General features: G+C 72.0%; 50 protein-coding genes, 3 pseudogenes and 1 riboswitch (1 of these 54 cut by a window edge). Of the genes and pseudogenes, 35 read left to right on the top strand and 18 right to left on the bottom strand.

The features are described from left to right. Positions 1–37: 37 nt before the first annotated feature. The gene (locus AC3EUJ_RS18295) at positions 38–2,488 is read right to left on the bottom strand and encodes a DNA gyrase/topoisomerase IV subunit A (protein WP_431962560.1); all 2,451 of its coding nucleotides are present in this window, start codon (positions 2,486–2,488) and stop codon (positions 38–40) included. Between the two features lie 205 nt (positions 2,489–2,693). On the opposite strand from AC3EUJ_RS18295, the gene AC3EUJ_RS18300 reads away from it, so the two are divergent. From AC3EUJ_RS18300 to AC3EUJ_RS18315, 4 genes are all read left to right on the top strand, one after another. Then, positions 2,694–4,046 (top strand): M16 family metallopeptidase, encoded by a 1,353-nt coding sequence (locus tag AC3EUJ_RS18300; RefSeq protein WP_431962562.1) that lies wholly within the window; start codon positions 2,694–2,696, stop codon positions 4,044–4,046. A gap of 17 nt (positions 4,047–4,063) precedes the next feature. After that, complete coding sequence (locus AC3EUJ_RS18305; protein WP_431962725.1) at positions 4,064–5,434, top strand: M16 family metallopeptidase; 1,371 nt, start codon at positions 4,064–4,066, stop codon at positions 5,432–5,434. A gap of 685 nt (positions 5,435–6,119) precedes the next feature. Further along, positions 6,120–6,275, top strand: a riboswitch (cyclic di-AMP (ydaO/yuaA leader). 15 nt (positions 6,276–6,290) lie between these two features. After that, positions 6,291–7,052: a M23 family metallopeptidase gene (locus AC3EUJ_RS18310; protein ID WP_431962564.1), complete on the top strand. Its 762-nt coding sequence runs from the start codon at positions 6,291–6,293 to the stop codon at positions 7,050–7,052. Positions 7,053–7,271: 219 nt separating this feature from the next. Beyond that, positions 7,272–7,964, top strand: coding sequence for a GntR family transcriptional regulator (locus AC3EUJ_RS18315; RefSeq protein ID WP_431962566.1), 693 nt, complete (start codon positions 7,272–7,274; stop codon positions 7,962–7,964). Between the two features lie 213 nt (positions 7,965–8,177). Here the strand turns inward: AC3EUJ_RS18315 and AC3EUJ_RS18320 are convergent, their stop codons facing one another. Beyond that, positions 8,178–8,459, bottom strand: a complete 282-nt coding sequence (locus AC3EUJ_RS18320) for an HPr family phosphocarrier protein (protein WP_431962568.1) — start codon at positions 8,457–8,459, stop codon at positions 8,178–8,180. Between the two features lie 120 nt (positions 8,460–8,579). Between AC3EUJ_RS18320 and AC3EUJ_RS18325 the strand changes: the two genes are divergently transcribed. From AC3EUJ_RS18325 to AC3EUJ_RS18340, 4 genes are all read left to right on the top strand, one after another. Then, positions 8,580–11,303: a bifunctional acetate--CoA ligase family protein/GNAT family N-acetyltransferase gene (locus AC3EUJ_RS18325; protein WP_431962570.1), complete on the top strand. Its 2,724-nt coding sequence runs from the start codon at positions 8,580–8,582 to the stop codon at positions 11,301–11,303. 28 nt (positions 11,304–11,331) lie between these two features. After that, positions 11,332–11,928 carry a DUF5998 family protein gene (locus AC3EUJ_RS18330; RefSeq protein WP_431962572.1) on the top strand — a complete coding sequence of 199 codons (597 nt, stop codon included), beginning with the start codon at positions 11,332–11,334 and terminating at the stop codon, positions 11,926–11,928. After that, on the top strand, positions 11,928–13,112 hold the full coding sequence (locus AC3EUJ_RS18335) for an alkaline phosphatase family protein (protein WP_431962574.1): 1,185 nt from the start codon (positions 11,928–11,930) through the stop codon (positions 13,110–13,112). Before AC3EUJ_RS18330 ends, AC3EUJ_RS18335 begins: the two co-directional genes overlap by 1 nt. A 63-nt stretch (positions 13,113–13,175) precedes the next feature. Next, positions 13,176–13,820: a thymidine kinase gene (locus AC3EUJ_RS18340; protein WP_018561859.1), complete on the top strand. Its 645-nt coding sequence runs from the start codon at positions 13,176–13,178 to the stop codon at positions 13,818–13,820. Here the strand turns inward: AC3EUJ_RS18340 and AC3EUJ_RS18345 are convergent. Then, positions 13,817–14,611, bottom strand: a complete 795-nt coding sequence (locus AC3EUJ_RS18345; protein WP_431962577.1) for a VOC family protein — start codon at positions 14,609–14,611, stop codon at positions 13,817–13,819. The genes AC3EUJ_RS18340 and AC3EUJ_RS18345 overlap by 4 nt on opposite strands. A 128-nt stretch (positions 14,612–14,739) precedes the next feature. On the opposite strand from AC3EUJ_RS18345, the gene AC3EUJ_RS18350 reads away from it, so the two are divergent. Further along, positions 14,740–15,579 carry a sulfurtransferase gene (locus AC3EUJ_RS18350; RefSeq protein ID WP_431962579.1) on the top strand — a complete coding sequence of 280 codons (840 nt, stop codon included), beginning with the start codon at positions 14,740–14,742 and terminating at the stop codon, positions 15,577–15,579. Between the two features lie 22 nt (positions 15,580–15,601). Here the strand turns inward: AC3EUJ_RS18350 and AC3EUJ_RS18355 are convergent, their stop codons facing one another. The 6 genes from AC3EUJ_RS18355 to AC3EUJ_RS18380 all read right to left on the bottom strand — a co-directional run bounded on the left by AC3EUJ_RS18355 (position 15,602) and on the right by AC3EUJ_RS18380 (position 22,980). Beyond that, positions 15,602–15,850, bottom strand: a complete 249-nt coding sequence (locus AC3EUJ_RS18355; protein ID WP_431962581.1) for a hypothetical protein — start codon at positions 15,848–15,850, stop codon at positions 15,602–15,604. Then, on the bottom strand, positions 15,847–17,502 hold the full coding sequence (locus AC3EUJ_RS18360; RefSeq protein ID WP_431962583.1) for an FAD-dependent oxidoreductase: 1,656 nt from the start codon (positions 17,500–17,502) through the stop codon (positions 15,847–15,849). Before AC3EUJ_RS18360 ends, AC3EUJ_RS18355 begins: the two co-directional genes overlap by 4 nt. Positions 17,503–17,642: 140 nt before the next feature. Then, on the bottom strand, positions 17,643–18,392 hold the full coding sequence (locus tag AC3EUJ_RS18365) for a ferric reductase-like transmembrane domain-containing protein (RefSeq protein WP_431962585.1): 750 nt from the start codon (positions 18,390–18,392) through the stop codon (positions 17,643–17,645). A gap of 629 nt (positions 18,393–19,021) precedes the next feature. Further along, positions 19,022–20,122 carry a septation protein SepH gene (gene sepH / locus AC3EUJ_RS18370; protein ID WP_431962587.1) on the bottom strand — a complete coding sequence of 367 codons (1,101 nt, stop codon included), beginning with the start codon at positions 20,120–20,122 and terminating at the stop codon, positions 19,022–19,024. A gap of 331 nt (positions 20,123–20,453) precedes the next feature. Continuing rightward, entirely contained in the window at positions 20,454–21,776 is a 1,323-nt protein-coding gene (locus AC3EUJ_RS18375; RefSeq protein ID WP_431962589.1) for a D-arabinono-1,4-lactone oxidase, read from the bottom strand. Further along, positions 21,733–22,980, bottom strand: coding sequence for an MFS transporter (locus AC3EUJ_RS18380; RefSeq protein WP_431962591.1), 1,248 nt, complete (start codon positions 22,978–22,980; stop codon positions 21,733–21,735). Before AC3EUJ_RS18380 ends, AC3EUJ_RS18375 begins: the two co-directional genes overlap by 44 nt. A 137-nt stretch (positions 22,981–23,117) precedes the next feature. On the opposite strand from AC3EUJ_RS18380, the gene AC3EUJ_RS18385 reads away from it, so the two are divergent. Both AC3EUJ_RS18385 and AC3EUJ_RS18390 read left to right on the top strand, forming a co-directional pair. Further along, a complete protein-coding gene (locus AC3EUJ_RS18385) occupies positions 23,118–24,251 on the top strand; it encodes a ferrochelatase (protein WP_431962593.1) in 1,134 nt (377 codons plus the stop codon). Between the two features lie 29 nt (positions 24,252–24,280). Beyond that, a complete protein-coding gene (locus AC3EUJ_RS18390; protein WP_431962595.1) occupies positions 24,281–25,081 on the top strand; it encodes an inositol monophosphatase family protein in 801 nt (266 codons plus the stop codon). Between the two features lie 141 nt (positions 25,082–25,222). Here the strand turns inward: AC3EUJ_RS18390 and AC3EUJ_RS18395 are convergent, their stop codons facing one another. Then, positions 25,223–25,396, bottom strand: coding sequence for a hypothetical protein (locus tag AC3EUJ_RS18395; RefSeq protein ID WP_319132283.1), 174 nt, complete (start codon positions 25,394–25,396; stop codon positions 25,223–25,225). A 330-nt stretch (positions 25,397–25,726) separates the two neighbouring features. Here AC3EUJ_RS18395 and AC3EUJ_RS18400 point away from each other — a divergent pair, with 330 nt between their 5' ends. The 4 genes from AC3EUJ_RS18400 to AC3EUJ_RS18415 all read left to right on the top strand — a co-directional run bounded on the left by AC3EUJ_RS18400 (position 25,727) and on the right by AC3EUJ_RS18415 (position 29,108). Beyond that, positions 25,727–26,380, top strand: a complete 654-nt coding sequence (locus tag AC3EUJ_RS18400) for a response regulator transcription factor (protein WP_431962597.1) — start codon at positions 25,727–25,729, stop codon at positions 26,378–26,380. A 99-nt stretch (positions 26,381–26,479) separates the two neighbouring features. Then, on the top strand, positions 26,480–27,649 hold the full coding sequence (locus AC3EUJ_RS18405) for a sensor histidine kinase (RefSeq protein WP_431962599.1): 1,170 nt from the start codon (positions 26,480–26,482) through the stop codon (positions 27,647–27,649). Positions 27,650–28,047: 398 nt separating this feature from the next. Then, positions 28,048–28,347, top strand: coding sequence for a DUF4193 domain-containing protein (locus AC3EUJ_RS18410; RefSeq protein ID WP_018561848.1), 300 nt, complete (start codon positions 28,048–28,050; stop codon positions 28,345–28,347). Beyond that, positions 28,269–29,108 (top strand): hypothetical protein, encoded by an 840-nt coding sequence (locus AC3EUJ_RS18415; RefSeq protein WP_431962727.1) that lies wholly within the window; start codon positions 28,269–28,271, stop codon positions 29,106–29,108. The genes AC3EUJ_RS18410 and AC3EUJ_RS18415 overlap by 79 nt, the downstream gene beginning before the upstream one ends. Positions 29,109–29,149: 41 nt before the next feature. Here the strand turns inward: AC3EUJ_RS18415 and AC3EUJ_RS18420 are convergent, their stop codons facing one another. Together AC3EUJ_RS18420 and AC3EUJ_RS18425 are read right to left on the bottom strand one after the other, a co-directional pair. Further along, the gene (locus AC3EUJ_RS18420; protein WP_431962601.1) at positions 29,150–29,599 is read right to left on the bottom strand and encodes a DUF3093 domain-containing protein; all 450 of its coding nucleotides are present in this window, start codon (positions 29,597–29,599) and stop codon (positions 29,150–29,152) included. 26 nt (positions 29,600–29,625) lie between these two features. Continuing rightward, entirely contained in the window at positions 29,626–30,510 is an 885-nt protein-coding gene (locus AC3EUJ_RS18425; protein ID WP_431962603.1) for an SDR family oxidoreductase, read from the bottom strand. Positions 30,511–30,615: 105 nt separating this feature from the next. Here AC3EUJ_RS18425 and AC3EUJ_RS18430 point away from each other — a divergent pair, with 105 nt between their 5' ends. The 10 genes and pseudogenes from AC3EUJ_RS18430 to AC3EUJ_RS18475 all read left to right on the top strand — a co-directional run bounded on the left by AC3EUJ_RS18430 (position 30,616) and on the right by AC3EUJ_RS18475 (position 38,468). Continuing rightward, positions 30,616–31,221, top strand: coding sequence for a PaaI family thioesterase (locus AC3EUJ_RS18430; RefSeq protein WP_431962605.1), 606 nt, complete (start codon positions 30,616–30,618; stop codon positions 31,219–31,221). Then, the gene (dut, locus tag AC3EUJ_RS18435; RefSeq protein ID WP_431962607.1) at positions 31,218–31,751 is read left to right on the top strand and encodes a dUTP diphosphatase; all 534 of its coding nucleotides are present in this window, start codon (positions 31,218–31,220) and stop codon (positions 31,749–31,751) included. The genes AC3EUJ_RS18430 and dut overlap by 4 nt, the downstream gene beginning before the upstream one ends. A gap of 1 nt (position 31,752) precedes the next feature. After that, on the top strand, positions 31,753–32,517 hold the full coding sequence (locus tag AC3EUJ_RS18440; protein WP_431962609.1) for a DUF3710 domain-containing protein: 765 nt from the start codon (positions 31,753–31,755) through the stop codon (positions 32,515–32,517). A gap of 298 nt (positions 32,518–32,815) precedes the next feature. Next, positions 32,816–32,905, top strand: a complete 90-nt coding sequence (gene kdpF, locus AC3EUJ_RS18445) for a K(+)-transporting ATPase subunit F (protein ID WP_431962611.1) — start codon at positions 32,816–32,818, stop codon at positions 32,903–32,905. A gap of 9 nt (positions 32,906–32,914) precedes the next feature. Beyond that, positions 32,915–33,223: a hypothetical protein gene (locus AC3EUJ_RS18450; RefSeq protein WP_431962613.1), complete on the top strand. Its 309-nt coding sequence runs from the start codon at positions 32,915–32,917 to the stop codon at positions 33,221–33,223. Continuing rightward, positions 33,217–33,696 (top strand): annotated as a pseudogene (locus AC3EUJ_RS18455) (potassium-transporting ATPase subunit KdpA); the annotation flags it as partial. The gene AC3EUJ_RS18450 and the pseudogene AC3EUJ_RS18455, both read left to right, overlap by 7 nt. 288 nt (positions 33,697–33,984) lie before the next feature. Further along, positions 33,985–36,526: pseudogene (locus tag AC3EUJ_RS18460) on the top strand (DUF4118 domain-containing protein). Positions 36,527–36,584: 58 nt separating this feature from the next. Then, entirely contained in the window at positions 36,585–37,268 is a 684-nt protein-coding gene (locus tag AC3EUJ_RS18465; RefSeq protein WP_431962615.1) for a response regulator, read from the top strand. A gap of 39 nt (positions 37,269–37,307) precedes the next feature. Further along, positions 37,308–37,706 carry an OB-fold nucleic acid binding domain-containing protein gene (locus AC3EUJ_RS18470; RefSeq protein ID WP_431962617.1) on the top strand — a complete coding sequence of 133 codons (399 nt, stop codon included), beginning with the start codon at positions 37,308–37,310 and terminating at the stop codon, positions 37,704–37,706. Positions 37,707–37,709: 3 nt separating this feature from the next. Then, positions 37,710–38,468, top strand: coding sequence for a DUF3159 domain-containing protein (locus tag AC3EUJ_RS18475; protein ID WP_431962619.1), 759 nt, complete (start codon positions 37,710–37,712; stop codon positions 38,466–38,468). A gap of 90 nt (positions 38,469–38,558) precedes the next feature. Here AC3EUJ_RS18475 and AC3EUJ_RS18480 read toward each other — a convergent pair whose 3' ends face one another. Next, a complete protein-coding gene (locus tag AC3EUJ_RS18480) occupies positions 38,559–39,236 on the bottom strand; it encodes a potassium channel family protein (RefSeq protein ID WP_431962621.1) in 678 nt (225 codons plus the stop codon). Then, positions 39,233–39,901 (bottom strand): potassium channel family protein, encoded by a 669-nt coding sequence (locus AC3EUJ_RS18485; RefSeq protein ID WP_431962623.1) that lies wholly within the window; start codon positions 39,899–39,901, stop codon positions 39,233–39,235. The genes AC3EUJ_RS18480 and AC3EUJ_RS18485 overlap by 4 nt, the downstream gene beginning before the upstream one ends. Positions 39,902–40,039: 138 nt before the next feature. Here AC3EUJ_RS18485 and AC3EUJ_RS18490 point away from each other — a divergent pair, with 138 nt between their 5' ends. From AC3EUJ_RS18490 to AC3EUJ_RS18500, 3 genes are all read left to right on the top strand, one after another. Beyond that, on the top strand, positions 40,040–42,091 hold the full coding sequence (locus tag AC3EUJ_RS18490; protein WP_431962625.1) for an APC family permease: 2,052 nt from the start codon (positions 40,040–40,042) through the stop codon (positions 42,089–42,091). Between the two features lie 77 nt (positions 42,092–42,168). Further along, the gene (locus AC3EUJ_RS18495; RefSeq protein ID WP_431962627.1) at positions 42,169–43,521 is read left to right on the top strand and encodes a class I SAM-dependent RNA methyltransferase; all 1,353 of its coding nucleotides are present in this window, start codon (positions 42,169–42,171) and stop codon (positions 43,519–43,521) included. Between the two features lie 777 nt (positions 43,522–44,298). Next, positions 44,299–45,882 carry a hypothetical protein gene (locus AC3EUJ_RS18500; RefSeq protein ID WP_431962629.1) on the top strand — a complete coding sequence of 528 codons (1,584 nt, stop codon included), beginning with the start codon at positions 44,299–44,301 and terminating at the stop codon, positions 45,880–45,882. A 118-nt stretch (positions 45,883–46,000) separates the two neighbouring features. On the opposite strand, the pseudogene AC3EUJ_RS18505 reads toward AC3EUJ_RS18500, so the two are convergent. Both AC3EUJ_RS18505 and AC3EUJ_RS18510 read right to left on the bottom strand, forming a co-directional pair. Then, positions 46,001–46,668 (bottom strand): annotated as a pseudogene (locus AC3EUJ_RS18505) (nucleotidyl transferase AbiEii/AbiGii toxin family protein). A gap of 5 nt (positions 46,669–46,673) precedes the next feature. After that, positions 46,674–47,066, bottom strand: coding sequence for a hypothetical protein (locus tag AC3EUJ_RS18510; RefSeq protein ID WP_431947561.1), 393 nt, complete (start codon positions 47,064–47,066; stop codon positions 46,674–46,676). An 825-nt stretch (positions 47,067–47,891) separates the two neighbouring features. Here AC3EUJ_RS18510 and AC3EUJ_RS18515 point away from each other — a divergent pair. The 4 genes from AC3EUJ_RS18515 to AC3EUJ_RS18530 all read left to right on the top strand — a co-directional run bounded on the left by AC3EUJ_RS18515 (position 47,892) and on the right by AC3EUJ_RS18530 (position 53,480). After that, a complete protein-coding gene (locus tag AC3EUJ_RS18515; RefSeq protein ID WP_431962631.1) occupies positions 47,892–48,515 on the top strand; it encodes a TetR/AcrR family transcriptional regulator in 624 nt (207 codons plus the stop codon). 568 nt (positions 48,516–49,083) lie between these two features. After that, a complete protein-coding gene (locus AC3EUJ_RS18520) occupies positions 49,084–50,289 on the top strand; it encodes an acyl-CoA dehydrogenase family protein (protein WP_431962729.1) in 1,206 nt (401 codons plus the stop codon). Positions 50,290–51,160: 871 nt separating this feature from the next. Further along, on the top strand, positions 51,161–51,778 hold the full coding sequence (locus AC3EUJ_RS18525) for a TetR/AcrR family transcriptional regulator (protein WP_431962633.1): 618 nt from the start codon (positions 51,161–51,163) through the stop codon (positions 51,776–51,778). Between the two features lie 28 nt (positions 51,779–51,806). Continuing rightward, the gene (locus AC3EUJ_RS18530) at positions 51,807–53,480 is read left to right on the top strand and encodes an acyl-CoA dehydrogenase family protein (RefSeq protein WP_431962635.1); all 1,674 of its coding nucleotides are present in this window, start codon (positions 51,807–51,809) and stop codon (positions 53,478–53,480) included. 48 nt (positions 53,481–53,528) lie between these two features. Here AC3EUJ_RS18530 and AC3EUJ_RS18535 read toward each other — a convergent pair whose 3' ends face one another. Next, a complete protein-coding gene (locus AC3EUJ_RS18535) occupies positions 53,529–53,768 on the bottom strand; it encodes a hypothetical protein (protein ID WP_431962637.1) in 240 nt (79 codons plus the stop codon). Between the two features lie 290 nt (positions 53,769–54,058). Between AC3EUJ_RS18535 and AC3EUJ_RS18540 the strand changes: the two genes are divergently transcribed. Together AC3EUJ_RS18540 and AC3EUJ_RS18545 are read left to right on the top strand one after the other, a co-directional pair. Next, positions 54,059–55,072 (top strand): alcohol dehydrogenase, encoded by a 1,014-nt coding sequence (locus AC3EUJ_RS18540; protein ID WP_431962639.1) that lies wholly within the window; start codon positions 54,059–54,061, stop codon positions 55,070–55,072. Between the two features lie 205 nt (positions 55,073–55,277). Continuing rightward, on the top strand, positions 55,278–56,273 hold the full coding sequence (locus tag AC3EUJ_RS18545) for an extracellular catalytic domain type 1 short-chain-length polyhydroxyalkanoate depolymerase (protein WP_431962641.1): 996 nt from the start codon (positions 55,278–55,280) through the stop codon (positions 56,271–56,273). A gap of 37 nt (positions 56,274–56,310) precedes the next feature. On the opposite strand, the gene AC3EUJ_RS18550 is transcribed toward AC3EUJ_RS18545, so the two are convergent. Then, complete coding sequence (locus AC3EUJ_RS18550) at positions 56,311–56,853, bottom strand: DUF1697 domain-containing protein (RefSeq protein ID WP_431962643.1); 543 nt, start codon at positions 56,851–56,853, stop codon at positions 56,311–56,313. 102 nt (positions 56,854–56,955) lie between these two features. On the opposite strand from AC3EUJ_RS18550, the gene AC3EUJ_RS18555 reads away from it, so the two are divergent. Then, positions 56,956–57,010, top strand: partial view of an AAA family ATPase gene (locus AC3EUJ_RS18555; RefSeq protein WP_431962645.1) — the beginning only. It continues 1,217 nt past the right edge of the window; 55 of the gene's 1,272 nt are visible here — the first part of the coding sequence; the start codon lies at positions 56,956–56,958; its stop codon lies off the right edge, out of view.

Below are 57,010 nucleotides of genomic sequence, written 5' to 3' on the forward strand. Positions count from 1 at the left end.
CCGGGTGCCGCGCCCCTCATCGCCGTGTGCGTGCCGGTCACACCGGCCCGGCGACCACCGCGACCCGCTTGGTGAGGGCCACACCCGAGCCGTCCCGGCGCGGGTCCTTCGGCGGGAGGTCGGCCGGCGCGCCCGTGGCGGTGGCGGCACGTGCGGGGGCGCCACCGGCCCAGGCCAGGAGCAGCATGTCCTCGCCCTTCAGGAAGCGCTGGCAGCGCACGCCGCCGGTCGCCCGTCCCTTGCGCGGGAACTGGTCGAACGGCGTGAGCTTGGCCGTGCCCTCCTCGGCCCCGGCGAGCGTCTCCCGGGCCCCGGCGAGGGTGAAGACCACGGCGTCCGCCGACGGGTCGACCGCGGTGAAGGAGATCACCTTCGCCCCGTCCGTCAGCTTGATGCCCGCCATGCCACCCGCCGGACGGCCCTGCGGACGCACCTGGCCCGCCGGGTAGCGCAGCAACTGGGCGTCGTCGGTGATGAAGACCAGGTCCTCCTCACCGGTGCGCAGCTCGACCGCGCCGACGATGCGGTCGCCCTCCTTGAGCGCGATGACCTCCAGGTCGTCCTTGTTCGCCGGGTAGTCCGGCACGACGCGCTTGACCACGCCCTGCTCGGTGCCGAGCGCCAGGCCCGGGGAGGACTCGTCGAGCGTGGTCAGGCAGAGCACCTGCTCGTCGGGCTCCAGCGACAGGAACTCCGCGAGCGGCGCACCGCCCGCCAGGTTCGGCGCGCCGGACGGCTCGGGCAGGATCGGCAGGTCGATCACGGCGAGCCGCAGCAGGCGCCCGGTGGAGGTGACCACACCGATGTCGGCCCGCGCCGTCGTCGGGATCGCCGAGACGATCACGTCGTGCTTGACCCGCTTGCCGTCGCCGGGGGCCAGTGCCCCGCCGTTCGCCGTACGGGCCAGCAGCCCGGTGGAGGAGAGCAGCACGCGGCACGGGTCGTCGGCGACCTCCAGCGGCACGGCCGTCACTGGCGCCGCGCCCGGTTCCATCAGCAGGGTGCGGCGCTCGGTGGCGTACTTCTTGGCGACCGCCGCCAGCTCGGCGCTGACCAGCTTGCGCAGCTCGGCGTCGGACTCCAGGATCCGGGTCAGCTCCTCGATCTCCGCGGTCAGCCGGTCCCGCTCGGACTCCAGTTCAATCCGGTCGAAGCGGGTCAGCCGGCGCAGCGGGGTGTCGAGGATGTACTGGGTCTGGATCTCCGACAGCGCGAAGCGCTCGATGAGGCGCTCCTTGGCCTGCGCGGCATTGTCGCTGGAGCGGATGATCGAGATGACCTCGTCGATGTCGACCAGGGCGACGAGCAGGCCCTCCACCAGGTGGAGGCGGTCCCGGCGCTTGCCGCGGCGGAACTCGCTGCGCCGCCGGACGACCTCGAAGCGGTGGTCGAGGTAGACCTCCAGCAGCTCCTTCAGGCCCAGCGTGAGCGGCTGGCCGTCGACCAGCGCCACGTTGTTGATGCCGAAGGACTCCTCCATGGGGGTCAGCTTGTACAGCTGCTCCAGGACGGCCTCGGGGTGGAAGCCGTTCTTCACCTCGATGACCAGCCGCAGTCCGTGCTCGCGGTCGGTCAGGTCCTTGACGTCCGCGATGCCCTGCAGCTTCTTCGAGCCGACCAGGTCCTTGATCTTGGAGATGACCTTCTCCGGGCCGACCGTGAAGGGCAGCTCGGTCACCACCAGGCCCTTGCGGCGGGCCGTCACGTCCTCCACGGACACCGTGGCGCGGATCTTGAACGTGCCGCGGCCGGTCTCATACGCGTCCCGGATGCCGTCCAGGCCCACGATCCGGCCCCCGGTCGGCAGGTCCGGGCCGGGAACGTGGCGCATCAGCGTCTCGAGGTCCGCGTTCGGGTGGCGGATCAGGTGGCGGGCAGCCGCGATGACCTCGCCCAGGTTGTGCGGCGGCATGTTCGTCGCCATGCCGACCGCGATGCCCGAGGCGCCGTTGACCAGCAGATTCGGGTAGGCGGCCGGCAGGGCCACCGGCTCCTGCTCCTGGCCGTCGTAGTTCGGCGTGAAGTCGACGGTGTCCTCGTCGATCGACTCGACCATGAGCATCGCGGCGGGAGCCGTACGGCACTCCGTGTAACGCATCGCGGCCGGCGGGTCGTCGTTGCCGAGCGAACCGAAGTTGCCGTGACCGTCGACCAGTGGCACGCGCATCGAGAACGGCTGGGCCATGCGCACCAGCGCGTCGTAGATCGAGGCGTCGCCGTGCGGGTGGAGCTTACCCATCACCTCGCCGACGACGCGGGCGCACTTCACGAAGCCGCGCTCGGGGCGCAGCCCCATCTCGTTCATCTGGTACACGATCCGCCGGTGCACCGGCTTGAGCCCGTCGCGGGCGTCCGGGAGCGCACGTGAGTAGATGACCGAGTAGGCGTACTCGAGGAAGGACCCCTGCATCTCGTCGACGACGTCGATGTCGAGGATGCGCTCCTCGAAATCGTCCGGCGGCGGGGTCTTCGTGGTGCGGCGGGCCATCAGGGCGCTGCTCCTTCGGCTGGACCTCATCGGATAAGGACACGGGACTGACGCGGACCATTGTGGACCGCCCCACCGACAGCCCGGACCACCCCCCGGCTCATACGTGGCGGTGACGGGAACTTCGCGGGCCGTTTGTCCGCTGCCTAGAGTGGCAGGTCTCAGCACAAAACAACGAGTACGCGACCGGAAGGACAGCTTGCCCATGGGTCACACGGCCACGCCGGAGGCAGATTCCGGCGGCCTCACCGCGACCGAGCACCGCCTGGCCAACGGCCTGCGCGTCGTGCTCTCCGAGGATCACCTCACCCCGGTCGCCGCGGTCTGCCTCTGGTACGACGTCGGTTCCCGTCACGAGGTGAAGGGCCGTACCGGACTCGCCCACCTCTTCGAGCACTTGATGTTCCAGGGTTCTGCGAACGTCAAGGGCAACGGCCACTTCGAACTGGTCCAGTCCGCCGGCGGCTCCCTCAACGGCACCACCAGCTTCGAGCGCACCAACTACTTCGAGACCATGCCGGCCCACCAGTTGGAGCTCGCGCTCTGGCTCGAGGCCGACCGCATGGGCAGCCTGCTGTCCGCTCTGGACCTGCAGAGCCTGGACAACCAGCGCGACGTGGTCAAGAACGAGCGCCGCCAGCGGTACGACAACGTGCCCTACGGCACCGCCTTCGAGCGGCTGACCGCGATGGCGTACCCGGACGGCCACCCGTACCACCACACCCCCATCGGCTCGATGGCGGACCTGGACGCCGCCTCCCTGGAGGACGCGCGGGCCTTCTTCCGGACGTACTACGCGCCGAACAACGCCGTCCTCGCGGTCGTCGGCGACATCGACCCGGAGCAGACGCTGGCCTGGATCGAGAAGTACTTCGGCACCATCCCGTCCCACGACGGCAAGCCGGCGCCGCGTGACGGTTCACTCCCCGGAGTGATCGGCGGGCAACTCCGCGAGGTCGTCGAGGAGGACGTCCCCTCGCGCGCGCTGATGGCCGCCTACCGGCTGCCGCACGACGGCACCCGCGAGGCCGACGCCGCGGACCTGGCGCTGACCGCCCTCGGTGGCGGTGAGTCCTCCCGGCTGCACAACCGCCTGGTGCGCCGGGACCGCAGCGCTGTCGCGGCCGGGTTCGGCCTGCTGCGGCTGGCCGGGGCGCCGTCGCTCGGCTGGCTCGACGTGAAGACGTCCAGCGGTGTCGAGGTGCCCGCCATCGAGGCGGCCGTCGACGAGGAGCTGGCCCGGTTCGCCGAGGAGGGCCCGACCCCGGAGGAGATGGAGCGGGCCCAGGCCCAGCTCGAGCGTGAGTGGCTGGACCGGCTCGCCACGGTCGGTGGCCGCGCCGACGAACTGTGCCGGTATGCCGTGCTGTTCGGCGACCCGCAGCTCGCGCTGACCGCCGTCAAGCGCATTCTGGACATCACCGCCGACGAGGTGCGCGCGGTCGCCGCGGCCACCCTCCGGCCCGACAACCGCGCGGTGCTGGTCTACGAGCCCACGGGCTCCGCGGCCGCGTCCGGCGAGGACTCCGACGAGGACGAGGAGGGCGCGGACCAGTGACCGACGTCCACACCACCATGACGTTCCACCCACAGCCCCGGCCGGGGCAGCCCAAGCCCTGGGACTTCCCGGCGCCCGAGCGGTCGACGCTGCCCAACGGGCTGACGGTGCTGCGCAGCCAGCGGCCCGGTCAGAAGGTCGTCGCCGTCGAGGTGCTGCTCATGGCGCCACTCGACGCCGAGCCCGAGGGCCTGGACGGCGTCGCCACGATCATGGCCCGGGCGCTGTCCGAGGGCACCGACAAGCACACCGCCGAGGAGTTCGCCGCCGAGCTGGAGCGCTGCGGGGCCACCCTCGACGCCCACGCCGACCACCCGGGCGTGCGGGTCTCCCTGGAGGTCCCCGCCTCGCGTCTCGACAAGGCCCTGGGCCTGCTCGCCGACGCGCTGCGCGCCCCGGCGTTCCCGGACGGCGAGGTCGAGCGGCTGGTGCGCAACCGCCTCGACGAGATCCCGCACGAGCTGGCCAACCCGGCGCGGCGCGCGGCCATGGCGCTGTCCAGGGAGCTCTTCGCCGCCGACCTGCGTTGCTCCCGGCCGCGCCAGGGCACCGAGGAGACGGTCGCGCGCATCGACGCGTCCGCCGTGCGGGCCTTCTACGACATGCACGTACGGCCGTCCACCTCGACGGTCGTCGTGGTCGGCGACCTCACCGGGATCGACCTGGAGGCGCTGCTCGAGAGCACGCTGGGGGAGTGGAGCGGCAAGCCCGCCGAGCGACGTCCGCTGCCCGCGATCACCGCGGACGACACCGCGCGCGTGGTGATTGTGGACCGCCCCGGGTCCGTCCAGACCCAGGTGCTCATCGGCCGCGCCGGCGCGGACCGCCACGATCCCGTCTGGGCCGCCCAGGTGCTCGGCACGTACTGCCTCGGCGGCACGCTGACCTCGCGCCTGGACCGCGTCCTGCGGGAGGAGAAGGGCTACACCTACGGCGTGCGGGCCTTCGGCCAGGTGCTGCTCTCCACGCCCGAGGGCACGGGTGTCTCCCTGCTCGGCATCAGCGGGTCCGTGGCGACCGACGTCACCGCGCCCGCCCTCGCCGACACCTGGCAGGTGCTGCGCACCCTTGCGGCGGAGGGGCTCACCGACGAGGAGCGGGACGCCGCCGTGCAGAACCTCGTGGGCGTCGCGCCGCTGCGCTACGAGACCGCCTCGGCGGTGGCCGGGACCTTCGCCGACCAGGTCGAGCAGTCCCTGCCGGACGATTTCCAGGCCCGCCTCTACGAGCGGCTGGCCGCCACGGGCACGGTGGAGGCGACGGCCGCGGTTGTCAACGCCTTCCCCCTGGACCGGCTCGTGGTCGTCCTCGTCGGCGACGCCTCTGTCATCGCGGACCCCGTCCGCGAGCTGGGTATCGGCCCGGTGGAGGTCGTCACGGGCGGCTGACCGCCACCCCACAGCGGCCCCGGGTGCCCTCGGGCGCCCGGGGCCGCGGCGTGCGGGGGTGCGGGAGGTGCCCGTTCAGCAGGCCGGCCGGGCCCGCCACGTTGACGCACATGCCGGCGCCGGTCGGCGCGGGCCGCCGGCGGGCGAGGCCGGCGCGCCCTCCGACAGGTCGATAGCCGCGGGAACCTCGGCCCCGGGTCCGGCGAGCACCTCCAGCAGGGGCCGTCCGCGCAGCCCCGGTCCAGGCCCCGGCGGGCAGCGGCGACACGCTCGGCGAGCACCGGTAGCTCGTCCGCCCGTCGCGGGTGGGGGGCGGCCTCGGTCCCCTCGGCCCGACGGCCGGGCGTCCGGTCGTGGCAGGCGCGCAGGAAGTCCTTCTTGGCGCGGGCGGCGTCGGTGGCCGCTCCTGGTGTGACCCTACGCACGCGGTTCCGTCACCGGGTTCCGTTCGGCGGGGCCGGCCGGTGACGCGGGTCACCGCGGTCCGCGCAGCGGACGTGCGGGGCTTCCCGGAGGGGGCACACCGCCGGGGGAGCTGCGGAGTCGCGGAATTGCGGACGGTTGCGACCGCTTGGCGTCCGGTGTGGCATCCCGCACATATCGCCGGATTTTTTTGGAACCGCGAGCAACACCTGGTTAACGTCCTCGGGTTGCCCGGCGGAAGCAGCCGCCTCCCGCGGCACCGGAGCAACGATCGCCGAGTCCCCGTCAGGCGCGAGCCTGGGGAGCCGGGGACCCACCTGAGATGTCCCTGGGGTGAATCGGGCGGCGTGCGCCGCCCGTAGGAGACCTTCCTGCTCCGAACCCGTCAGCTAACCCGGTAGGCGAGAAGGAAGGAAAGGATCTCCGCCTGCCCATGGCGTCGTTCTCCATACGCTCCACCTTTGCCGGCGCTGCCGCGCTGACCACCATCACGACCGGCGCGTTCGTCGTGCCCGCCGCGGCCGCCGACGCCAAGGCCGAGGGTTCCGCCTTCGCCCGCTGCGCCGCGGTCGCCGGGGACCTCGCCGCGCATCTCGCCGACCAGGCGTCGGCCCAGCACCGGGCCGCCGTCGTCGCACGCAAGCGCCACGAGGCCCATGTCGCGCACGCCGAGCGCGCCGCCCGTGAGCGCGCCGCCGAGGAGGCCGCGGCCAAGGCCGCCAAGGCCAAGGCGGCCCGCGACAGCGCCGCGCACGCGTCGCGGAGTGCCGCACAGGGCCGCGGCACGCTCGGCGGCTGGGTTCGGCCGGTCGCCGGTACCATCGGCACGCCCTACCGCGCGACCAGCAGCCTGTGGTCCTCCGGCCACCACACCGGTGTGGACTTCCACGCCTCTGTCGGCACCCCGGTGCACGCCGTCGGCGCGGGCACCGTCGTCGAGGCGGGCTGGGGCGGCTCGTACGGCAACAACATCGTGATCCGCCACGCGGACGGCATGTACACCCAGTACGGCCACCTGTCCTCGCTGGGTGTGTCCGTGGGCCAGACCGTCTCCGCGGGCCAGCAGATCGGCCTGTCCGGTGCCACCGGCAACGTGACCGGGCCGCACCTGCACTTCGAGGCCCGTACGGCCCCGTCCTACGGCGCCGACGTGGACCCGCTGGCGTACCTGCGCTCCAAGGGCGTCCGCATCTGAGCCATTCCCCTCCCCCCACGCCGAAGGCCCCGGTTCCCGCCGGGGCCTTCGGTGTGGGGGCGCTTCCCGGCCGCCGGGTGTCCAAAAATGCTCCATGAATTCAGGGCGGCCGTCGGAATCGGCGCCGCGCTGGAATAGAGTCGCGGCAGAAACGCCGGCTCCTCCGTTACGCGGGGATTAAAGGACGGCCGTCGGCGCGCACTGAAAGGAACCTGCGATGTGGGGTCGTACGTGAACGGGACGGGCGGTGCGGGCGGCCGGATTTCGGCCCGGGCGGTGTGCACGGCGATCCGTGACGACATCATCAGCGGGTTCTTCGCGCCGGGGAGCCGGCTGACCGAGGAGCAGCTGGCCAAGCGCTACGGGGTGTCCCGGGTCCCGGTGCGCGAGGCGCTGCGCACCCTGGAGTCCGAGGGCTTCGTGCAGACCCGCCGGCACGCCGGGGCGTCCGTCGCCGAGCCGACCGAGCAGGAGGCCGCCGACCTGCTGGACATCCGCGCCCTGCTGGAGCCGCTGGGCGCCGCACGGGCGGCGCAGCGGCGTACCGAGGCCCATGTGAAGGTGCTGCGCGGGCTCGTCCGGCTGGGCCAGGAACGTTCCCTCCGCCGCCAGTTGTCGGACCTGCCCGCGCTGGACGGCTGGTTCCACGAGACGCTGGCCCAGGCCTCCGGCAGCCCGACCCTGGTGGCGCTGCTGACCCAGCTGCGGCACAAGATCGCCTGGGTGTACGCGGTCGACACCCCGGGGCGCGCCGTGGAGTCCTGGGAGGAGCACGGCGCGGTGGTGGACGCGGTGGCGCGTGGCGACGCGGAGCGGGCCCGGCGGCTCATGGCGGCCCACGTGGAGCGGGCGACGGCGGTGCACCGGCTGCGCCGTCCGCAGAGCACGGGACGCGGTGCCGCGGCGCGGTGAGAAATCCGAAACACGCCGTACACACTTCGCGCGGCCGGGTTTAACAGAAGTGCCGTATACAACGTGGGTAATTGTCCGCGGGCTTTTCAGCGCGCTATTGTGCTGCACGCTGCCCGGAAATTGCCCGGCAACGACGAAGGGGCGGGTCCGCGAAATCCGGCCGGATTTCACGCGGCGGCCCGCCCCTTTTGTCGAACGCGGCTTCGCGCGGCGTCAGACGGTCTCGGGGAGCTCGTCAAGCCCCTCGGAGACGAGCTTGGCCAGGCTGCCGAGAGCGGCGTCCGCGCCCTCGGCGTCGGAGGCCAGGACGACCTCCTCGCCGCCGGCCACGCCCAGGCTCAGCACGGCGAGCATCGAGGCGGCGTTGACGGGGGCGCCGTCCGCCTTCGCGATGGTGACCGGCACGCCCACGGCGGTGGCGGCGCGGACGAAGATCGAAGCGGGACGTGCGTGCAGGCCCTCGGCCCAGCCGATGGTGACGCGGCGCTCAGCCATGGTGTTGCCCTTCGGGTCGTTCCTGGGAGGTCTAGACCAGTCTGCCATGCCTCGGACACCGGTCCGTCACCACATCGTCGCACCGGGCCCGCGGTGGCGAGGTGCCCGTACGCTGGGGCCATGACGACGCCGCCCGCCGCAGAGCGCGACTACCCGGTCCACTGGGAGGCGGACGTGGTCCTGCGCGACGGCGGGATCGCGCACGTCCGGCCCATCGCGCCGGACGACGCCGAACGGCTGGTGAGCTTCTACGAGAAGGTCTCGGACGAGTCCAAGTACTACCGCTTCTTCGCGCCCTACCCCCGGCTCTCCGACCGGGACGTACACCGCTTCACCCACCACGACTACCGCGACCGCGTCGGCCTGGCGGCCCTGGTCGGCGGCGAGTTCATCGCCACCGTCCGCTACGACCGCACCGACGACGGCGAGGCCGAGGTCGCCTTCCTCGTCCAGGACGCGCACCAGGGCCGCGGTGTGGCCTCCGCCCTGATGGAGCACATCGCCGCGGTGGCGCAGGAGCGCGGCATCCGCCGTTTCATCGCCGAGGTGCTGCCCGCCAACCGCAAGATGATCAAGGTCTTCACCGACGCGGGCTACACCCAGCAGCGCAGCTTCACCGACGGCGTCGTCCGGCTCGAGTTCGACCTGGAGCCCACCGAGCAGTCCCTCGCCGTCATGCGCGCCCGCGAACAGCGCGCCGAGGCCCGCTCCGTCCAGCGGCTGCTCGCCCCCGCCTCGGTCGCCGTCATCGGCACCGGCCGCAGGCCGGGCGGCGTCGGCCGCGGGGTCCTCCGGAACATCGTCGCGGGCGGCTACACCGGCCGCGTCCACGCCGTGAACCGCTCGTTCCCCGCGGACCTGCGCACCCTCGACCCCGAGGGCGTCCCCGCCCACCGTTCCGTCGCCGAGATCCCCGACAGCGTCGACCTCGCCGTGATCGCCGTGCCCGCCGACAACGTCGCCGAGGCCGTCGACGCATGCGGCCGGCACGGCGTCCTCGGTCTGCTGGTGATCTCCTCCGGTTACGCGGAGTCCGGTGCCGACGGCCGCCGCAGGCAGCGCGCCCTGGTGCGGCAGGCCCATTCGTACGGCATGCGCGTCATCGGCCCCAACGCGTTCGGCGTCCTCAACTCCGCCGAGGACGTCCGGCTCAACGCCTCCTTGTCACCCGAGACCCCGGACGCCGGACGGCTCGGGCTGTTCACCCAGTCCGGAGCCATCGGCATCGCGATGCTCTCCGGGCTGCGCCGGCGCGGTGCCGGGCTGTCGTCCTTCGTCTCGGCGGGCAACCGGGCGGACGTCTCGGGCAACGACATCCTGCAGTTCTGGTACGACGACCCGGCCACCGACGTCGCCCTGCTCTACCTCGAGACCCTCGGCAACCCGCGGAAGTTCTACCGCCTCGCCCGGCGAACCGCCGCCGTCAAACCGGTCGTCGTGGTCAAGGGCGCCCGGCACTCGGCGGCCGCCCCGCCCGGACACGCGGTGCCCCCCGCCCGCATCCCCGACAGCACCGTCTCCGCCCTGCTGCGGCAGGCCGGCGTCATCCGCACCGACACCGTCACCGAGCTCCTCGACACCGGACTGCTGCTGTCGTGCCGGCCGCTGCCCGCCGGACCCCGCGTCGCGATCCTCGGCAACTCCGAGTCCCTCGGGCTGCTCACCTACGACGCCTGCCTCACCGCGGGCCTGGAGCCCGGCCTCCCCCTCGACCTCACCACCGCCGCCGGCCCCGAGGACTTCCGGGCCGCCCTCACCGCGGCCCTCGCCGACCCCGCCCACGACGCGGTGGTGGTCACCGCCATCCCGCGCGTCGGCTCGGAGCTCGCCGAGGCCCCCGCGAACAGCGACGACCCCGCACTGGCCGAGGCCCTCCACGCCGCCGTGGACGGGGCGGGGACCGGCAAGCCCGTCGTGATCGTGCACACCGCCCTGGAGGCCATGGCCACCCGGCTCGCGGCCGTCCGTATCCCCGCCTACAGCGCCGCCGAACGCGCCGTGAAGGCACTGGCCCGGGCCGCCGCCTACGCCCAGTGGCGCAGGGACGCCCAGATGCCCGGCAAGGTTCCGGAGTTCGAGGACGTCGACGAGGCGGGCGCCTGCCAGGAGGTCACCCGGCTGCTCGACGAGGCGGGGGAGCCCGCCGGGGAGACCCACGGCGTGGCCCTCGACGACTCCGCGGCCGCCGCCCTGCTGGCCCGCTACGGCATCGCCGTCCGGCCCACGCTGCCCGCCCCCGGGATCGACGCGGCCCTGGAGGCGGCCCGCCGGCTCGGCTACCCGGTCGCCCTCAAGACCACCGCGCCCCACCTGCGGCACCGCGCCGACCTCGGCGGCGTACGCCTGGACATCGCCGACCCCGACGACCTCAGCCGCGCCTTCGGGGAGCTGACCGCCCGGCTGGGCAAGCCCGAGGAGCTGCACCTGGTCGTGCAGGCCATGGCGTCGCGCGGCGTCGACACGGTCGTACGCGCCACCGTCGACCCGGCCGCCGGCGCCGTGCTCTCCTTCGGCATCGCCGGCGCCCCCTCCGAACTCCTCGACGACATGGCGCACCGGCTGGTCCCGGCGACCGACCGGGACGTCGCCGAGCTGGTCCGCTCCATCAAGGCGGCCCCGCTGCTGTTCGGCTGGCGCGGCGCGGAGCCGGTGGACACCGGCGCCCTGGAGGAACTGCTGCTGCGCGTGTCACTGCTGGTCGACGACCTGCCAGAAGTGGTCTCCGTAGACCTCGAGCCGGTCGTGGTGGCCCCCGCCGGCCTCACCGTGCTCGGCGCCTCCGTGCGTCTCGCGCGGCCCCCGGCCCGCACGGACCTCGGGCCTCGCGCACTGTCGTCCTTCTGAACAGATGCTCCGCACTAGGATGGTCGCCATGGCGAAGACCGGTACGACGACCCAGGGGCTGCGCGCGGCCATCGAGCGCAGTGGCTACTACCCCGCCCTCGTGGCCGAGGCCGTGGAGGCCTCCGTCGGTGGGGAGCCGGTCGCGTCGTACCTGGTCCACCAGGAGACCACCTTCGACGCGAACGAGGTCCGCCGGCACGTCACCGTCCTGGTCCTGACCGGCACGCGCTTCATCGTCAGCCACACCGACGAGCAGAGCGCCGACGACACCTCCCCGAGCCCCTACGCCACCACCTCCACCGAGTCGGTCAAGCTCGAACGGATCTCGTCGGTCGTACTGAGCCGGGTCGTCGCCAACCCCGAGTCGTACACCCCGGGCACCCTGCCCCGCGAGGTCGTGCTGACCATCGGCTGGGGCGCGGTCAGCCGTATCGACCTGGAGCCCGCCGCCTGCGGCGACCCCAACTGCGAGGCCGACCACGGCTACACCGGCTCCTCCACCGCCGACGACCTGAGCCTGCGGGTCAGCGAGGCGGGCGACGGCCCCGAGACCGTCCGCCAGGCCCTCGCCTTCGCACAGGCGCTCTCCGAGGCGACCGCGAGCACCGCGAGCGCGGCCTCCTGATGGTCCATCCCGCCCCGTCCTACGAACCGCTCGATCCGTACGCCGCCCCCGCCCCCCGCTACGGCACCGGCGCGCTGAGCGACCTGCTGCCCGCGGTCGCCGCCGGGCTCGGCATCACGGGCGTCCCGCCGACGGCGCTCGACCTCGCGCCCGCGGACCGCGTCTGCGTGTTCCTCGTCGACGGCATGGGGTGGGAGCTGATCCGTCGGCATCCCGACGAGGCGCCGTTCCTCACCTCCCTGATGGCCGGCTCGGCCACCGGCAGCGGCCGGTCGATCACCGCGGGCTTCCCCTCCACCACCGCGACCTCGCTCGCCTCCGTCGGCACCGGGCTGCCGCCGGGCGCGCACGGCCTGGCCGGGTACACCGTGCTGGACCCGGACACCGGCGCGTTGATGAACCAGCTGCGCTGGCAGCCGTGGACCTCCCCGACGGAGTGGCAGCCGCACCCCACCGTCTTCCGGCTCGCCCAGGAGGCCGGGATCGAGACCTGCCAGGTCACCTCGCCCACCTTCGAGCACACGCCGCTGACCAGGATCGCCCTCAGTGGCGGCACCTTCCACGGCCGGCTCACCGGCGAGGAGCGCATGGACCTCACCGCCGAACGGCTCGCCGCGGCCGACCGGGCGCTGGTCTACACGTACTACAGCGAGCTGGACTCCATGGGCCACCGGCACGGCGTCGACTCCGACGCCTGGCGCGGCCAGCTGATGATGGCCGACCGGCTCGCCCAGCGGCTCGCCGAGCAGCTCCCGCCGCGCAGCGCCCTCTACGTCACCGCCGACCACGGCATGATCGACATCCCCTTCGACCCGGAGTCGCGGATCGACTTCGACGAGGACTGGGAGCTGCGCGCCGGCGTCGCCGTCCTCGGCGGCGAGGCCCGGGCCCGCCACGTCTACGCCGTGCCCGGCGCCGCCGCCGACGTGCACGCGGTGTGGAGCGAGGTGCTCGGCGAGCAGATGTGGGTGGCCTCCCGCGAAGAGGCGATCGCCGCGGGCTGGTTCGGCCCGGTCGTGGAGGACCGGGTGCGCGGCCGGATCGGCGACGTCGTCGCCGTCGCCCGGGACGACATCGCGATCGTCGCCACCCGCACCGAGCCCGGGGAGTCCACCATGGTCGGCCTGCACGGCTCGATGACTCCCGTGGAGCAGCTGGTGCCACTGCTCGAAGTCCGAACCTGACGCACCCCGAACCGCTCCCTCCGTACCGCCCACCGCCCCGCCCCGAAAGGCCGCCGCCTCCTCATGCCTGAGCTCGTGTTCTTCTCCGGAACGATGGACTGCGGGAAGAGCACCCTCGCCCTGCAGATCGAGCACAACCGCTCGGCACGCGGCCTGGAGGGCCTGATCTTCACCCGCAACGACCGGGCCGGCGAGGGCGTCCTGTCCTCCCGCCTCGGCCTGGAGACCAAGGCCGTCGAGGCCGCCGACGACTTCGACTTCTACGGTTACCTCGTCACGCACCTGTCCGGCGGCGCCCGCGCCGACTACGTCATCGTCGACGAGGCCCAGTTCTTCACCCCGGACCAGATCGACCAGCTCGCGCGCATCGTCGACGACCTGCGGCTGGACGTCTTCGCCTTCGGGATCACCACCGACTTCCGCACCAGACTCTTCCCCGGCTCCCGGCGGCTGGTGGAGATGGCCGACCGAATAGAGGTGCTCCAGGTCGAGGCCCTGTGCTGGTGCGGCGCCCGGGCCACGCACAACGCCCGTACGGTGGACGGGAAGATGGTCGTCGAGGGCGAGCAGGTCGTCGTCGGCGACGTCAACCGCCCCGGCACGGCGATCGGCTACGAGGTGCTTTGCCGCCGCCACCACATCCGGCGGATGACCGCCGCCGCGGCCCGTGCGGCGGCGATCTCGCCGGACGTCCTGCCGGTCGACTAGCTGCTGCCGGCGCCCTGCTGCGGCAGGGAGCGGATCACGGTGAAGACGGCCCCTTCCGGGTCCGCCACGGTGGCCAGGCGGCCGTACGCGCAGTCGCGCGGCGTGCGGATGACGCTGCCGCCCAGTTCCAGAACCTGGCGGGCGGCGGCGTCGGTGTCGGCGACCTCGAAGTACGTCATCCAGTGCGCCCCGCGGTCGCGCGGCAGGGCCCGGCCGACGCCGTGGATGCCGCCGACCGGACGGCCGGCGAGGTGAAGCGTGAGGTAGTCGACGTCGGTGGAGACGACCGCGTCGGTCTCCAGCCCGAAGACCACCGAGTAGAACTTGCCCACCAGTGAAGTGTCCCGGGTGACCAGTTCGTTCCAGACCGGCGCGCCCGGCTCCCCGGAGACCTCGGTCCCGTGGTGGCGCCGGGCCTGCCACACCCCGAACACCGCACCCATCGGGTCGGAGGCGACAGCCAGCCGTCCCGCGTCGTCCGCGTCCAGCGGGCCGACGCCCACCGTGCCGCCGCAGATCCGGATCAGCTCGGCGGTCTTGTCGGCGTCGTCCGCGGCGAAGTAGGTCGTCCAGGCGATCGGCAGGTGCCGGTCCCCGGCCAGCTCGCCGATGCCGGCCACGCTCCTCCCGTCCAGCGTGGCGCGCACGTACAGGCCCAGCGAATGCGGACCGGGGTGGAACTCCCAGCCGAACAGCTGGCTGTAGAACTCCTGCGTGGCCTCGACGCTGTGAGCCAGCAGGCTGACCCAGCACGGGGTGCCGTGCGGGTGGCGGTTCCCTACCTCGGTCATCAATTCTCTCCTGGGGAGCAACGCTCGGGCTTGCAGGGGACGTGCCACAGCGATGCTCGCACCACCGGGTGTGCCGCGTACCGGGGCCGCGCCGCGGATTTCCCGCGCCGGGTGACCACAATGGGCTTATGCATCCTGTCATTACCGTAACCGAATTGGCCGCGCTCCCGAAGGGGTCCCCGACAGACGCCGCGCTTCTGGACGTCCGCTGGCAACTGGGCGGCCCGCCCGGCCGTCCCGCGTATGAGGCCGGTCACCTGCCCGGCTCGCACTACGTCGACCTGGACACCGAGCTCGCCGGGTCACCTGGGCCGGCCGGGCGTCATCCCCTCCCGGACCTCGCGGTGTTCACCGCCGCCATGCGCCGCGCGGGCGTCCGCCGCGACCGCGACGTCGTGGTCTACGACGGCGGTCTCGGCTGGGGCGCGGCCCGCGCGTGGTGGTTGCTGCGATGGGCCGGGCACGAGCGGGTCCGCGTCCTCGACGGCGGTCTGGCGGCGTGGACGGCGGCGGGACTGCCTCTGGAGACGGACGTCCCCGCCGACGAGGAGGGCGACTTCACCGCCACGCCGGGCGCGCTTCCCGTGCTCACCGCCGACGAGGCGGCGGCGCTGGCCCGCCGCGGCGTGCTCCTGGACGCCCGGGCGCCGGAGCGCTACCGGGGCGAGACCGAGCCCATCGACCCCGTCGCCGGTCACATCCCCGGCGCGGTCAACGCCCCGACCACGGAGAACGTCGTCCCGGACACGGGTGTCCTCCTCGCCGCCGACGAACTGGCGGCGCGCTTCGGCAAGGCCGGTGCCACGGCCGAAGCCGAAGTCGGCGTCTACTGCGGCTCGGGCGTCTCCGGCGCCCACGAGGTGCTGGCCCTGGCGGTCGCCGGGATCCCCGCGGCACTGTACGTCGGCTCCTGGAGCGAGTGGTCCGCCACCGGCCGGCCGGTGGCGACGGGGCCGCAGCCGGGCTGACCCCTGGAAGCCGCCTCAGCTGTCAGCCGGCGTCCGGCGGCGGGTCCGCCTCCGCCCGCCCGTCGCCGGACTCCGCGGTGGGAGCCTTGCCCGGAGGCATAGCAGGTGCAGTCATCAACACCCGCGCGTACGCGCCCATGGCCACCACCATGACGGCGAGGATCACCAGCCAGCGCATATGGAGACGCGCGGGAAGACTCAGCACACGTACGGAGAAGCCCCCGTACATCGGCCGCGCGATCCGTCGTCTGCGGTTGGTACGGCGGCTCAACGGCGCTTCCTCCTGTTCACGGTCCGCGAGGGCGGACGGGTGCGGCCTATGGAGTCCCGGTGCTCCAGCAGTTCCAGCGGCATGTCGAAGGCCACGGCGGCCACGACCTGGGGCCCGTGCGGCGTGTCCCGGGAGTAGCGGGCGACGAACCGCTCGGAACGCAGTGATCCGTCGACCACCTCGACGTGCTCCCCCAGCGCGGGGATTCCCACCGCCTGCATCCGGACCCCGTGCTGCTCCGACCAGAATCGCGGCACCGGAGTGAAGGACTGCGCACCGGGGCCGCGCAGCAAGGAGTCCGCGGCATGCTGGCCCATCTCGACGGCGTGGATCAGATGCTCGACACGCCGGGGCGTGGCGTCGAAGCGCGCGTTGGGCCATCGGGCCACGTCCCCGGCCGCGACGATCGTCCCCACGAGGCGCCCTGAAACGTCGGTCGCGTGGCAGGTCGGCCCGCAGAGCACACCGTCGGAGACCTCCAGGCCGCTGCCGCGCAGCCACTCGGTGCGGGGCACACTGCCGAGCCCCAGGACGACGAAGTCGCAGTCGAGGACGTCGCCGGTGTCCAGTCGCAGGCGCAGCCCCTCGCCTTCGTCGGACCAGTCGGTGATGCGCGTGCTCAGCCGCACATCGACACCCGCCCGCTTCTGGATCCCGGCGACCACCTCGCCGACCCGCGGGCCCAGCACCCGGCGCAGGAGCGGGGCGCTGTGCACCACCAAGGTGACGTCCATGCCGTGCTCCCGCGCCGTGCAGGCCAGCTCGCAGCCGACGAAGCCGCCACCGAGGATGACGACGCGGCGGGCCCGTGCGGCGTGCAGCGCGCGCTGCACCGCGGCGGCGTCCTCCAGCGTCCGGATTGTGCGCACCCGGTCGCTGAACACCGGCGCCTCGGGGAGCCGCTTCGCGTCCACGCCCGTGGCGATGACGAGGCCGTCGTACGGCAGGCGCTCCCCGCCGCGCAGTTCCACCGCTCTGCCGGGAAGGTCGAGCCCGACCAACCGGGTGTCCAGCAGCCAGTGGGCGTCGAGCGCCTCGTCCGCCCGGAAGGTGAGCTGCTCCGCGCCGAGCCGGCCGGCGAGGTACTGCTTCGACAACGGCGGACGGCTGTACGGCCGGCGGCTCTCCTCACCCACGATCACCAGCTCGCCCTCGAAGCCCCGTTCCCGCAGCCGGGTCGCGGCGCTCAGCCCGGCGAGTCCGCCGCCCGCCACGACGATGCGCCGCCTGCTGCCGCGAGTGGCCAGGCCGCTGCGCTGCCTCCGGACGGGCTGTCGTCCGCCCGGGGCCGAGCCGCTGCGGATCCCGATGGCCTGCATCGGACAGCAGCGCACGGCCTGCCGCGCCTGCGCCGCGAACTCGGCCGGCACATTGCGCGTGTAGTGGAGCGAGCCGCTCCCGGAGATCCGGAAGACCTCGGGGGCCTCCTGCTGGCAGATTCCGTAGATGTGGCAGCGGTTGTTGTCGACGCTGATCCGGACGGGCGCCGTCTCGGGCACGAGCGCCGGAGCCGGGGACTGGAAGGACTGCGCCGGAATCGGCGGGTGCTCCCGCTCCGGGACGGCGAGCGGGGAAGGCACGGCGTCGTGCGGTACCGGGCGGTCGTCCTGACGCTGCTGCTGGTGCGGGACGTACGGGGCGGGGTGCGACAAGGCATACCCGGGCGGCCCCGGCCGCAGGGGGGCGGATCCGGGGTGGCGGTCCGCCGGGGCCGGGTGGGGGTACCCGGAGTGCGCGGCCGGCTGCCGGGGGGCGTAGCCGCCGTGGGGCTGGGCATCCGGTGCGGGGTACGTCAACGCAGGCCCTCCGAGGCCAGAGCCGAGCGCTGCCGCAGCCTGGAGCGTGACGGCAGGACACGGATCAGGAAGGCGAGCAGGCACGCGCCCGCTCCGCCCGCCACGACGACCGCGACGACGTCGAGATGGCGTGGTTCCGGATGCACCGTGAAGACATGGAGCCAGATCAGGAGGAACGCCGCGTAGGCGAGCTGGTGGAACCTCAGCCACCGGTGGTACCCCAGCCGCTGCTGCAGCCACACCGAGCAGCCGACCGCGATCCCCAGTTCCGTTCCCAGAATCCCGAACCCCACCGGCAGCCGCTGCAGACCGCCGGTGAAGGGCAGGGTGAGTTCACTCACCCCGATATGCCAGATCGGCTGGTAGAGGAAGGTGACGCCGTGAATGGCGCCGAAGATCAGCGCGGACAGCGCCAGAGTCATGTGGGCTCCGTAGACCGTCGCCCGGTTGACCGTGCGCTGCAGGAACCTGAGCCGCAGTACGACGCCGAACAGCACCGTGGCCACCATCAGGGTGTAGGAGATCAGGGCCGCGAGGCGGGCGATCTCGTGCACGCCGGTGTCGTACGCGATGTGCCGGTTGTAGGCGTCCAGGGGCGAGCCGGGTATCGGGGCGGAGGACACTGCTGCGGACGCCTCCGGCGCGACGGCGACCGGCAGGACGAGCACCAGCAGCAGCGCGGCGATGCGGCCGGCCGATGCGAGCGCTCCGCGCCGTCCGTACGGAAAAGTGGATTTTTCGATCACGCCTGAATTCCCTGCTCCTCCGTGCCGGGGCAATGTGACGGAACAAGCGTGGCGGTATTCGTATGGACGTGCATCCGCCCCCATGATGCGCTTTCACGCGATTGCCCGACACCGTTTCCGCCGGCTCGGGAAACCTCGGCCCAGGCCACTCGCCACTTCGAACGGAGACGCTACACCATGGGTCTCCTGTGACTCTTTCGCTCACAGGGCATCCACGAGATGCGCACATCCCCGAGGGCACCGGCGAACAATACGCACACAAGGTGCGTATCCGCACCGGTCCGCGGGTCGTCCGCGGTACGGCATATACCTCTCCTCAGTGCATAGCGGGATCGATGTGCCACGTTCGAGGAGTGAGCGCGGGGAGCCCGGCTGGGAGCACTCCCTGTCTCGTGCCGAAGACTCAGAGGAATCTCAGAAGTTGTGCACGGCGCGCTCCAGGCGATTCGCCTGCTGTGCCCGCTTTCCGCCGGATGTCATCTTGGGACTTTCATTCCTGCCTGGGCGACCCGTCGGCGGGCGCAGGGCTATGGAAAAGAGCCGGACCCGATGCCGGGTCCGGCTCTCTGCGTGTGGTTGGGGAATCGGCGGGTCGGGACCGGCCGTTCTGACTTCCGGGAGGCGGAACGCTAGTCCTGCTTCTTGCGTCGGCTCCCGAACACGATCTCGTCCCAGCTCGGCACCGTCGCCCGCCGCCCCGGACGGACCCCGTCCGCCTCGGCCTGGCGGTCCGTTGAGCCGACCAGCCGGTCGCGATGGGCGCCGACCGAACGCGGCATCAGGACGTCGGCGTACGCGGAGCCCGCGCCGGCGCTGGCAGCGGGCGGTGCCGCCTCGTCCGCCTCGGACGCGTCGGGTTCGGCATCCGTGGCCGCGGTCGCGGTCGCCGTGTCGGGCGTGGTGGAGGGCGGCCCGGCCTGGGCCGGCACGACCATGTCGCCGCGGAAGCTGGGTACCGCCTCCAGGAGGCTGGTCAGGGAGTCGCGCTCTTCCTCCGCGCGCTCCTCGGCGGTGCGCTCTGCCCGCTCCGTCCGCTCGGTGCGGTCGGCCCGGTCCAACGCCCGGTCGCGCGGCAGCCGCGCGATCCTCGGCACGAAGGGGTAGCTCGGCTCCTGTGCCGGCTCCTGGGTCGTCTCCCCGATGAGTGCGCGCGCCTCGTCGTCCACGGCCTGGACGAGCCGGCGCGGCGGGTCGTACGTCCAGCTCGCGGAGTGCGGCTCGCCGGCCACCCGGTAGACGAGGAGGACCTCCCACGTGCCGTCGTCACGGCGCCAGGAGTCCCACAGGACGCTGTCCTTCTCGGCGCCGCGCAGCAGCAACCGCTCGGTCACCGCCTCACCGAGCTGCGGACCGGTGCTCTCGCCCTGACGCCGCACCGCGGTCTTGCGGGCCCGCTCGGCCATGAAGGCGCGCTCCGCCAGCACCGGGCCCTCGAAGCGCCGGACGCGCTCCACGGGGATCCCGGCGAGCTGCGCGACCTCCTCCGCGGTGGCCCCGGCTCGTATCCGCGCCTGGATGTCACGCGGGCGCAGATGGCTCTCGACCTCGATCTCGATCTGGCCCAGCCGCGCGCGGTCGTTGCGAATGGCGGCACGCAGACGTTCGTCGATCGGAAGCGTGTACTCCGTGCTGTCGGCAGCCTTGAGCACCAGTCGTGTGCCGTCGTTGCTGACAGCCACGACACGCAGTTCGGGCACGGTTACCTCCCGGGTGGTGCCTGCCGACGTCACGTGCGTCGCTGCTCCCGATGGACGAGTGTGACCTGCCCGGGTGCAGCCTGCCACAACCTTGCTGAGTTTCCCGGCGTGTCGGGCATGTGCCGTGACACGCCGTTATGGCACGGTTACCTATTTGCAACGCTGAGTGACCAAACGCACCACTCGGCGTCAAGTGCCTCCGGTTCGATCGACGGCACCCCGGGACGAGTGCGCCGTCTCCCCCCGGAGCCAGGATTTGTCACAGTACTCCATTTGGGCCATGTCGGTGGGGCGCCGCGCCGTCGAACTTCGCGCACGCCAAGGGAGTTGGGGCAGGATCTTCGCAAAAACCCCACAAGCGGAACTATTCGCCGAGCACCCGCCGCAGGTAGTCGTTGCGGAACAGCCGGTCCGGGTCGAGCCGGTCGCGCAGGGCGGTGAACTCCGGGAAGCGCGGGTAGGCCTCGGCGAAGTACTCCGCGTCCCGGGTGTGGATCTTGCCCCAGTGAGGGCGGCCCTGATGGGCGGTCATGATCTGCTCGACCGCGGTGAAGTACTCCTGGTACCGGCTGCCGCGGTACATGTGCACCGCGACGTAGGCGGTGTCCCTGCCGGAGGCCGTCGAGAGCGCGATGTCGTCCGCCGGGGCGACCCGCACCTCCACGGGGAAGCTGATCCTGAACTCCGACGACTCGACCATGGACTTCAGTTCGCGCAGCACCTCCACCGCGGCCTCGCGCGGCACCGCGTACTCCATTTCCACGAAACGCACACGCCGCGGGTGGGTGAACACCTTGTACGGGATGTCGGTGTAGGTGCGGGCCGACAGGGCCCGGCTGGAGACCTGGGCGATGCCCGGGATGAGGGAGGGCGCCGCCCGGCCCAGGGCGCAGGCCGCCTGGAAGACCCCGTTGGACAGGAGCTCGTCGTCGATCCAGCCGCGCACCCCCGGGACTGGGGCGGCGGGGCCCTGGCTGCGGTTGTTCCGCTTGGTGTTGCAGCCGTCGGTGTGCGGGAACCAGTAGAACTCGAAGTGCTCGTTCTCCTCGACCAGCTGGTCGAACTCGGCGACCACCCGGTCGAAGCGCATGGGTTCCTCGCGCGCGGCGAGAAGGAAGAGCGGCTCGACCGCGAAGGTGATCGCGCTGACCACGCCGAGCGCCCCCAGCCCGATCCGGGCGGCGGCGAAGACCTCGGCGTTCTCCCGCGCCGAGCAGCGGAGCACCGAACCGTCGGCGAGCACCAGTTCCAGCGCCTTGATCTGGGCGGCTATGGAGCCCGAGTCGCGGCCCGTGCCGTGGGTACCGGTGCTGGTCGCGCCGGCCACGGTCTGTTCCATGATGTCGCCCATGTTCGTGAGCGACAGGCCCTCGGCGGCGAGCATCGCGTTGAGGTGCTTGAGCTGGACACCCGACTCCACCGTGATCGTGCCGGCCTCGCGGTCGATGTCCCGCACCGCGGTCATCCGCTCGGGCCGGATCAAAACGCCCGAGGTCGCCGCGGTCGAGGTGAAGGAGTGCCCGGTGCCCACCGCCTTGACCGGGAGCCCGTCGGCGGCCGCCTTGCGGACCACGGCCGTCAGTTCGTCCACCGAGGCGGGCGACTCGGTCCGCGCGGGCAGGGCCCGCACGTTGCCCGCCCAGTTATGCCATGTGGTCTTCCCGGCGGTCCTGCTCGTCGTACCCATGCGCACGCGTCCCCTCCAGCTCCGGCGCCGGCTCCAGCCGGCGGTACCCCAGGAAGGCCGCCACCACGGCGAGAGCCGCGGCGGAGGCGGGTACCGCGAACGCGGCCCGGGCCCCCGCCGCGTCGATCACCCACCCGGCCAGAGAGGCGCCGAGCGCCACACCGACCGCGAGCCCCGTGCTCGTCCACGTCATGCCCTCGGTCAGTTTCGCGCGCGGTACCAACTGCTCGACGAGCGCCATGGTGGTGACCATCGTCGGTGCGATGGACAGGCCCGCGACGAACAGCGCCACGGCCAGGAACGGCAGGTTCCCGACCAGTAGTGGCGGGATCATACTCACCGCCATGGCCGCCACCCCCAGCAGGAACCGGCGGGAGGCCGTTCCCGTCGGCCTCATCAGGCCGAAAAGCACACCCGCGAGGCAGGAACCCGCCGCGTAGACCGCCAGCACCACGCTCGCCGCGGCCTTGTGGCCCTGCTCCTCGGCGAAGGCCACCGTGTTCACGTCCACGGCGCCGAAGATCGCCCCGGTCGCGACGAAGGTCAGCACGAGCACCTGCAGTCCGCCCGAGCGCAGCGCGGATCCGGGGGAGTGCTGCTCGCGCGGGTGCGGCGGCGGCTCCGTGGCGCGCTGCACCGTCAGCAGCCACACCCCGGCCGCCAGGAAGAGCACCGCCAGCAGCGGCCCCGCCTCCGGGAACCAGATGGTGCACAGCCCGATCGACAGGATCGGGCCCACGATGAAGCAGACCTCGTCGACGACGGACTCGAAGGAGTAGGCGGTGTGCAGCAGCGCCGGCGACCCCCGGTGGATCATGGCCCACCGCGCCCGCACCATGGCGCCCAGGCTCGGTGTCGTCCCCGCCGACGCGACGCACGCGAAGAGCGTCCAGTCCGGAGCCCCGGTCCTTACGCACACCAGCAGGCCCGCCACCGCCAGCACCGTGATCCCGGCGGCCGGGCGCAGCACCCTGCGCTGCCCGTAGCGGTCGACCAGGCGGGAGACCTGCGGGCCCAGCGCCGCCCCGGCCAGCGCCAACGTGGCCGCGAGCCCGCCCGCGACCCCGTAGCGGCCGGTGACCTGGGACATCATCGTCACGATGCCGATGCCGAGCATGGACAGAGGCATCCGGCCGATGAAGCCGGCCGCCGAGAAACCCCTCGTCCCCGGAATGGAGAAGATCGCGCGATAGGGACTGGACACAGGGCGCTCCACGGCTACGTCGCCGATGTTCAGGGGGTTCAGGTAAGGAATGTGACTGCGTCACACAGCTTACAAAGGGAGCGCAAGCGATTTTCGCCGGTTCCTCGGCCGCCGCCACCGGGTGGGAGGATCGGAACATGTCCGATCACACCGAGGCCGGCACCGCCGCTCCGTACGACGCACTGCTCCTGCTGTCCTTCGGGGGGCCCGAAGGGCCCGACGACGTCGTCCCCTTCCTGGAGAACGTCACGCGCGGCCGGGGCATCCCCCGTGAGCGCCTGAAGGAGGTGGGGCAGCACTACTTCCTCTTCGGCGGGGTCAGCCCCATCAACGCGCAGAACCGCGAACTGCTGGAGGCGCTGCGCAAGGACTTCGCCGGGCACGGCCTCGACCTGCCCGTCTACTGGGGCAACCGCAACTGGGCGCCCTACCTGACCGACACCCTGCGCGAGCTGGCCGAGGACGGCCACCGCCGGGTGCTGGTCCTGGCCACCAGCGCGTACGCCTCCTACTCCGGCTGCCGGCAGTACCGCGAGAACCTCGCCGACTCCCTGGCCGCCCTCAAGGCCGAGGGCCGTCCCGTGCCCCGCGTGGACAAGCTGCGGCACTACTTCAACCACCCCGGCTTCGTCCGGCCCATGATCGACGCGGTGCTGACCGCCCTCGCCACGCTCCCCGAGGACGTCCGCGACGGGGCCCACCTGGCGTTCACCACCCACTCGATCCCCACGGCCGCCGCCGACACCTCGGGACGGCCCGAGGCGCACACCGAGGACGGAGCCGGCGGCGCCTACGTCGCCGAGCACCTGGACACCGCCCAGGTGATCGCCGATGCCGTCCGCGAGGCCACCGGCACCGACCGCCCGTGGAAGCTCGTCTACCAGTCCCGCAGTGGCGCTCCGCACATCCCGTGGCTGGAGCCGGACATCTGCGACCACTTGGAGGAGCTGCACGCCTCCGGGGCCCCCGCCGCCGTCATGGTGCCGATCGGATTCGTCTCCGACCACATGGAGGTCAAGTACGACCTCGACACCGAGGCGACCGCCAAGGCCGCGGAACTGGGCCTGCCCGTCGCCCGCGCCGCCACCGTGGGAGCGGACCCGCGCTTCGCCGCCGCCGTGCGCGAGCTGGTGCTGGAGCGCGCCGCCACCGAGCGGGGCCTGACCCCCGAGCGGTGCGCGCTGGGGGCGCTCGGGCCCAGCCACGACGTGTGCCCGGTGGGCTGCTGCCCGGCGCGCAGCCCCCGTCCCGCAGCCGCGGGCGCCGAGTGACCGACGTACCCGTAAGCACGAGGAGTACCGTGACCGACCACCTCAAGGACGAACTCCTGGCCGTGGCCGTGGAGGCCGCCCGCAGGGCGGGTGAGCTGCTGCGCGACGGCCGCCCGGCCGACCTCGGCGTGGCCGCCACCAAGAGCAGCCCGATCGACGTCGTCACCGAGATGGACATCGCCGCCGAGAAGCTGATCGCCTCCTTCATCACCGAGCGCCGCCCGGACGACGGGCTCCTGGGCGAGGAGGGCGCCAGCACCCCGGGCAGCAGCGGGGTCCGGTGGGTGATCGACCCGCTGGACGGCACCGTGAACTACCTCTACGGCCTGTCGTCGTGGGCCGTGAGCATCGCGGCGGAGCTGGACGGCGAGACGCTCGTCGGGGTCGTCGAGGCCCCGATGCACGGCGAGAGCTACCGCGCGGTGCTGGGTCGGGGCGCGTGGGTCAACGACCGCGAGGCGGCCGTCCGCCCGGCACCGCCGCTGGAGCAGGCGCTGATCGGCACCGGCTTCGGCTACCTGAAGGAGCGCCGCGAGGGCCAGGCGAGGGTGCTGCGCGAGCTGGTCCCGCGGCTGCGGGACATACGCCGTGGCGGATCCGCCGCCATCGACCTGTGCGACGTGGGTTGCGGCCGCCTCGACGGCTACTACGAGCGCGGTCTCAACCCGTGGGACTACGCGGCGGGCGCCCTGTTCGCCCGCGAGGCCGGTGCCCTGACCGGGGGCCGCCCGGGAGTGGCGGAATCCACGGAGCTGACCGTGGCGGCCCCGCCGGGGCTGTTCGAGCCCCTGCAGCGGCTGCTCGACGAACTCGGGGCCTGGCACGACTGAGGCCGCCGCCTCCGCTGCCTCCGCCGCCGGGCGACGTCCGGCGCCCGGCGCCCGCCGCCGACCGGCGGCGGGCAAGCGAACGCCCCGGCACCTGTCCAGGTGTCCGGGGCGCGGCGTTCGGCTGTGCCGCCCTGGGCGATCTCAGGCGATCTTGGGCAGCACCTGGACGCCGTGCTCAGCGGCGAGGCGGCGCAGGTCCGCCAGCTCGGCCTCCTCGACCTCGGCCAGGAAGTCGTCCCCGTCCTCGCGGGCGCGCAGAAGGTCGGATTCGGTGCTGTGTATGCGCTGCAGGATTCCAGTGGTGAATGCGTCCATCAGGTGGCGCCCCCTCGTCGTCGTGGGTTGACACAGGGATATTCGGGGTCGTGCGATGTGCGGGGTCGTTCACAGGTCTTGTCGGGGACCCCTCGGATCACACAGCGGCTGGTGCCACGGGAGTCACGGACGCCCTGCGGGCGTGATCGGGGGTGTGCAGTCGTCCTCCCCAGGCCCGCCGGAGCAGAAACCTCCGGGACGCGAAGAAATCGGCGCCACCACCTCTTACCCCTGTTTTACGGCCGCCCGGTGCAGGATGGAGGGGCGTTCAGCCTGCACAGGCAGGCTGTGCACGGCTCTTCGAGAAGTGCCTAGGGAAGGAACAGCGCCTTGCGCGTACTGGTCGTCGAGGACGAGCAGCTGCTCGCCGATGCGGTAGCCACCGGACTGCGCCGTGAGGCCATGGCCGTCGACGTCGTCTATGACGGCGGTGCCGCCCTGGAGCGGATCGGGGTCAACGACTACGACGTCGTCGTCCTCGACCGCGACCTGCCGGTCGTCCACGGGGACGACGTGTGCCGCAAGCTGGTGGCACTGGGCCTGCCGACCCGGGTCCTGATGCTGACCGCCGCCGGTGACGTGAGCGACCGCGTCGAGGGCCTGGAACTGGGCGCCGACGACTACCTCCCCAAGCCCTTCGCCTTCACCGAGCTCACCGCCCGCGTACGCGCCCTCGGGCGCCGCACGACCGCGCCGCTGCCGCCCGTGCTGGAGCGCTCCGGGATCAAGCTGGACCCCAACCGCCGCGAGGTGACCCGGGAGGGCCGGCAGGTCCACCTGGCCCCCAAGGAGTTCGCGGTGCTGGAGGTCCTGCTGCGCAGCGAGGGCGCCGTGGTCTCCGCGGAGCAGCTGCTGGAGAAGGCCTGGGACGAGAACACCGACCCCTTCACCAACGTCGTGCGGGTCACCGTCATGACGCTGCGCCGCAAGCTCGGCGAGCCCGCGGTGATCGTCACCGTGCCCGGCTCCGGATACCGGATCTGATCCGCCGTGCCCGCGCCCTCGTCGTCTTCGACGACCCCGCCTGCTCCGCAGGCGGTCCCGCCCAAGCCCACCTGGGATCCCAAGCAGGCCGCCCGGCCCATGCCGCTGCTGCGCCCGACGATCCGGATAAGGCTCACCCTGCTCTACGGCGGCATGTTCCTGATCGCCGGGGTGATACTGCTGTGGATCATCTACATGCTGGCGGCCCAGGCCATCCGCCAGGGCACCGAGGCGCAGTTCCACGTCGAGGCGGGCCGGCTGTCGCTCACCGGGCTGTGCCCCGAGCTTCCCACCGGCCCGACCAATCCCGACGCCTTCAACAAGGCCTACGTCCACTGCCTGGCCGTGCAGCGCGAGTACGCCCTGAATGTCCTGCTGAAGCGCTCGCTGTTCGCCCTCATCGGTCTGGCCGTGCTCGCCTTCGCCTTCGGCTACCTGCTGGCCGGCCGGGTGCTGGCGCCGCTGGGCCGGATCACCCGCACCGCGCGCGGTGTGGTGAGCTCCGACCTGACCCAGCGGATCCACCTGACCGGCCCGGACGACGAGCTCAAGGAACTGGCCGACACCTTCGACGACATGCTGGAGCGCCTGGAGCGGTCCTTCGACGCCCAGCGCCGCTTCGTCTCCAACGCCTCCCACGAGTTGAGAACGCCGCTGGCGATCACCCGCACACTGCTGGAGGTCCAGCTCGCCGACCCCAACGCCTCCCCGGACATGCAACAGCTGGGCAAGAACCTGCTTGCCACCAACACGCGCAGCGAGCAGCTGGTGGAGGGCCTGCTGCTGCTCGCCCGCAGCGACAACGAGATCGTCGACCGCAAGCCGGTGGATCTGGCCGAGGCGGCGACCCAGGCGCTGGAGCAGACCCGCAGCGAGGCCGAGGCCAAGGGCGTGGAGCTGCGCGCCGCGCTGGGCGAGGCCGTCGTGCAGGGCAACGGGGTGCTCCTGGAGCGCATCGCGTTGAACCTGGTGCAGAACGCCGTCCGGTACAACGTCGCGAACGAGGGCTGGGTGGAGGTCGTCACGGGCGTCGAGCCGGGCTCCGCGGTCCTGACGGTCACCAACACCGGGCCCGTCGTCCCCGCGTACGAGATCGACAACCTGTTCGAGCCCTTCCGGCGGCTGGGCAACGAGCGCACGGGCAGCGACAAGGGGGCCGGCCTCGGGCTGTCCATCGCCAAGTCCGTCGCCCGGGCCCACGGTGGAACGATCACCGCGGTCCCGCGCGAGGGAGGTGGCCTGGTCATGCGGGTTGTCATTCCCGTGTGACCCGTCACACGACACCCCCGGGTACATGTTCGCTTTGCGCGGAATTTTGCGGTCTGCGCGCCTCCGGGGCATGCTGTGAGCGATCACACATACGATTTCGGACGCCGGTACTCTCCGTGGTCGCAACCTCCGGGAAAAGAGCGGAAAAATCCATGTTTCCGCAGGTCATGATCACGGGAAGTACACGTGGAGGCGCGAGCAAGGTGCGACAAGTGGGCCGTTTCCGGTCATCACCGGCGGCGGTTGCGATCACCTCTTCGGGGGTGCGGTTGGGTGTCGATTGAGTAACGGCACTTGATGTAAGGCAAAATCTCCGCTTCGGGCCGGGCACAAGACCGGCCTCCCGTGCGTTACGTGCGCTGGAGACACCGCAGACACCCAGAGGGGGAGAGCGATACATGGCTACTGATTACGACACCCCACGCAAGACCGACGATGACGTCAACGAGGACAGCATCGAGGAACTGAAGGCCAGGCGGAACGACAAGTCGACCTCCACGGTCGACGTGGACGAGTTCGACCAGGCCGAATCCCTCGAGCTGCCCGGAGCCGACCTCTCCAACGAGGAGCTGTCGGTCCGGGTGCTGCCGAGGCAGGCGGACGAGTTCACCTGCATGAGCTGCTTCCTCGTGCATCACCGCAGCCAGCTGGCGACGGAGAAGAACGGCAACCCGATCTGCCGCGACTGCGCGGCCTGACGGAAAGCCGGACCGTGGCGAGCGACGACGAGCGAGGCCATGAGGCCTCGCTCGCGGGCGCAACGGAGGGGCCGGCGGGCGATCTCGTCCCGCTCCGTCCCCCCGGCCGTGCAGCAAGGGCACGTGCACGCGCCAAGGCGGCGCTGAACACCTTCGTCGACGGGCTCGTCGAGACGGCCCCGAGGGTCCCCGTCAGGGACCTGGAGACGCTTCGCCGCCAGTTCCCCGGGCTCGGGCCCGAGGAGCTGGCCGACAAGCTGGTGTACGCCGCCACGATGGGCACCGCGACGGTCGGCGCCGGCATCGGCGCCGCCGCCATGCTGCCCACGCCGCCGGCCATGCCGGCGGAGCTGGCCTCGGAGACCCTCGGGGTCGCCCTGGTCGAGTACAAACTCATCGCCGAGCTGCACGAGGTCTACGGGCTGCGCGCCCCGGGTTCACTGCGACAGCGCTCGACGATGTACCTCGCCGAGTGGACCGAGCGGCGCGGGATCGACTTCTCCAAGCCGTCCACGCTGAACATCGCGCTCGGCGGCAGGATGAAGCGCGAACTGCGCCAGCAACTGATGAAGCGCACCATGCGCAACCTGCCGACGCTGACCCCGTTCATGGTCGGCGCGGCCGTCGGTGCCGTGATGAACCGGCGCGACACCAGGAAACTCGCGGAGCAGATCCGCAAGGACCTGCGCCACCGCCAGGTGCCCTGGGGCCTGCTGTCGGCCGAGGAGGAACCCCCGCCCGCGCTCGGGCCCGGCGGCTGACCCGCCCGGCGCCCAGCGCCGTGCGCCGGGGCGCCCCGGGCTCAGACGCGTACGTCCCGCAGGGCCGCGGCGAGGCGCTCGGGTGAGCGCGTCGACAGGTACAGGTAAGGCGTCGGGTCGTCCGGGTCGGTGACCTCGACCTTGAGCGCGGTCGGCACGTAGGCGCGCAGCAGCATGAAGGCGCGCGGATCGGCCTTGTACGACCGCCAGGCCAGGGCCTCGTCCCGGTCCAGCACCGTGGCCTCGCCGAGCGCCGTCACCGGGATCCTGGCGTCCCCGGCCACCAGCGAGCCGGCCACCACCCGCAGCCGCGGCGAGCCGTAGGCGCTGACCAGGGCCGCGCCGACGGCCGTGCCGCCCACGAGCCCGCCGAGCAGTGCCAGCGGCCCGAGGGGCAGCAGGATCAGCGCCAGCGAGATGCCCGCGCCGACGGCGAGCGCCCACCACGAACGCGGCGCGGTGAGCCGCTCCTCATAGGTCATGACGGTCATGACACCCAGCTTGTCATGCCGCCCGGTCAGCGCCCGCCCCGGGACCGCAGCCTCGTCAGCGTGTGCGCGGCGCGCGGGGGCCGGCGCAGCCCCATGGCGATCTGCTTGGCCCAGTCGGTCGCGGCGGTCGGCAGGGCGGCGTCCAGGACGGCGGAGGACCGGGCGTCGGCGCCCACCAGGTAGCGGGGGAGCGGCCGCGGCGCCGTGAGCGCCTTCAGCACCGTGCGCGCCACCGGGCGCGGCGAGGGCAGCTCCCGCTTGACCAGTTCCTCGGCGGCCTCGTACTGGTGCCGGTAGGCCGAGTTGCGGCGCTGCGGGAGCCGGCTCGCGCCGCGCTGCCAGATGTCCGTGCCGTACGAGCCGGGCTCCACCAGCACGACCTTGACCCCGAACGGGGCGGCCTCCATCCGCAGCGCGTCCGTCATCGCCTCCAGGCCCTGCTTGCTGGCGCAGTACCAGCCGAGCAGCGGCATCGAGACCCGCCCGGAGACCGAGGAGATGTTGACGATCCGCCCCGCGCGCCTGGCCCGCATCGTGGGCAGCACCAGGCGGGCGATGCGCGCCGGGGCCACCAGGTTGGTCTCCAGCTGCTGCCGCACCTGCTCGTCGTCGACGTCCTCGATCGCGCCGGGCTGGGCGATCCCCGCGTTGTTCACCACGGCCCACGGGCCGCCGTCCGTCATCGTGGCGATCTCGGTGAACGCCCGGACGGAGGACGTGGCGTCCGTGACGTCCAGGAGCACAGTGCGCACCGACGCGCCGGTGCGCTCCACCGCCTCCCGCAACGCCTCCGCCTTCTCCTGACTCCGTACCGTCCCGATGACGTCGAGACCGGCGTGGGCCAGTTCGAGGGTGATGGCGAGGCCGATCCCGCACCCGGCTCCTGTGACGACGACGGACCTGGGGGTCATGGGGTGCTCCAAGGGAGGGTGCTCCGGTGATGGGCGGGCCGCGGGGCCGGAAGGACAACGGCCGGGCGGCGGGAAACGATCCCGCAGGAGGGTAGGGTCTCCCGCGTGAGTGGAGCTACGACCGACGCCGGCCCGGACCGTCCGGGCCTGACACCGCCGCGCGACGCCGTCGCGCCCGAGCGGCACCCCGACGCCCCCGCCCCCGGCCAGCCGCTGGGCGCGCACTACGACCACTGCTTCGGCTGTGGCGAGGCGCAGCCGCACGGTCTGCACCTGGAGGCCACGGCAGGTGAGGGCGTCAGCGTGACGGCAGAGTTCACCGTCCAGCCCGCCCACCAGGGTGCCCCGGGCCTGGCGCACGGCGGTGTGCTCGCCACGGCGCTCGACGAGACGCTCGGCTCCCTCGCCTGGCTGCTGCGCACCATCGCCGTGACCGGCCGCCTGGAGACCGACTTCGTGCAGCCCGTGCCGGTCGGCGCCACCCTCCACCTGGAGGCCCGCTGCACCGCCGTGGCCGGGCGCAAGATCTACTCCACCGCGGTCGGCCGGATCGGCGGCCCCGACGGCCCCGTCGCGGTCCGCGCGGACGCGCTGTTCATCGAGGTCAAGCTGGAGCACTTCACCGACCACGGCCGCCCCGAGGAGATCCACGCCGCGATGTCCGACCCGGACCAGATCAAGGTCGCGCGCGCCTTCGAGGTGAACCCGTGACCGGCGGCGGTCGCCCCCCGGTCGACGTCCTCATCCACCGTTTGCACGAGGACGTCCCGATTCCTTCCTACGGGCACCCGGGCGACGCCGGGGCCGACCTCGTCACCACCGAGGCGGCCGAACTGGCCCCCGGCGAACGCGCCGTGCTGCCCACGGGGGTGTCGATCGCGCTGCCGGACGGCTACGCCGCCTTCGTGCACCCGCGCTCGGGCCTCGCCGCGAGGTGCGGAGTGGCCCTCGTGAACGCCCCGGGAACGGTTGATGCCGGGTACCGTGGGGAGATCAAGGTGATCGTGGTCAACCTGGACCCGCGCGAGAGCGTACGGTTCGCAGCAGGGGACCGGATCGCCCAACTGGTCGTCCAGCAGGTCGAGCGGGTCCGCTTCCACGAGGTGGCGGAACTGCCCGGTTCGGTACGGGCGGCAGGGGGCTTCGGCTCCACGGGGGGTCATGCCGCGGTGGATGGCTCGCCGGTCGGTCCGTCCGGCAATGGATACGCATCGGTCATCGCTGACCGGGAAGGACAGTGACGTGTTCCGTCGTCGTCGCAAGGAGCGCGGAGACGCCCTCGACGAGCTCGCGGCCGAGAGCCCTGACGAGCTGGCCGAAGACGCCGAGGAGTCGGACGACTCCATGGAGTCCCGTCGGTACAACCTTCCGCCCGCCCCGAGGCCGGACGGCCCGTGGGACGTGAGCGAGGTCAGGGACCCGGCCGAGGGCCGGGTCGACCTGGGCGGGCTGTTCGTGCCCGGTGTCCAGGGCATGGAACTGCGCGTCGAGGTGGCCGGGGAGTCCATCGTCGCCGCGACCGTGGTGCTCCGGGAGAGCGCCGTCCAGCTGCAGGGCTTCGCCGCCCCCAAGTCGGAGGGCATCTGGGGCGAGGTCCGCGACGAGATCGCGTCCGGCATCACCAAGCAGGGCGGCATCGTCGACGAGGTCGAGGGTCCGCTGGGCTGGGAGCTGCGTGCCCAGGTCCCGGTGCAGCTGCCCAACGGGGCCAACGGTGTACAGGTCGTACGCTTCGTCGGCTGTGACGGACCGCGCTGGTTCCTGCGGGGCGTCATCTCCGGGCAGGGCGCCGTCCAGCCCGAGACCGCCGGCCTGCTGGAGCAGATCTTCCGCGACACCGTCGTCGTCCGCGGCGAGTCGCCGATGGCGCCGCGCGACCCGATCGTGCTGAAGCTGCCCAACGACGCCCAGATGGTGCCCGAGGGCATCGCCCAGGAGGAGAGCGGCCGCTTCTCCGACGGCATCGACCCGATGCGCCGCGGCCCGGAGATCACCGAAGTGCACTGAACCCCGGGGCCCGGCGCCCCAGCCTTGCCCTACGCCCGTGGGCCGACCTGTGACAACAGGTCGGCCCACGGGCGTTTTCACAGGTCAGCGGGGTGAACGTCAAAGGGCCGTCAAGGCGTCGTGAGGGCCCGTACGGAAGCCGTCAACGGTGTCCGCGAGCGGCGGGAACGGAGGTTCCCTGGCCTGGTCAACGTCCGATCCAGAGCTAGGAGCACACGATGGCCGACCTGGCCTTCGTGGTCACCACGATCACGGTCTTCGCACTGGTGGCCCTCATCGCCAAGCAGGTGGCGAAGCTGTGAGCGCCGAGAACATCGCCGGCCTCGTCGTCGCCGTCGCCCTGCTGGCCTATCTGGTTCTGGTATTCGTCCGGCCCGAGAGATTCTGAGGCCCGGACATGAGCCCCATTACCGCTGACGTGCTCCAGGTCACCGCCCTCGTCGTGGCGCTGGCGCTGGCGTACCGCCCCCTCGGCGACCACATGGCCGCCGTCTACAGCTCCGACCGGCACCTGCGGGTCGAGCGGCTGGTCTACCGCTGCCTCGGCGCCGACCCGGACGCCGAGCCCGGGAAGATGGCCGGCAACCTCAGGCAGGGCTACGCGATCCTCGCCGCCATGGGCCTGATCTGGGTCGGCTTCGTGACGCTGATGACCTGGGCCGAGTTCGCGCACCCCGGCTCGGCGGACCACATCGCGGGGGCCTGATGGTCGGCCGCACCCCGGAGTACCTGGGCAAGAAGATCGGCACCCGCGAGATCAAGCTCGCCGCCCTCTACATCCTGGTCACCCCGGCCGTGGTCCTGGTCTTCACCGCCCTGGCGATGGCCCTGCCGAACCCGCCGCACTCCATGCTCAACAGCGGGCCGCACGGCTTCTCCGAGGTCCTGTACGCCTACACCTCCGTCGGCAACAACAACGGCTCCGCCTTCGCGGGCCTGAACGCCAACACGCAGTGGTACAACAGCACGCTCGGCCTCGCGATGGTCCTCGGCCGCTTCGTGCCGATGGTCTTCGTCCTGGCCCTGGCCGGCTCGCTCGCCAGGCAGAAGGCCGTGCCCGCGACGGCGGGCACCCTGCGCACCGAGAAACCGCTCTTCGCGAGCCTGCTCGTCGGCGCGATCCTGATCATCACGGGCCTGACCTACTTCCCGGCGCTCGCGCTCGGCCCGCTGGCGGAGGCGGCGCCGACGGTCGCGCTGCCCCTGGACGGGTCGGCGCCGCCGAGCACGAGAGGAACTTCCTCGACGAGAGCCGGCGGCTCGTGCGCCTGCCGGACGTCACCTGAGGCATCGATGACGACCCCGTCCTGCCCGGGCCCTCGACACGTACCGAGGGGAGGGCGTCAAGGGCGCGTCAACGTGTTCCCAGCAGGGGCATCACATCCGATTTGTCCGCTGCTGGGACCATAGGATGCTTACTGTCGGACGCGCCCTGAAGGGGCACGTCACGAGGTGGAACGTGGAGCCATGGCACGCGGGACTTTGCGGATATACCTGGGGGCGGCCCCAGGAGTGGGCAAGACCTACGCCATGCTCTCCGAGGCCCACCGGCGCCTGGAGCGCGGCACCGATGTGGTCGTCGCCTTCGTCGAGCACCACGACCGCGCCCGTACCGAGGTCATGCTGACCGGCCTGGAGGTCGTGCGGCGGAAGGAGATCGGCTACCGGGACACCGTCTTCACCGAGATGGACGTCGACGCGGTGCTCGCACGCCGGCCCGAGGTCGCCCTCGTCGACGAGATGGCCCACGCCAACATCCCCGGCAGCCGCAACGACAAGCGCTGGCAGGACATCGAGGAACTGCTCCAGGCCGGCATCAACGTCATATCGACGGTGAACATCCAGCACCTGGAGTCGCTCGGCGACGTCGTCGAGTCGATCACCGGCGTGCGCCAGCGCGAGACCGTGCCCGACGAGGTGGTCCGCCGCGCCGACCAGATCGAGCTGGTCGACATGTCGCCGCAGGCGCTGCGCCGCCGCATGGCGCACGGCAACATCTACGCCTCCGACAAGGTCGACGCGGCCCTGTCCAACTACTTCCGGCCCGGCAACCTCACCGCGCTGCGCGAGCTGGCCCTGCTGTGGGTGGCCGACCGGGTCGACGAATACCTGCGGCAGTACCGCACCGACCACCGGATCTCCGCCACCTGGCAGGCCCGCGAGCGCATCGTGGTGGGCCTCACCGGCGGGCCCGAGGGGCGGACCCTGATACGGCGCGCCGCCCGGATGGCCGCCAAGGGAGCGGGCGGTGAGATCCTCGCCGTCCACATCGCGCGCAGCGACGGCCTGACGGCCGGCTCGCCCAAGGAACTCGCCGTCCAGCGCACCCTCGTCGAGGACCTCGGCGGTTCCTTCCACCACGTGGTGGGCGAGGACGTCCCCGGCGCCCTGCTGGACTTCGCCCGCGGCGTCAACGCCACCCAGGTCGTGCTCGGCACCAGCCGCCGGCCCGCGTGGCAGTACGTCTTCGGGCCCGGCGTGGGCGCGACCGTGGCCCGTGAGTCCGGGCCCGACCTCGACGTGCACATCGTCACCCACGAGCACGCCGCCAAAGGCCGGGGAATGCCCGTGGCGCGCGGCGCTCAGCTCGGCCGCTCCCGGGTGATCGCCGGCTGGCTGACCGGGGTGCTCGGCCCCGCGCTGCTCTGCCTGTTCCTCACCCAGTTGCACCCCGCCCTGGGCATCGCCACCGACATGCTGCTGTTCATGACCCTGACGGTCGCGGCCGCCCTCATCGGCGGCCTCTACCCGGCACTGGTCTCGGCGGTCGGCGGCTCCCTGCTGCTGAACTACTTCTTCGCGCCGCCCCTGCACACCTTCACCATCGCCCAGCCCGAGAACCTGATCGCCATCGTGATCTTCGTGGTGGTCGGCGTCGCGGTGGCCTCCGTGGTGGACCTGGCGGCACGCCGCACCCACCAGGCCGCCAGACTCCAGTCCGAGGCCGAGATCCTGTCGTACCTGGCCGGCAGCGTGCTGCGCGGCGAGCACTCCCTGGACGCCCTGCTGGAGCGGGTCCGGGAGACCTTCGGCATGGAGGCTGTGTCGCTGCTGGAGCGGGCCGGCGAGCACGACGCCTGGACCTGCGCCGCCGGCGTCGGCAACCGGCAGTGCCTGCGCCCCGAGGACGCGGACGTGGAGGTGCCGGTCAGCGACAACCTCTCCCTCGCCCTCGTCGGCCGGGTGCTGCCCGCCTCCGACCGGCGGGTGCTCTCCGCCTTCGCGGCCCAGGCCGTCGGAGCCCTGGACCGGCAGCGGCTGGAGGACGAGGCCGCCAGGGCCCACAAGCTCGCCGAGGGCAACCGTATCCGCACAGCCCTGCTCGCCGCTGTCTCCCACGACCTGCGCACCCCCCTGGCGGCCATCAAGGCGGCCGTCAGCTCGCTGCGCTCCGGCGACGTCGCCTGGTCCGAGGAGGACGAGGCCGAGCTTCTGGAAGGCATCGAGGAGGGCGCGGACCGGCTCGACAACCTGGTCGGCAACCTCCTCGACATGTCGCGCCTGCAGACCGGCACCGTCACCCCCCTGATCCGCGAGGTGGACCTCGACGAGGTCGTCCCCAAGGCCCTGCGCGGCGTCCCCGACGGCAGCGTCGTCCTCGACGTCCCCGAGACCCTCCCGATGGTCTCCGTCGACCCCGGCCTCCTCGAGCGCAGCGTCGCCAACATCGTGGAGAACGCGGTCAAGTACAGCCCCTCCGGCACGCAGGTGCTGGTCGCCGCCAGCGCCCTGGGCGACCACGTCGACCTGCGCATCGTCGACCGCGGGCCCGGTGTTCCCGACGCCGCGAAGGAACGGATCTTCGAGCCGTTCCAGCGGTACGGCGACGCCCCTCGGCAACGGCGTGGGCCTCGGCCTCGCGGTGGCCCGCGGCTTCGCCGACTCCATGGGCGCCACTCTGCAGCCCGAGGACACCCCGGGAGGCGGCCTGACGATGGTGCTCACCCTCCCGGCCGCGCCCGGCAGCATCCCCGCCGCCCCGGACCTCCCGGCCGAGGCGACGACCTGACGGTGCCCGCACCGCATCCCCGCTCCACCCCCCTCACCATGAAGGAAAGGCAGGTTCCATGAACCGGGTGCTCGTGGTCGACGACGAGCCGCAGATCGTGCGCGCTCTCGTGATCAACCTGCGGGCCCGCAAGTACGAGGTCGACTCCGCCCACGACGGCGCCACCGCGCTGCGGCTGGCCGCCGCCCGCCACCCCGACGTCATCGTGCTCGACCTCGGCCTGCCAGACATGGACGGCGTCGAGGTGATCCGGGGGCTGCGCGGCTGGACCCGGGTGCCGATCATCGTGCTCTCCGCCCGCCAGGCCTCCGACGAGAAGGTCGAGGCCCTCGACGCGGGCGCCGACGACTACGTCACCAAGCCCTTCGGCATGGACGAGTTGCTCGCCCGGCTGCGCGCCGCCTTCCGCCGCGCGACGCCCGGCGGCCCCGAGGACGGTGCCGCGACCGTGGAGACCGAGTCCTTCACCGTCGACCTCGCCGCCAAGAAGGTCAACCGCGACGGAGTCGACGTCCGGCTCACGCCCACCGAGTGGCACCTGCTGGAGGTGCTGGTCCGCAACACCGGCCGCCTGGTCAGCCAGAAACAGCTGCTCCAGGAGGTCTGGGGCCCGTCCTACGGCACCGAGAGCAACTACCTGCGGGTCTACACGGCGCAGTTGCGGCGCAAGCTCGAGGCCGACCCGGCGCATCCGCGGCACTTCATCACCGAGCCAGGCATGGGCTACCGCTTCGAGAAGTGATCAGTGATCCGTTCACCCCGGCCCGGTACCCTTCCAGGTATGAGTGGTACCACCCGTTCGGACCGGCCGGCCGGCCGCTTCCGCAGGATGCTCGACCGACTGTCCAGCTCCCAGGAGGAGCTGCACTCCGACGAGCTGCGGCAGGACACCGCGGACGTCGGGTGCACCCGGATCAGCGACTGCTCCGATCGCGACATAGTCACCGTGACCGGTACACTACGCGCTGTCACTCTGCGCCCGCGGGCCGGTGTGCCCGCCCTGGAGGCCGAGCTGTTCGACGGCTCCGCACCGCTGGACGTGGTGTGGCTGGGCCGGCGCAGCATCGTCGGCATCGAGCCGGGCCGCAGGATCATCGCGTCGGGGCGGATCTCCATGAACCGCGGCCGTCCGGTGCTGTTCAATCCCAAGTACGAGTTGCGTCCGGTCGGACAGGAGTAGCCGGTGGCGTCGATCGACAAGCGGACCGGGGCACAGCCCACGACCAGGACCGAACAGGGTCCGGAGCACGACGCGGCGGCCTCGAAGGCCGCCGCCGACCACGCGCTCCTGGAGGCCTTCGGCGGCGTCTGGGGCATGATCGACACGACGGTGCCCGGACTCGTCTTCGTCCTGATCTACACGATCAACCGGGACATCCACACCGCCGCCATCGCCGCGCTGGGCCTGACCCTGGTGCTGGCGCTGGCCCGCCTGGTGCGCCGGCAGACCCTCAAGCACGCGTTCAGCGGTGTCTTCGGCGTGGCCTTTGGCGCGGTGTTCGCGATGATGTCGGGCGACGCGAAGAACTTCTACCTGCCCGGCATGCTCTACACCCTCGGGCTCGCCGTCGCGTACGTCGCCTCCGCGCTCGCGAAGTACCCGCTGATCGGACTGCTGCTCGGTCCGATCCTCAAGGAGAACCTGTCCTGGCGGACGCGCAACCCGGGCCGGCTCGTCGCTTACACCAAGGCCACCTGGGCCTGGGGCATCATCCTGCTCGTCAAGTCGGCGATCCTCTTCCCGCTCTACATCTGGGGGAACGCCACCCAGCTCGGCTGGGTCAAGGTCGCCCTCGGAATCCCGCCGTTCCTGCTCTGCGTCTACCTGACCTGGATCTTCCTGGCCAAGGCCCCGCCGCCGATCGACGTGATCGCGGAGATGGAGGAGGCCGAGCGCGCCGAGCAGGCCGAGCGGGCCGCCAAGGAGGCCGCCGGCAACTGACCCGGCGCCCCCGCGCCGGCAGCGAACGCACGAGGGGCGGTCGGAACCGACGGGTTCCGGCCGCCCCTCGTCTACGCGCGGTCGTACGTCCTACGCCCCGGCCCCGGCGCTGCGAACCGAGAGCAGGTCCTCCAGCTGCTCCTCGCGGTGCGGAGCCGCGACGAACAGCAGCTCGTCGCCCGCCTCGAGTACGTCGTCCTTGGACGGGGTGAGCACGCGGTGCCCGCGGATGATCGTGACCAGCGAGGTGTCCTCCGGCCAGGCGACCTCACCCACCCGGGTGCCCACCAGCGCGGCCTCCTCCGGCAGGGTCAACTCGACCAGGTTCGCGTCGCCCTGGCTGAAGCGCATGAGCCGGACGAGGTCGCCGACGCTCACGGCCTCCTCCACCAGGGCCGACATCAGGCGCGGGGTGGAGACGGCCACGTCCACGCCCCAAGCCTCGTTGAACAGCCACTCGTTCTTGGGGTTGTTCACCCGCGCGACGACGCGCGGGACGCCGTACTCCGTCTTGGCGAGCAGCGAGACGACCAGATTGACCTTGTCATCACCGGTGGCGGCGATCACCACGTTGCAGCGCTGCAGCGCCGCCTCGTCCAGCGACGTGATCTCGCAGGCGTCGGCCAGCAGCCACTCCGCCTGCGGGACCCGCTCCACCGAGATCGAGGTCGGGTTCTTGTCGATCAGCAGGACCTCGTGGCCGTTCTCCAACAGCTCGCCCGCGATCGAGCGGCCGACCGCCCCGGCCCCGGCAATGGCGACCCTCATCGGTGCGCCTCCTCAGGGCCGTTCGCGCACGCGGCCTCCACCTGCTCGACCTCGTCCGTGCGCATCATCACGTGCACCAGGTCGCCTTCCTGCAGGACCGTCTCCGAGGTGGGAAGCATCGCCTCGCCCAGCCGGGTGAGGAACGCCACGCGCACCCCCGTCTCCTCCTGGAGCCTGCTGATCTTGTGGCCCACCCATGCGGTGTCCGTGTGCACCTCCGCGAGCTGCACACCCCCGCTCGGGTCGCGCCACAGCGGCTCCGCGCCGGACGGCAGCAGGCGGCGGAGCATCTGGTCGGCCGTCCACCGGACGGTGGCGACGGTGGGAATGCCCAGGCGCTGGTACACCTCGGCGCGCCGCGGGTCGTAGATGCGCGCGGCGACGTTCTCGATGCCGAACATCTCACGGGCCACCCGGGCCGCGATGATGTTGGAATTGTCACCACTGCTGACGGCCGCGAACGCGCCCGCCTCCTCGATGCCGGCCTCGCGCAGCGTGTCCTGGTCGAACCCGACCCCGGTCACGCGGCGTCCGCTGAACCCGGCGCCCAGGCGGCGGAAGGCCGTCGGGTCCTGGTCGATCACGGCCACCGTATGACCTTGCTGCTCAAGGGAGTGTGCGAGAGTGGAACCCACTCGCCCACATCCCATAATCACGACGTGCACGACCGTCCTTCCGGCTGCCAACAATTCCGGCCGATCCCTCTCAGGGTCTCAGACCGCGCCCAAAGCTACACACGCGCGCAACCCCTTGATAGGTGGGCGGGGGGATCGGAAGTCTTGACGATCCTCTAACATCGCGGGGTGTCCAAACTGACCGACCTTCCGAAACGGATCCTGATCGGGCGGGCGCTCCGCAGCGACAGGCTCGGAGAGACGCTCCTCCCCAAGAGGCTGGCGCTCCCCGTCTTCGCCTCCGACCCGTTGTCGTCCGTGGCGTACGCGCCCGGAGAGGTTCTCCTCGTCCTGTCGATCGCGGGAGTGTCGGCCTACCACTTCAGCCCCTGGATCGCGGTCGCGGTCGTCGTGCTGATGTTCACCGTCGTCGCCTCGTACCGGCAGAACGTGCACGCGTACCCCTCCGGCGGCGGCGACTACGAGGTCGCGACGACCAACCTCGGCCCGCGCGCCGGGCTCACCGTGGCCAGCGCCCTGCTGGTCGACTACGTCCTCACCGTGGCCGTGTCGGTCGCCTCCGGCGTGGAGAACCTCGGCTCGGCCGTGCCGTTCTTCGTCGAGCACAAGGTGCTGGGCGCCATCGGCATGATCGTCCTGCTCATGCTGATGAACCTGCGCGGTGTGCGCGAGTCGGGCACGATCTTCGCCATCCCCACCTACGCCTTCGTCTTCGGCGTCTTCTGCATGCTGGCCTGGGGGATCTTCCGGATCGCGATCGGCGACGAGATGCACGCGCCGACCGCCGGCTACACGATCAAGGCCGAGCACACCGGACTCGCGAGTTTCGCGCTCGTCTTCCTCCTGCTGCGGGCCTTCTCCTCCGGCTGCGCCGCGCTCACCGGCGTCGAGGCGATCAGCAACGGCGTGCCCGCCTTCCGCAAGCCGAAGTCCAAGAACGCCGCGACGACCCTGGCGCTGATGGGCGTCCTGGCCGTCACCATGTTCTGCGGCATCATCGCGCTCGCCCTCAACACCAACGTGCGCATGGCCGAGAACCCGGCCGCCGACCTGCTGGTGAACGGCAGGCCGGTCGGCCCCGGCTACACCCAGGACCCGGTGATCGCCCAGGTCGCCTCCGCCGTCTTCGGCGACGGGTCGATCCCCTTCGTCCTCCTGGCCGGTGCCACTGCGCTGGTCCTGTTCCTGGCCGCCAACACCGCGTACAACGGCTTCCCGGTGCTCGGCTCGATCCTCGCCCAGGACCGCTACCTGCCGCGCCAGCTGCACACCCGCGGCGACCGTCTCGCCTTCAGCAACGGCATCGTGCTGCTCGCCGCCTTCGCCTGCGTGCTGGTCTACATCTACGGGGCCGACTCGACCCGGCTGATCCAGCTGTACATCGTCGGCGTCTTCGTCTCCTTCACCCTCAGCCAGACCGGTATGGTCCGGCACTGGAACCGGCACCTGGCCACCGAGACCGACCCCGTCGCGCGCCGCCACATGATCCGCTCCCGGGCGATCAACACCTTCGGTGCCTTCTTCACCGGGCTCGTCCTCGTCGTCGTGCTGCTCACCAAGTTCACGCACGGCGCCTGGGTCGCCGTTCTGGGCATGGTCCTCTTCTACGGCATGATGACGGCCATCCGGCGCCACTACGACCGGGTCTCCAGCGAGCTCGCGGCCGCCGAGGAGCGCAGCGAGGAGGAGGTCAAGCCCTCCCGCGTGCACTCCATCGTCCTGGTCTCCAAGGTGCACAAGCCCACCCTGCGGGCCCTGTCGTACGCCAAGCTCTTCCGGTCGGACACGCTGGAGGCGCTCAGCATCAACGTGGACCCGGCCGACACCAAGGCCCTGCAGGCCGAGTGGCAACGGCGCGGCATCGAGGTGCCGCTGAAGGTGCTGGACTCGCCGTACCGCGAGATCACCCGGCCGATCATCGACTACGTCAAGAGCCTGCGCCGCAGCAGCCCGCGCGACGTGGTGTCGATCTTCATCCCGGAGTACGTGGTCGGTCACTGGTACGAGCACCTGCTGCACAACCAGAGCGCCCTGCGGCTCAAGGGGCGGCTCCTGTTCACCCCTGGTGTCATGGTCACCTCCGTGCCCTGGCAGCTGGAGTCCTCCGAGCGCGCCAAGCAGCGGGCCCGCAAGGGCGCCGAGTGGAACGCGCCGGGCTCCGTGCGACGCGGCGAGGTGGGACCGTCCAAGCGGCACCGGGAGTCCAGCGGGCGGGCGTGAAACGGGGGCGGCGACGGGCCGTAGACTGGTGAGCTGCCGTCCTTCCCCGCCCCCTGCCTCCAGGAGCCTGTTCCGTCATGCAGCACCGTACGAAGGCCCCTGAGGCCGACGCCCTCGTCGGCGAGCGCTACGAGGTCGAGGTCGGCCCGGTCGCGCACGGCGGCCACTGCATCGCGCGGACGGTCCTGCCGGGCCATGACCGGCCGCAGGTGATCTTCGTCCGGCACGCACTGCCCGGTGAGCGCGTCGTCGCCGAGATCACCGAGGGCGGCCCGGACTCACGCTTCCTGCGCGCCGACGCCGTGGAGGTCCTTCAGGCCTCCCCGGACCGCGTCGAGGCACCCTGCCCGTTCTCCGGCCCCGGCAAGTGCGGCGGCTGCGACTGGCAGCACGCGGCACCCGGCGCGCAGCGCCGGCTCAAGGTGCAGGTGATCACCGAGCAACTGCGGCGGCTCGCCCACCTCACCCCCGAGGAGGCCGGCTGGGACGGCACCGTCGAGCCCGCCCCCGGCGACAAGGTCGCCAAGGGCGAGGTCCCGGCCTGGCGCACCCGCGTCCAGTACGCCGTCGACGCCGAGGGCCACGCGGGCCTGCGCCGGCACCGCTCGCACGAGGTGGAGCGCATCGACCGCTGCCTGATCGCCGCCCCCGGGGTCTCCGAACTGGGCGTCGAGTCCCGCGACTGGCCGGGCATCGCCTCGGTCGAGGCCATCGCCGCCACCGGCTCCTCCGACCGTCAGGTGATCGTCACCCCGCGCCCCGGCGGCCGGCTCCCCATCGTCGAGCTGGACCGCCCCGTCTCCGTCCTGCGGGTCGACGAGCAGGGCGGCGTCCACCGTGTGCACGGCCGCGGCTTCGTGCGCGAGCGCGCGATCGACCGCACCTGGCGGGTCGGTTCGGGGGGCTTCTGGCAGGTCCACCCGAAAGCCGCCGAGCTCCTGGTCGAAGCCGTCATGCAGGGCCTCATGCCACGCAAGGGCGAGACCGCCCTGGATCTCTACTGCGGTGTGGGCCTGTTCGCGGGCGCGCTGGCCGAGCGGGTCGGCGAGACCGGCGCGGTCCTCGGCATCGAGTCGGGCAAGCGCGCCGTGGAGGACGCGCGCCACAACCTGGCCGACCTCGACCGGGTCCGCATCGAGCAGGGCAAGGTCGAGTCCGTACTGCCCCGCACCGGGATCACCGAGGCCGACCTCGTCGTCCTCGACCCGCCCCGCACCGGTGCCGGCCGCGCCACCGTGGAGCACGTCGCCTCCCTCGGCCCCCGCCGCATCGCCTACGTCGCCTGCGACCCCGCCGCCCTCGCCCGCGACCTCGGCTACTTCGCGGCGGCCGGGTACGCCCCGCGGCGGATGCGCGCGTTCGACCTGTTCCCGATGACGCACCACGTGGAGTGCGTGGCTATCCTTGAGCCTGCCGTGAAGGGCGCTTGACCTGCGGCTTTGTGGCGCAGGCGGGGCGACCGACCTGTTCCTCTCCATGCAGCGGGTCGAATGGACGGACCGACCCTTGAAGGTTGCCTGACCTGCGACTTCTTGAGGCGGACGGCCGCTTCGGCGGCGCTTTCAGCGGTTCCGTCGAGGAATCTTGACGCTCGGCTGACGCTCGCTTCGGGGCTCTGGGCGTTACTGGGGCCATCGCTGGATGATCTCGGTATCTCGCACCACACCGGGCAGCTCAGTTCTCGGCGTTCGAAAGTCAGTAACCGCGCGGGGGCCACGCGCACGGTACCGAGGCACACGACACGGTCGTCCTGGTCATCGCCGAACTCGCCGCGAACGCCGTTCTCCACGGCCGCGTCCCGGGCGGTGCTTAGACCCGCCCCTTTCCCACGACGAAAGTCTGGGCGTCGTCCGAATCGAGGTGACCGACCTTCACCCCACCCGGCTGCCGCGACCGGTTCCCGATCCGGACGAGGGCGAATGCCGCAGGCTGCTCCTTGTCGATGCGCTCGCCGCCGACTGGGCGTACGCCACCGCCCCGGCCCGGCAAGACGGTCTGGGCGGAGTGCACGACGGCTCCCCGTTTCATCTGGCCGTCGGGGCCAGCAGCTCTGGCGTTCGGTTGACCGGACGGTCGGCCCCGAAGCCCCGCCCAGGGCATTACGGACCTGGGCGCGGCGGTATTACGGTTGCTCTCCGAGCGGTGCCCTGACCGCTTTCGAGGGGGAAACGGTCGTCGCACAGGGCATTGGGGTGAGGGGAGCCGCCGTGCAGGCGCTGTATGCCGTCAGTTTCGACATCCGGTCCGCCCAGGAGCAGCCGGGCCACGTCTACGAGAGCCTTCGCGGCCATCTCGCCGACTGGCTCGGCCACCACGGACGCGTATCGGCACCGTCGGCGACCGAACTCGACAGGGATGGCCGGGCGGTGCTCGCCGGCAAGATTCCCGGCCATGGTGACCGCACAGTGAGCTGGACCGTGGCGGGCGACGAACTCACCCGCGCCCTGCGCATGACCATCCACCAGCCGCTGTCTACGGGACCGGCCCAGTTTGTCACCCGGGTCACGGTCTCCCAGTCGGGGGAAGGCGGCGGGCTCAGGATCGTCATGGGCAGGGAGATCCCCGACGGCTGGATAGCGCCGGTGCAGGATCCGCCGCTCAAGCGCCCCAACCTGTTGCGGGCGGTGCTCGGCGACGAGCGACTCGAAGTGCGGGTGCTGAGCCAGCTCGCCACAGGGCGATACGAGAGGATCCGGGAGGAGAGTCACGTTGACGTACTCCTCGACGTCCTGGCGCTGCGCACGCGCCTCCCCATTCTCCTGATGCACCCAAGGGACCAGGCGGGATGGAGCGCGGCGGCCGATGCGTCGGGACAACTCGCGGGCCTGGCCCAGGTGGTGACCCTGAATTACGTGACCGCACAGGCCGTCCGCCGGGCCCACGAGCAGGTGGCCGTACCCAGCGGTGGCGCCCGGCTGGTCTGGCCCGACCTCGGCTTGGAGCACCCCGCCTACTCACGGGAGGAGGTGTCTCAGACGGCCTTCGTGGAACGGCGGCTGATGCCGTCGCTCGCCCATCTGTCTGTCATCGCCCGCGGCAGTGACACGGCGTGGGAGCGTGCGCGACAGGCGTCGTACCGCGCGGGAGCCCGCAGGGCGGCGGAGCAGTTGTCGCGTGCCCAGGCCGCCGGAGACACGACCGCCGAGCTCGAAGCGCTGCAGAAACGTGTCCGGCAGCTCGAAGAGGACGCCACATCCTGGGAGGACCTGGCACAGAGCTGCATGGAGGAACGCGACAAGGCGCGAGACGATGCCGCCACCGCTGAGGCCCTGCGTCAGGACCGGGACTACTGGAAGAACGAGTACCTAAACCTGTCGAAGGGCGGCGGGCAGGCGGCCACATTCGACGCCTGGAGCGAGATTCCTCCTCTGGGAACGGACGCCGTACCCACTTTCGAAGCCCTCGTTAAGGCATCGGAGGAGCACATCGTGTTCACGGCGAGAGCGGCGCGTGCCTGGAAGGACTCCCGCTACCCGTACCCCCAGGAGATGACCGACCGGCTGACCGCCCTCGCGCAGGCTGCGACGGACCTGTACTCCAATTCCGGCAGGATGCCCAGGCTGGCCCAGTGGTTCTACGACAACCACGGACTGAAGTTCGCGCCCAACGACGAGAAACTCAGCAAGGACAAGGACAAGCGCTACTTCATTTTCAACGGAAAGCGTTGGGACGGACTGCCGCACATCAAGGTCCGGGACGCCGTCTCGCCCAATGAGGTCGGACGCATCTACTTCGCCCTCGACTCCGAGGAGAAGCGGTTCATCGTGAACCATGTGGGACTGCACCTGTAGCTGGCCCAGGCGGGCACCTTGCATCCGTGGGCACTCATGGTGACCACCCTGGCACTGTTCGGTACGGCGGATTTTAGCGCGCAAGTCCAGCAGTCTCACCGCGTCTTATTTGGACGTATCAGCCGATGTCCGGATCATCGGCCTCTTCGAGGAGAAGGGCCGCGAGGTCGTTGGCCCACTCCATGGCCCAAGCGCGGAGCGCGGTGATCGTGGCGTCATCGAGCCCATAGGCGGCGAAGGCTTCATCGTCGGTCCACTCGGCGCCCGTGAGGTTCGCCTGCAGATCCTCGCGCTCGAAGCGGCCGCGGGCGTGGCGACGGCCGAACTCCTCGAGCTCGGCATTGGTCCAGCGGCGGGAGGCCGCGAACACGTCGATCAGGTCGCGGGGCGCTCCGCGGTCGGCGAGGGCGCGGACCTTGGTCCCGATCACATCCTCCTCCGCGAGGACGGGGCCGTACGGGCTCTGGGCGACCGGCCGCCAGAAGATCTCCTTGAGGATGTCGACTTCGCACTCCTGCCCGGTGGCGGGGTCGGACACGGTGAAGCGGGCGGACAGCGGGGCGGTTTCCAGCGCGTGCACCGTCCAACCGCGGGCTTCCAGGCCGGCGCGGAGCGTAGCGGCGATGTCGGCCATGGGCGCCGGGTTCTCGGTGGCGACGTCGAGGTCTTGGCTGGGGCGGTTCACGAGGCGATGTGCCCGCACGGCGTATCACCGGTGAGAACCAGGGGATACGGGGAACCGAGCGCGATCACGTCCGCCAGGAGCCGCGTGTGCAGCTCCGGCATGTCAGTCACGCGGCTGCCCGGGTGCGTGAGGCGAGCTGGGGGAAGGCGTCTTCCCATACGGCGCGCACGGTGCGGCCGACGAGGGTGCGCAGTACCGGCCACAGCTGGAGGAGGAGGTCCTGGTTGAGGTAGCGGGGCAGGTCGTCGTGCAGGCCCTCGTGCAGGACGGTGCGGTACAGGCCCATGCGCTGGCGCGGTTTGCCCAGGTCGTACGAGGTCATCCCGGACCAGGCCATGTGCAGTGGTAGCTCCACGACCCCCTGGGTCGGACCGTGCAACTCGTTCAGCGACTCCGGTAGACGCCGCCGGAACTTCTCCCGGTACAGCCCCAGGTCGTCGGCGTCCGCGCCAGGGAGGTCCCTCGGCGGGGGTGCGGCGTGCTGTGAGCTGGGGGGCATGAGTCCATTATGGCGGCCGGAGGAGGGGCGCGGGTCATGATGAGCGAGCCGAGTCTGGAGTGCGAGGGGCAGATCCTGCTGGGGAGCCGGTTGTGACAGCTTGGTCTGCCCCGAGGTAGGCGGGATGGGCTTTCGGCCGTGACGCTCGTTTGACGCTCTGGGCCTCCGCACGCCTCGCGATGAGTCGTGAAGGCGTATCCGACCTGGCCTTTTCCCTCACTCGCTCAGGCTGACACCTTCCCGATGACGCATCAGGTGGAGTGCGTCGCCATCCTGGAGCCGGCCGCGAAGGGCTCCTGACCTGAGCCGGTCGCGCACCTTGACCAATCCCAAGGGTCGTCGCCGATGACGAACCGGACCCTGGTCGGACGGCGTTCGCACCGGTGACGCAGGAACTCGGTCCGGAACACCTCGGCGCCGGCCTGCCCACCTCCGGTCCGACACGGCGAAACGGCCCGTCGAGGGAACAGACGGGCCGTCACGCAAGGTCATGGTCGAACGCGGTTCCGACCGGCCGCAGCGCTCGGTGGACCCGGGCGCTGCGGCTGCCCGGCGGTCGCGGGCGTCACCAACGTGCTGCTTGCGCGATCCACGTGTCAGGCGCACCGCGGCGCATCAGCCCAGGCCCGTGAACCGGAGTGCGAGCGGCGTGCGCTGGAGGCCCTGCACGAAGAACTCGGGCTCTCACTTCCCCGTTTCGCGCTGACCCGGGGCAGCCCCGCACCCACCTTGGAATTGATCATCTAGGCTGGCAGGACCCGAGGCCCCAGCGCGCCCGCGCACAGCGGTCGGGCGCGCTCATCACAACAAGCCGGAGGAGGGGCGATGGCCGACGGACAGCGGACCACGCGGAAGTACGAGCTCCGGCGCCGCGCCGACGCAATGAACGAGACGCGTCGGCGCATCACAGAGGCGGCGATCTCGCTGCACGCGAAGGTGGGACCGGCCCGCACCACCATCGCCGACATCGCGGCGCTGGCGGGGGTGCAGCGGCACACGGTCTACCGCCATTTCCCGACCGAGACCGACCTGCTGCGGGCGTGCTCCAGTGAGTACTGGCAGCGCCACCCGTGGCCGGATGTGACAGCGTGGCGAGCGATCGCGTCACCCGGTGAGCGGACCACGACGGCACTCGGCGACCTCTACTCCTTCTACGGCTCCGTTGAGCGGATGCTCGCCAACACACTCCGGGACAGCGACCAGGTCATCGAGGTCAAGGAGAGCCTCGCGACCTTCCGCGTGTACATGAACACCGTGTGCGAGGCCCTGACCGTGGACCGGACGCCCGCCGCGAACGGCCGCACCCTCCTCCTAGCGGCAGTCCGGCACGCCACGGCCTTCGGTACCTGGCGGTCGCTCGTGCGCGACAGCGGCCTGGACGTGACGGCCGCCGTGGACTTGATGTCCTCGTTCATCGACTCGGTTGCGAAGCGGTCTGCCGCCCACTGAGACAAACCGGCGTCGCCGGCCGGCCGCGGACCGCGACCCCGTCCCTCCGGCTCCGCGAGCCATCGTCGCCCGGATCATCACGCACACCCCCGGGCACCCACCGTCCCGACATCGCGGAGCGCCGTACGGGCCGGCCTCGCCGCTCCCTGCGGAGTGACCGCCACCTGCGAAGCCTCCTGGGTGGCCCGCTCGCCACCGCCCTCACCGTGAGGCTCCTCGCGAGTTCGCCCCGAGAGTCACACGCGATGCCTCGACACACCCGACGCGACTTCCGGTGCACACGGCCGTGCGCTGAAATTTGACCGGATGCTCTCACGTGCCTACGCTTTCGGAGCACGAGCACGTGCAACGAAATGGCGTGTGCGTCACGGAAGCCGGAGAACCGTTCCGCGGAAAGCAACCGGTGCGAGCTCGAACGCTTCGGCGCGGGCACCTCGCCATACGCCGCACCGCAGCGCCACCAGCACCCCGCGACGGTCCGGCCGACACGGCCGCCGCCCCGCGGCGTTCCGGTCTTGTTTCCGCGTACGTGATCCACGACTGATGGAGACGATGAGAAGTGAGCACCATGCGCGACGACGGCATGCCGGGCGGTTCTGTCGAGGACGAAGTCAGGGCCGAACTGGTATCGCGGACGGTCGCCTTGCAGCCGCTGCTGCGGAAGCATGCCGCACAAGGTGACACAGACCGTGTGGTGCCCCGGGAAGTCGTCGAGGCACTGGCGGAAGCCGGTGTGTTCCGACTGCTGACGCCCAAGCGGTACGGCGGTTACGAGACCGACCTGCGGACGCTGACCCGGGTGTCGGAGACGCTCGGGGCGGCCGATGGCTCGGCGGCGTGGGTCGCCATGATCCTCTCGGTGACCAACTGGCTGGCGTGCCTCTTCCCCGACAAGGCGCAGGAGGAGGTCTTCGGCGCCGATCCGGACGCGCGGGTGAGCGGTGTGGCAGCGCCGACGGGTATGGGCGATCAGGTGCCGGGCGGCTGGCGGGTCAGTGGCCGCTGGTCGTACAACTCCGGTGCTCCCTACGCCACATGGGCGGCGGTCGGGGTGCTGCTCAAGGATGCCGACGGTGCGGTCACTGACCAGGCACTGGTGCTGATTCCCGCCTCGCAACTCACTGTGGAGGACACCTGGCACACGGCGGGCATGAGGGGAACCGCGAGCAACACCCTGGTCGCGCACGAGGTGTTCGTGCCCGAACACCGGGTGATGTCAGTGCCGGCCGCCGCGGAAGGTGCGTACCCGCGCTCATCCCGTGACGAGGCGCTGTACGGCTCGTCGTTCGGCCCGATGCTGCTGCTGTGCCTGGTCGGACCGCTGCTCGGGCTGGCGCAAGCCGCCCTGGACACGGTCGTGGAGGCGGCCGCCTCAAAGCCCCTGTCCTTCACCGTGCACGGCCGCCAGGCGGACTCCGTGGCGTTCCAGACACAGGTCGCCGAGGCCGCGCTGAAGCTGGAGACGGCCCGGCTGCACACCTACCGCGCGGTGGCCGAGGTGGACGAGGCCGCCGCATCGGGCCCGCTGGACTATCCGGCCCGCGCCCACATCCGCGCGCGGGCAGGCTATGCGGCCCAGCAGGTTCTCGAGTCGATCAACACACTGCTGAACGCCCACGGCTCGTCCGCCTTCGCCGACGCCAGCGCCCTCCAGCGCATCTGGCGCGACGCGAACACGGCGGCACGGCACGCCGGCCTGGTCCCGGCCGTGGGGCTGGAGGTGTACGGCAAGTCCATGCTGGGAATCGCCGATCGCGTCAGCCTCATGGTCTGACCGGCGCGTCATCACCAGCTGACGCTGAGGACGAGGCGGAGGAAGCCCCCTCGGACTTCGTCATCCCAGGGGGCGAGCCGCGGGGGCTGCGGGTGTGAGGACGCCGTCGCGCGGCGCCGCGGCGAGCGCTTCCTTCCGGTCCTCCGGCCAGTGCCCCTCCGCTCCCGCGACCTCCCACCGCACGGAAGGACCCGTCATGAGCACCCTGAGTCCCGGCCGGCCCTGACACGCCGCCTCGCGCGGCAGCCGCACCACAGCCGGCAGTTCCTACCGGCCCCCCGGCCACCCGCCCGGCGCCGTGCCGGCCGTCCTCACCGGCGCCACGCCGACCGGGAGGACGTGGCCCCCGCGGGGCAGGTGGCCGCCCGTGCCGGCACCAAGTGCGGTTGCGGGCCGAACCGGGGACCGAGCACGCCGCCGAGCCGACCGGGTTCACCGTCTGCGGATGAACGCCGTGCCGTGGTCGGCGGCCGTCCCGCACTGCCGGCACGGCGGCGGGTGACACGGGCGGGCGCGGCCGGCAGCGGTGGCGGCACGTCGCGCCCTGACTCGGCACCGGCCGCTGCCGGCACCGTGAGCAGATCCCCGGCGGCACCATCAGAGCGGCGGAGGGGTCCGGCCGCAGCCCAGCCGCGGCACAACTGCTCGACCACTTCCTGCTCGAAGTCCTCGTAGTCCTGTGCCGCCGCCGGCCGCGGCGGTCTACCGGACGACCGGACGACGAGCGTCATCGACGCCTCGGCCCGCTGCGAACGAATCACCGTGAGGATCCGCCGGTCGTCGGGGCGGTCGCGCGCGTACGCCCGGCTCAGGGGCGGCGCTGTCGACCGAAGGGTGGCTTGAAGCTCTGAACGGTGCTTCACTTGTTCCCATGGCCTACCGCAAGACGCCCGCAGTGCGGGACCGCCTGGCCGCCGCCAGGGAGCACCTGGTGGTGCGGGCCACGGCCGTCGTCGCCGAGGTGGGCTGGGCGAACGCGTCCGTCACGGCGGTGGCGGCCGCGGCGGGCATGTCCGTGGGCACGGTGTACCAGCACTTCCCCTCCAAGGGCGCGCTCGCGGTCGAGGTGTTCCGACGCGCCTCGGAACGGGAGGTCGAGGTCCTCGGCGAGGTGCTGCGCGACGGCAGCGGCGATCCGGTCCAGCGGCTGACCCTCGGGGTCACGGTCTTCGCCCGCCGCGCCATGCAGAACCGCGGACTGGCCCACGCCCTGCTCGCGGCCCCCGCGGAACCGGCGGTGGGCGTGGAACGGCTCGACTTCCGGCGCCGCTACCGCGCCGTCTTCGCCGAGGTGGTCCGCGAGGGGATCGCCGCAGGACTCCTGCCCGTCCAGGACCCGGAGGTCACCGCGGCGGCGCTGACGGGGGCCATCGGCGAGGTCCTGGTGGACCCGCTGGCCACCCCCGCCGAGGGAGCGGCCGCCGACCACCTCGTCGCCGAACTGGTGGCGATGTCCCTGCGCTGCGCGGGCGCCACGCCCGCCGTCTGACTCCCACGACCACGAAGGGCCGACTGCCATGACCGCGATCGCAGACACCGCGCCGCGCAGCAACCCCACGGCGCGTACGCACGAGGTGACCAACCAGCCGCCGCCGCTGGTGGGTCACGACGTCGCCGACGACATCGTCCTGCTGGAGGGCGTGCGCCGCGAGGGGGCCGGGTGGTACCTCGACGACCTGCACCGCCTGGGCCGGCTCGCCGGATCGGAGCAGGTGCAGCGCTGGGCCGAGGAGGCCAACCGGTACGAGCCGGTGCTGCGCACCCACGACCGGTACGGCAACCGCGTCGACGAGGTGGACTTCCACCCCTCCTACCACGCGCTCATGGAGGTCGCCCTCACCGAGGGACTCGGTGGCGCCCCCTGGGCCGACGAACGGCCCGGCGCGCACGTGGCCCGTGCGGCCGGCTTCATGGTGTGGAGCACCGCAGAGGCCGGCCACGGCTGCCCGGTGTCCATGACCTACGCCGTCGTCCCGGCGCTGCGCGCGGCCCGGGACCTCGCGGCGGTGTACGAGCCCCTGCTGACCAGCCGCGCCTACGACCCGGGCCTGCGTGTTCCCGCGGCCAAGCGCGGACTCCTCGCCGGCATGGGGATGACGGAGAAGCAGGGCGGCACCGATGTGCGGGCCAACACCACCACCGCCACCGAGCAGCCGGACGGCACCTGGCGGCTGCGCGGGCACAAGTGGTTCACCAGCGCGCCCATGAACGACCTGTTCCTCGTCCTCGCGCAGGCCCCCGGGGGCCTGTCCTGCTTCCTCGTACCCAGGGTGCTGCCGGACGGCAGCCGCAACACCTTCCGCATCCAGCGGCTGAAGGACAAGCTCGGCAACCGCAGCAACGCCAGCAGCGAACCGGAGTTCGACGACACCGTCGCCTGGCCGGTCGGCCCGGAGGGCCAGGGCGTACGCACGATCATCGAGATGGTCACCATGACCCGGCTCGACTGCATCCTCGGCTCCGCCTCCGGCACCCGGGCCGCGCTCGCCCAGGCGGCCCACCACGTCCGGCACCGTTCGGTGTCCGGGGCCCGGCTCATCGACCAGCCCCTGATGCGCAACGTCATCGCCGACCTCGGTCTGGAGTCCGAGGCCGCCACCACCCTCGCCCTGCGCGTCGCCGGAGCCGTCGACCGGGCCCGGCGCGGGGACGCCCAGGAGCGGGCGTTCCTGCGGCTGGCCACGGCGGTCGGCAAGTACTGGGTGTGCAAGCGGCAGCCGGCGGCGGTCGCGGAGGCGCTGGAGTGCCTGGGCGGCAACGGTTACGACGAGGCGTCCGGCATGCCCCGGCTCTACCGCGAGGCCCCGCTCAACGGCATCTGGGAGGGTTCCGGCAACGTCAACGCCCTCGACGTCCTGCGCGCCCTGACCCGCGAGCCGGACTCCCTGGAGGCCTTCCGTGCCGAGATCGAGGCCGCCTCCGGTGCGGACGCCCGCCTCGACGCGGCATGGCGACAGGTACGTGGCGAGCTCGTGCCCTCCGAGGACGCCCCGCTGCGGGCCCGCCGTCTCGTCGAGCGCCTGGCCCTGGTGCTGCAGGGCTCCCTGCTCGTGCGGCACGCCCCGGCCGCGGTCGCGGACGCCTTCTGCGCCTCCCGGCTGGCCGGCGACCGGGGCCTGGCCTTCGGCACACTGCCCACTGGTACGGACCTGGCCGCGGTCATCGACCGCGTACCGGGGGCCACGGGGTGAACGGTTGCGGGGTCCGCGGCCGCCTGCCGAGGTCGCGGACCCACGGGGTCAGGCCGCACCGCTGATGCTCTCGGCCTCGGTCACGTACATACCGCGCGCCTGGTCACGGCCTCCGTACCAGGGGTGTGGCCGGCCGGTGTACCTGGGCGAGAGCCTTTCGATGTGCTCGACCGTGCCCCGCGTGGGCAGCTCGCGCACACGCCCGCAGACCTGGAGGCAGGGCGACGCGCCGTCCGGGTCGGAGACGGCGACGGTCACGCGCGGGTCCCGGGCGCCGCGTCTTCGCATGGCCGCGCACGCTGTCGACGAGCGCATGCCCTCCGTCCGTCGGCCCACGTCCGGGTCGGCTGCGGCGAGCCTTCCGGCATGGTCGTCGCCGGGAAGCACAGGCTCGGGCGGTGCAGGAGGCCGAGCAGGCCGGCGGGGTTTCACGCCGGCCATCGGTCGGTTGTGCGCCACCTACGCCCCGCCGTGCCGGCCCCCGCGACCGGTGCTCGACGCGAGAAATCACGTCCTCCGGGCCACGATGGGTGTACAGGGCGCCACACGCGCCACACCCCTCACACCACGGACGGGCAATGAACTCCATGCGGGTGGCCCAGGTCTCCGAACCGGGCGGACCATTCGAAATCGTCGAGCGCGAACTACCCGAGCCGGGCCCCGGACACGTGCGCATCGCCGTCGAGGCGTCCGGTGTCTGCCACAGCGACGCCGGCATGGTCCACAACGCCTTCCCCGACCTGTCCTTCCCCCTCGTCGCGGGCCACGAGGTGGCCGGGCGCATCGACGCCCTCGGCGAGGGCGTGCGGCACTGGGCGGTCGGCGACCGCGTGGAGGTCGGCTGGTTCGGCGGCCACTGCGGGCACTGCCCGCCCTGCCGGGAGGGCGACTTCATCGTCTGCCGGAACCTTCAGGTACCCGGCTGGAGGTACGACGGCGGCTACGCCACCCACATGGTCGCGCCGGTCAACGCCCTCGCCCGGATTCCCGACGGGCTCACCGCCGTCGAGGCGGCGCCGCTCGGCTGCGCCGGCGTCACCACGTACAACGCCTTCCGCAAGAGCGCCGCCCGGCCCGGCGACCTGGTCGCGGTGATCGGCATCGGCGGACTCGGACACCTGGCCGTGCAGTACGCGGCGAAGTCCGGCCTCGAGACCGTCGCCGTCGCACGCGGCGAGGACAAGCGGGCCCTGGCCATGGAACTCGGCGCCCACCACTACATCGACAGCGCCGCCACCGACACCGCCAAGGCACTGCAGGCCCTCGGCGGGGCCACCGCCGTGCTCGCCACGGCCTCCAACTCCCAGGCCATGGCGGCGGGCGCCGACGGTCTGCGGCCCTGCGGCGAACTGATCGTCATCGGCATCGACGACCAGCCGCTGCCGATCACACCGGCCCAGCTGATCCTCTCGGCGCGTTCGGTCGTCGGCCACCCCTCCGGCACCTCACGCGACATCGAGCACACGATGAACTTCAGCGCGCTCGCCGGGATCCGCCCGATGACCGAGACGGTGCCGCTGGAGGAGGCCAACGAGGCCTTCGCCCGCATGATGTCGGGCGCCGCGCGCTTCCGCATGGTCCTCGTCCCCTGAGCCGCCCGGGTGCCGCCGGCCGGGGGCAATCCGGTCGCCCCCGGCCCGCGGCCTCTGCCGCACTGCCGGGACCACGGCCCATCGACCGGGGAGTCGTGATCACGCGGGGACTGCCCCCGCGGCCGCCGGGGCACCACGCGCGGCCTCCGCGTTGTGGTGCCCCGGGCCATGTCGCGGGCGCCGTAGCGCTCCTACCGTCCGGCGCATGACCTTACTCAGAGCCGCACTTGAACGGGGCCGCCCGCGCGCCGCCCTGCTCGCCGTCCTCGTGGCGTTCCTCGCCGCGCTCGTCCCCGTCCGGCCCGCCCACGCCGCGGGAACGATCGAGGAGGTGACCGGCTTCGGCAGCAACCCGGGCGCGCTGCGGATGTACCGCTACGTCCCCGCCGGGCTGCCGCGGGGCCGGCCGGTCGTGGTCGCCCTGCACGGCTGCACCCGGAACGCCCAGGGGTACGGCGCCCAGAGCGGCTGGACCGCCCTGGCGGACCGCTGGGGCTTCTCCGTGGTGCTTCCCGGGCAGACCTCGGCCAACAACCTCAGCCAGTGCTTCAACTGGTTCCAGACCGGCGACATCGCGCGCGGCCAGGGCGAGGCCCTGGCCATCCGGCAGATGACCGCCCGTCAGATAGTCGACACCGGCGCCGATCCGTCACGGGTGTACGTCACTGGGCTCTCCGCGGGCGGGGGGATGACCGCGGTGATGATGGCGGCCTACCCCGACGTGTACGCCGCGGGCGGCGTCGTCGCAGGGCTGCCGTACGGCTGCGCGCAGGCGGCGGGCTCGCCGTACGTGTGCATGTACGTCGGCGCGACGCAGACACCCGGGCAGTGGGGCGGCCGGGTTCGCGCCGCCTTCCCCGGCTACGCGGGACCGTGGCCGCGGCTGACCGTCTTCCAGGGCACCGCCGACTACACGGTCAAGCCCGTCAACATGGACGACCTCGTACGGCAGTGGACGAATGTGCACGGCGCCGACCAGACCGCCGACGCCTCCGACACCGTCGCGGGCTTCCCGCACCGGTCGTACAAGGACGCCTCCGGCGCCGCGGTCGTCGAGACGTACAGCATCACGGGCATGGGCCACGGCCAGCCCGGCGACCCGGGCAGTGGGGCGGCCCAGTGCGGCACGGCCGCCGCCTACATGCTCGACGTCGACCTCTGCGCGGCCTACCGGCTCGGGACGGACTGGGGCCTGGGCTGAACCGGATGGGGTGACGGGGCGCGCGCCGGCCCGTCCGTCACTCCGCGGCCATCGCCGCCAGGCGGGTCACGGTGTTCCAGTTGCGGGCGGTGGCCGTCAGCCCCAGGCGCTTCTCCCACAGCGCGTGGGACAGCCGGGTCTTCTGCACTCCGTTCGGGCAGTGCACATAGATCTCGCGCTCGCCGGGGCGGAATGCGTCGGGCGCGAAGCCGGCCGGGTCGAGTCCGGCGATCAGGTCCGGCTCGACCGGCCCGGACAGGAAGGTGACCAGGAAGCGCGCGGGGTCGACGCCCGTCATGTCGAAGGGGTTGCGCTCGACGACCCCGGCGAGCCCGGCCGCCTCGCGGACGACGCACGGCACCTTGCGGCCGTCGAACGCGGCGGCGATGGCCGCTTCCAGCGCGTCCGCGAGCCTTTCCGGATCGGTCTGCCCGTGCTCGAACAGGGCGTTGCCGCTCTGCAGATGGGTGCGCACGGACGTGCCGCCGATCTCCCCCAGCAACCGCCGCAGGTCCTGCATCGGGAGCCTGGTCGTCGGCCCGACGTTGATCCCGCGCAGGAGCGCCACGTATCCGGTCACCCCGCCACATTAACCGCCGCCTCGCCGGGCGTACCCACTTTCGGAGGACCACCGGCCCGGCGGAACGGTTCGGCAGCGGGTGCCGCCGCTACGTTCACGTCCATGAGTACGAAGCGTGACCGCCCGGTCGTCACCGAACTGCGGCTCTCCGCGTTCA

This window comes from Actinacidiphila sp. bgisy160 (assembly GCF_057707815.1).

Bases quoted from the DNA above. Each gene is read 5' to 3' on its own strand.
- AC3EUJ_RS18540 (WP_431962639.1), top strand. From the start codon at position 54,059: ATGAACTCCATGCGGGTGGCCCAGGTCTCCGAACCGGGCGGACCATTC.
- AC3EUJ_RS18420 (WP_431962601.1), bottom strand. From the start codon at position 29,599: ATGACCGTCATGACCTATGAGGAGCGGCTCACCGCGCCGCGTTCGTGG.
- AC3EUJ_RS18345 (WP_431962577.1), bottom strand. From the start codon at position 14,611: ATGACCGAGGTAGGGAACCGCCACCCGCACGGCACCCCGTGCTGGGTC.
- AC3EUJ_RS18385 (WP_431962593.1), top strand. From the start codon at position 23,118: ATGTCCGATCACACCGAGGCCGGCACCGCCGCTCCGTACGACGCACTG.
- AC3EUJ_RS18425 (WP_431962603.1), bottom strand. From the start codon at position 30,510: ATGACCCCCAGGTCCGTCGTCGTCACAGGAGCCGGGTGCGGGATCGGC.
- AC3EUJ_RS18305 (WP_431962725.1), top strand. From the start codon at position 4,064: ATGACGTTCCACCCACAGCCCCGGCCGGGGCAGCCCAAGCCCTGGGAC.
- AC3EUJ_RS18515 (WP_431962631.1), top strand. From the start codon at position 47,892: ATGGCCGACGGACAGCGGACCACGCGGAAGTACGAGCTCCGGCGCCGC.
- AC3EUJ_RS18375 (WP_431962589.1), bottom strand. From the start codon at position 21,776: ATGGGTACGACGAGCAGGACCGCCGGGAAGACCACATGGCATAACTGG.
- AC3EUJ_RS18470 (WP_431962617.1), top strand. From the start codon at position 37,308: ATGAGTGGTACCACCCGTTCGGACCGGCCGGCCGGCCGCTTCCGCAGG.
- AC3EUJ_RS18395 (WP_319132283.1), bottom strand. From the start codon at position 25,396: ATGGACGCATTCACCACTGGAATCCTGCAGCGCATACACAGCACCGAA.
- AC3EUJ_RS18340 (WP_018561859.1), top strand. From the start codon at position 13,176: ATGCCTGAGCTCGTGTTCTTCTCCGGAACGATGGACTGCGGGAAGAGC.
- AC3EUJ_RS18525 (WP_431962633.1), top strand. From the start codon at position 51,161: ATGGCCTACCGCAAGACGCCCGCAGTGCGGGACCGCCTGGCCGCCGCC.
- AC3EUJ_RS18325 (WP_431962570.1), top strand. From the start codon at position 8,580: ATGACGACGCCGCCCGCCGCAGAGCGCGACTACCCGGTCCACTGGGAG.
- AC3EUJ_RS18310 (WP_431962564.1), top strand. From the start codon at position 6,291: ATGGCGTCGTTCTCCATACGCTCCACCTTTGCCGGCGCTGCCGCGCTG.
- AC3EUJ_RS18520 (WP_431962729.1), top strand. From the start codon at position 49,084: ATGCGCGACGACGGCATGCCGGGCGGTTCTGTCGAGGACGAAGTCAGG.
- AC3EUJ_RS18510 (WP_431947561.1), bottom strand. From the start codon at position 47,066: ATGCCCCCCAGCTCACAGCACGCCGCACCCCCGCCGAGGGACCTCCCT.
- AC3EUJ_RS18350 (WP_431962579.1), top strand. From the start codon at position 14,740: ATGCATCCTGTCATTACCGTAACCGAATTGGCCGCGCTCCCGAAGGGG.
- AC3EUJ_RS18295 (WP_431962560.1), bottom strand. From the start codon at position 2,488: ATGGCCCGCCGCACCACGAAGACCCCGCCGCCGGACGATTTCGAGGAG.
- AC3EUJ_RS18320 (WP_431962568.1), bottom strand. From the start codon at position 8,459: ATGGCTGAGCGCCGCGTCACCATCGGCTGGGCCGAGGGCCTGCACGCA.
- AC3EUJ_RS18410 (WP_018561848.1), top strand. From the start codon at position 28,048: ATGGCTACTGATTACGACACCCCACGCAAGACCGACGATGACGTCAAC.
- AC3EUJ_RS18450 (WP_431962613.1), top strand. From the start codon at position 32,915: ATGAGCCCCATTACCGCTGACGTGCTCCAGGTCACCGCCCTCGTCGTG.
- AC3EUJ_RS18335 (WP_431962574.1), top strand. From the start codon at position 11,928: ATGGTCCATCCCGCCCCGTCCTACGAACCGCTCGATCCGTACGCCGCC.
- AC3EUJ_RS18405 (WP_431962599.1), top strand. From the start codon at position 26,480: ATGCCGCTGCTGCGCCCGACGATCCGGATAAGGCTCACCCTGCTCTAC.
- AC3EUJ_RS18535 (WP_431962637.1), bottom strand. From the start codon at position 53,768: ATGCGAAGACGCGGCGCCCGGGACCCGCGCGTGACCGTCGCCGTCTCC.
- AC3EUJ_RS18480 (WP_431962621.1), bottom strand. From the start codon at position 39,236: ATGAGGGTCGCCATTGCCGGGGCCGGGGCGGTCGGCCGCTCGATCGCG.
- AC3EUJ_RS18530 (WP_431962635.1), top strand. From the start codon at position 51,807: ATGACCGCGATCGCAGACACCGCGCCGCGCAGCAACCCCACGGCGCGT.
- AC3EUJ_RS18465 (WP_431962615.1), top strand. From the start codon at position 36,585: ATGAACCGGGTGCTCGTGGTCGACGACGAGCCGCAGATCGTGCGCGCT.
- AC3EUJ_RS18545 (WP_431962641.1), top strand. From the start codon at position 55,278: ATGACCTTACTCAGAGCCGCACTTGAACGGGGCCGCCCGCGCGCCGCC.
- AC3EUJ_RS18495 (WP_431962627.1), top strand. From the start codon at position 42,169: ATGCAGCACCGTACGAAGGCCCCTGAGGCCGACGCCCTCGTCGGCGAG.
- AC3EUJ_RS18300 (WP_431962562.1), top strand. From the start codon at position 2,694: ATGGGTCACACGGCCACGCCGGAGGCAGATTCCGGCGGCCTCACCGCG.
- AC3EUJ_RS18330 (WP_431962572.1), top strand. From the start codon at position 11,332: ATGGCGAAGACCGGTACGACGACCCAGGGGCTGCGCGCGGCCATCGAG.